Origin of the sequence: Frankia sp. EI5c (assembly GCF_001636565.1) — a bacterium.
GTDB lineage: Bacteria > Actinomycetota > Actinomycetes > Frankiales > Frankiaceae > Parafrankia.
Genome location: NZ_LRTK01000033.1, coordinates 1 through 57,671, shown reverse-complemented (window position 1 = coordinate 57,671; position 57,671 = coordinate 1). Strand labels below are relative to the sequence as shown.

The window sequence follows — 57,671 nt, the reverse complement described above, 5'->3', positions numbered from 1 at the left end:
GGTGACCCTGCACCGGGCCGGCGGCTCCGCGGCCCGGGTTCGCGTCTCCCCCGTCCCGGCCAGCCCGGACGCGGTCCGGGTGGAGATCGCCGACGCGACCGGGGCACCGCTGGTCACCGTCGGCTCGCTGGCGCTGCGCCCGATCGAGACGTCCAAGCTCGGCGCCCGCCGCTTCCACGACGCGTTGCACCACGTCGAGTGGACGCCGGTGGCGGCGAGGACCGTAACCGCCGACACCGGCCCGCAGCGGCGTTGGGTCGTGCTCGGCCCCGACCCGCTGGACCTGCTCGGCGCGCTCACCCGGGCGGGTGTCACCGCCGAGGCGGCGGCCGACCTCGGCACGCTGCGGACATCCGCGGCGACCACCCCTGAGATCGTTCTCGTCACCCCGGCCGTTTCCCCACCGCCCGCTGGCACCGAAGCCGGTGCGGCTGGAGCGGGTGCGGCTGGAGCGGGTGCCGGCGGGCTGGCGGCCGGCGCCGAGCTGGCGGGGCGGGCGAAGGCCGCCACCGAGCGGACCCTCGCGCTGCTGCAGGGCTGGCTCGCCGACGGCGGGGCGGGCAGCCGCCTCGTCGTCGTGACGGCGGGCGCGGTGCCGGCGGCCGGCGATCACACCCTCACCGACCTGGTCGGCGCCCCACTGTGGGGTCTGCTCCGCAGCGCGCAGACCGAGAACCCGGACCGCTTCCTGCTCCTCGACATCGACCCCACGGCGGCGCACGGCGCGGGGGTGGACGGATCCGTGCTCACCGCCGCCGTCACCGCGGCGCTGGCGGACGGTGAGACGCAGCTCGCGCTGCGCGCGGGCACCACCCTGGTACCGCGCCTGGTCCGCACCCCGGCGGATCCGCCCGACGACACCGCGGCGGCGGGCCCCGGGCTCGCCGCCGGGACGGTGCTGATCTCGGGAGGCACCGGCACGCTGGGCGCGCTCGTCGCCCGGCATCTGGTGGTCGCGCACGGCGTCCGGCGGCTGGTGCTGGTCAGCCGGCGCGGCCCGGCGGCGCCGGGCGCGCCGGAGCTGGTGGCCGAGCTGACCGGGCTCGGTGTCGACGTCGACGTCGTCGCCGACGACCTCACCGACCTGGCCGGCACCCGGGCCCTGATCTCCGCCGCCGGCACCCGGCAGGCACCGCTGACCGCCGTCGTGCACACCGCGGGCGTGCTCGACGACGGCATCCTCACCGCCCTGACACCCGCGCGGCTGGAGGCGGTGCTGCGCCCGAAGATCGACGCGGCCTGGAACCTGNACCTCGCCACGCTGGACACGCCCGGCCTGGCCGCCTTCGTGCTGTTCTCCTCGACCAGCGGCACCATCGGCACCCCGGGCCAGGCCAGCTATGCGGCCGGGAACACGTTCGTCGACGCGCTCGCCCACCTGCGGCGAGCTGCCGGCCGGCCGGCGTCCGCACTGGCCTGGGGCCTGTGGGGCGAGGCCAGCGGGATGACGGGCCACCTCGGGGACGCCGATCTGGCCCGCATCCGGCGCACCGGAATCAGGCCGCTGACGAACGAGCACGGTCTGGCTCTGCTGGACACGACACTCACGGTGGACAGAGCGTCGCTGGTCGCCGCGCCGCTGGACACCGCTGCCCTGCGGGCCGCCACCGCCGGCACGGCGGGCGCCGGAAACGAGGTCCCCCCGCTGCTGCGGGCGCTGCTTCGCGCACGGCGGGCCGCACCGGCCGCCGGCACGGCCGACGGCGCGACGGGCGGGTCCGCGGTGGACGGTGCCTGGGCCGAGCGGCTGGCCCGGCTGCCGGCGGCCGAGGCACCGGCCGCGGTGACCGCCCTGGTGCGGGCGACGGTTGCCACGGTGCTCGGCCATCCGAACCCGGACGCCGTCGACGAGGAGACGTCCTTCAAGGAGCTGGGCTTCGACTCGCTCACCGGCGTCGAACTGCGCAACCGGCTGAGCCAGGCGACCGGCACCAGGCTGCCCGCCACGCTGGTCTTCGACTACCCGACGGCCCGTGCGCTCGCCGCCTTCCTGCTCGACCGGCTGCGTCCGGACGCAGCGGCCGCCGGCGAGGGCGGGTCGGTGCTCGCCGACCTCGACCGGCTCTCCGCCACCCTCACCACCCTCGCCGACGAGGGGGATCTGCGGGCGAAGGCCACCAGCCGGCTGCGGGCACTGCTGTGGTCGCTGGAAGCCACCGACAGCCCGGTCTCACTGGTCACCGCGGAACCCACCGGCGAACCCGGCGAACCCGGCGACGCCGGTGACCCCGGCGGGCCGGCCGACGCCGACCGGATCAGCACGGCGACGGCCGACGAGATCCTCGACCTGATCGACAACGAGCTGGGCGTGCTGTGACGCCCGCGGCCGCAACGCCCGCGGGCACCCCGGCGACCCCGATTACCCCGATTACCCCGATTACCCCGACGACCGTGACCGCCCCCACCCCCACCCTGACCGCCGCAGTGCCCGGGCCCGCGCGGGCCCGGCCACCGCTGCCGGTACCGACCCCGGGAGCCGATCTCCGATGGTGAGCGAGGACAAGCTCGTCGAGTACCTGAAGCGGGTGACCGCCGAACTGGAGCGCACCCGCCGCCGGGTTCGCGACCTGGAGGCGCGCGAGACCGAGCCGATCGCCATCGTCGGCATGGCCTGCCGCTACCCCGGCGGCGTCACCTCCCCGGAGCAGCTGTGGCGGCTGGTCGACGGCGGTGTCGACGCGGTCGGTGAGATCCCCGCCGACCGCGGCTGGGACCTCACCTCGCTCTACGACCCCGACCCGGACCGGACCGGCACCTTCTACACCCGCGCCGGGGCGTTCGTCGCCGAGGCCGACCACTTCGACCCGGGTTTCTTCGGTATCTCCCCGCGGGACGCGCTCGCCGTCGACCCGCAGCAGCGGCTGCTGCTGGAAACGGCGTGGGAGGCGTTCGAGCGGGCCGGCATCACGCCGGAGTCGCTGCGCGGCAGCCGGACCGGCGTGTTCACCGGTGTCATGTACGCCGACTACGGCGCCCGCCTGTTCGGGCGGGGGCCGGCCGAGCTGGAGGGGCAGATCGGCAGCGGCAGCGCCGGCAGCGTCGCCTCCGGCCGGGTCTCCTACACCTTCGGCCTGGAGGGGCCTACTCTCACCATCGACACCGCCTGCTCCTCGTCGCTGGTCGCCGTGCACCTGGCCGCGCGGGCGCTGCGGGCCGGCGAGTGCACGCTGGCGCTCGCCGGCGGGGTGACGCTGATGGCGACCCCGTCGGTGTTCATCGAGTTCAGCCGGCAGCGCGGGCTCGCTCCGGACGGTCGCTGCAAGGCCTTCGCGGACGCCGCCGACGGCACCGGCTGGGGCGAGGGCGCCGGGCTCCTGCTGCTGGAACGGCTCTCCGACGCGCGCCGCGCCGGGCGTCCGGTGCTCGCCGTCGTCCGCGGTACGGCGGTGAACTCGGACGGTGCGAGCAACGGCCTCACCGCACCCAACGGGCCGTCGCAGGAACGGCTCATCCGGCAGGCCCTGGCCGCGGCCCGGCTGTCCGGAGCCGAGGTGGACGCGCTCGAAGCCCACGGCACCGGCACGACGCTCGGCGACCCGATCGAGGCGCAGGCCGTGCTCGCCACCTACGGCCAGGACCGCCCGGCCGACCGCCCGCTGCACATCGGTTCGATCAAGTCGAACATCGGGCACACCCAGGCCGCGGCGGGTGTCGCCGGCATCATCAAGATGGTCGAGGCGATCAGGCACGGCCGGCTGCCGGCGACGCTGCACGTCGACCGCCCCAGCTCCCACGTCGACTGGTCGGCGGGCGCCGTCAGCCTGCTCACCGACCCCGTGCCCTGGCCGGACGTCGACCGGCCGCGCCGCGCCGCCGTCTCGTCGTTCGGGATCAGCGGCACCAACGCCCACGTCATCCTGGAGCAGGCCGTCGAGACCGCGGCCGAGACCACCGAGACCACCGGGGCCGACGTCCCCGCGGCCGGGGCGCCGAGAGCGGCCGAGGCAGCGTCGGGCGGGCCCGCCGGGCCGCTGTCGCTGCCCCTGCCGTTGACGCTGTCCGCCCGGACCGGGCCGGCGCTGGCCGGTCAGGCCGCCCGGCTGCGCGCCCACCTCCTCGACCACCCCGACCTGCGTGCCGTCGACGTCGCCCACTCGCTGGCCACCCTGCGGACCCGGTTCGACGAGCGCGCGGTCCTGGTCGCCGCGGACCGGGCCGGGCTGCTGCGCGGCCTGCGGGCGCTGGAGACCGGCAGCCCGGACGTCTCGGTGGCCCGCGGGCGGCGCCGGCCCACCGGGCCGACGGCGTTCCTGTTCACCGGGCAGGGCAGCCAGCGCCCGGGCATGGGCCGGGCGCTCTACGAGCGCCACCCGGTCTACGCCGCCGCCTTCGACGAGGTGCTGGCCGCCCTCGACCCGCACCTGGACCGGCCGCTGCGCCCGATCGTGCACGCCGACCCGAGCACCGACCCGGAGACGGCGGCGCTGATCCATCAGACCCGCTACACGCAGCCGGCGCTGTTCGCGCACGAGGTCGCGTTGTACCGGCTGGTGGAAAGCTTCGGTGTTCGCCCCGACCACGTGGCCGGCCATTCGATCGGCGAGCTGGTCGCCGCGCACGTCGCCGGCGTCCTCACGCTGGCGGACACGGCGGTGCTCGTCGCCGCCCGGGCGCGGCTGATGGCGGACCTGCCGCCGGGGGCGATGAGCGGCTTCGACGCCACCGAGGAGGAGATCGCCGACCTGCTCGCCGGCCGCGCCGACCTGCTGTCGGTCGCGGCCGTCAACGCTCCCCGCTCGCTGGTGGTCTCCGGCGACCCGGCGGCGCTGGCCGAGGTGGCGCAGAGCTGGCGCGACCGCGGCGGCCGCGTCCGCGGGCTCACCGTCTCCGGGGCGTTCCACTCCCCGCACACCGACGCGCTGCTGCCCGCCTTCCGCGAGGTGGCGGCGACGGTCGCCTACCGGCCGCCGACCATCGGGATCATCTCGAACATCACCGGCCGGCCGGCCCGGCCGGAGGAGATCACCACACCGGAGTACTGGACCCGCCATGTGCGGGCGACCGTCCGGTTCGCGGACGGCGTCGCCGCGCTGGCCGACCTCGGCGTCGACACCTTCGTCGAGATCGGTCCGGACGCCACCCTCACCACCCTGACCGAACGCGCACTGTCGGCGACCGGATCGGAAGTCGGATCGGCGGGCGAACCTGCGGGCGGATCGGCGGCGCGGCGCACGGTCGTGGCGACCGCGCGCCCGGACCGCGGCGACGACGAGGCCCTGCTGCTCGCGCTCGGCACGCTGCAGGCGCACGGCCACGCGGTGGACTTCGCCCCGCTGTACGCCCGCCACGCACCGCGCCGGGCAGACCTGCCGACCTACGCGTTCGACCGCCGCCGCTTCTGGCTGGACGCGCCGGTGACCGGCCGGGCAGCCGACCCGGACGAGCCGGGACCTTCCGGCGCCGCGGCGCGGCCGGGCGAGCGCCAGTTCTGGAACCTCGTCGACGCGGCGGACCCGGCCGCCCTCGCGGCGACGCTGCGAGTCGACCCGGATGCCCCGCTGCGGTCCGTCCTGCCATCACTGGCGGCCTGGCGCCGGTCCGCGCACTGGCGTCACCGGCTGGTGTGGAACCGGCTGGGTGACACCGCCGCCGCCGGCCGGCTCGACGGACGCTGGGCGCTGCTGATCCGCGACGACCAGGTGGGTGACCCCCTGGTCACGGCGATCGACGCCGAGCTGCGCCGGCACGGTGCCACCGTCGACCCGCACCGGGAGCAACCCGACGGTCCGGGCGAGCCGCTCCCGCCGGCGGGCGTGCTCAACCTGCGTCTCCTCCCCGCGCCGGGCGCCGTCACCGGACCGGATGGCGTGACCGGGCCGGAGGCGGTACCAGGGCCGGAGGCGGTGACCGGGCCGGAGGCGGTGACCGGGCCGGAGGCGGTGACCGGGCACCCGCCCGTGGCGGCCGCACTTCTCGATCCCCTCTGCGAGGCCTGGCACGACGTCCCGGTGTGGACGGTCACGCGGGGCGCCGTCGCCGCGGCCGCGGCCGACCCGCCGCCGGATCCGTCCCAGGCCCGGGTGTGGGGTCTCGTGACCCGGCTCGCGGCCGACCGCCCGGCCCGCCCCGCCTGCCTGGCCGACCTGCCCTCCGCGGGCGCCGAGGTCGAGGACGACAGTGCCTGTGCGCGACGGCTGGTGCGGGCGCTGGCCGACGGCACCGAGGAGCAGGTCGCCCTGCGGGCGGAGGGTCTGTTCGCCCGGCGCCTGCGGCCGGTGCCGGCCCCGGCGGCCGCCACCCGGCCGACCGGCAGATCGAACGGCCGGCAGCGGGATGACCGGCTGCCGCCGGGCACCGTCCTGGTGACCGGTGGGACCGCCGGCCTCGGCGCCCAGGCGGCGCGCCGGCTCGCCCGCGGCGGTGCCCAGCGGCTGGTGCTCACCCGGGAACCCACGGGCGCGCCGGTCGGCCCGGGCAGCCCGCAGGACGCACTGCTCGTGGAGCTCGCCGCGGCCGGTGCCCGCACCGCGGTGGTCGACTGGAAGCCGGGCGACGCGGACACCCTGGCCGCGCTGGTCAAGGCGACGCCGGCCGGTTATCCCCTGGTCGCCGTCGTACACGCGCTGCCGGATCTGCCCGCCGAGGCGGCGACCGCGTCGTTGCGCGCCCTGCGCGCGGTCACCGCCGGCAGCACCCATGCCACCGCAGCGGATGCCGCGACCAGCCCGGCGGTGCTGGTGCTGGCACCGACCTCCGCTGTGGTGGACCTTGACGGCCCGCCCGAGCGCGCGGGGTTCGAGGCCTGGGCGGATGCGTTCGTCGCGGGTGCCCGGGCCGGGGGCCTCCCATGGGCCTCGGTCGCCTGGGGGCCCTGGCAGGACGGCGACCGTCGGGCCCCGGCCAGCGCAGCCGGCACCACCGGCACCACCGGGCTTCGGCCCGTCACCGTCGATCTCGCCCTCGACGTACTGGATGAGGTGCTTTCCGAGGTCCTCGGCGAACGGTCCGGCGCCCCGGCACCTGATCGCGGGCGGCTTGTCCTCGCCGACGTCGACTGGGCGGCGCTGCACACCGCACGGCCCCGGCCGGCCGGGCTGTTCCGGGAGGTCCCGGCAGCCCGGAAGGTCTGGTCCGAGGAGGTCGTCGGCCGCGGCGAAGAGCCGGCCCCGGCCCGGGAGTGGACCACCAGGCTGGCGGCGAGCACCGGCTCCGAGCGGGAGCGGGTGCTGCTCGACCTCGTCCGCGACCAGGCCGCCGCGTTGCTGGGGTTCGCGGGGGCGGAGGACGTCGACGCCGACGCCGAGTTCCTCGCGATGGGCTTCACCTCGATGACGGCGCTGGAGCTCAACCAGCGGTTCCAGGACCTCGCCGGCCTCGTGCTGCCCCCCACCGCGATCTTCGACCACCCGACGCCAATCTCACTGGCCCGGTTCCTGGCCGCCCCGACCGTCCCCGCCACCGCCTGAGCCGCCCGACAGACACCACCTGAGGAGCCACCTTGACACAGACGGTCATCATCGCCGGCGGCGGACCGGTCGGTCTCCTGCTCGCCGTCGAACTACGCCTGGCCGGCGTGCCCACAGTCGTGCTGGAGCGGCGCGCCGAGCGGGACACCGAGTCCTTCTCCAAGCTGCTGCACGGCCGCTCCGTCGACCTGCTCGCCCAGCGCGGCCTGCTCGACGAGCTCGGCGAGCTGCCCCGCTGGCCGTTCGTGCACTTCGCGCACTTCCCACTGGACCTCACCCTCGCCGACCCGCGCGAGTACTGGCTGATCGTGCCGCAGAGCCGGGTCGAACAGCTGCTCGCCGACCGGGCGGTCGCGCTCGGCGCCGAGCTGCGCACCGGGACCGAGGTCGTCGGGGTCGCCCAGGACGCGGACGGGGTGACGGTCACCGTCCGGCCGTACTCCCCCGGCTCGCCGGGGTCGGGGGCGCCGGCAGCCGGGGTGCCGGCCGACCACGGCGGCGGGAGCACCGGGGGCGGCAGCGAGATCCGCGGCGCCTACCTGGTGGGGGCGGACGGCCAGAACAGCGCCGTCCGCGAGCTCGCCGGGTTCGAGGCGCCCGCCGTGGGGCCGTCCTGGTACGGCACGGTCGCGCACGTCGAGGACTTCCAGGGCCCGCCCAGCGGCACGACCGGGCCGGGCGGCATGTTCGGCGCGCTCCCGGACGCCGCCTTCCACGTCGTGATGACCACCGAGTTCGACCGGCCGACGCCGGGGCCGGACGAGCCGGTCACCTTCGACGAGGTGCGCGCGAGCGTCCGCCGGGTGACCGGCGCGGACATCGAGCGGGGCCGGCCGCGCTGGCTCGCCCGGTACGGCAACGTCACCCGGATCCCGTCGACGTACCGCAACGGCCGGGTCCTCCTCGCCGGGGACGCGGCCCACGTCCACTTCCACGCGGTCGGGCACGGGCTGAACACCGGGCTGAACGACGCGGTGAACCTCGGTTGGAAGCTGGCCGCGGAGCTGTCCGGGTGGGCGCCGCCCGATCTGCTCGACAGCTACGACCGGGAGCGCCGCCCGGTCGGCGCCCGCGCGGTGGAGGTCATGCTCGCCCAGCTCACCCTGCTGCACCCGTACGAGACGGTCCGCCNGCTGCGGTCCCTGTTCGGCGAGCTCACCGACATTCCGGAGGTGGTGCGCCGACTCGTCCGGCCCATCACCGACGTCCGCTATCCGCTGGAGGCCTTCGGCGAGGCCGCGGATCCGGCCCTGCTCGGCGGCCGGATCGACAACCTGGACGCCGTCTCGGCCCCGCTGCGGGCGGGCCGCGGCGCACTGCTGGACCGGTCCGGTGGCGCGGCCGACCTGTCCGTGGCCGACGAGTGGAAGGCCCGGGTCGACGTCGTCACCGCCCCGGTCGCCGACTCCGCCGGCCCGGCGGCCGGCCGGGCGGTGCTGGTACGGCCGGACGGCCATGTCGCCTGGATCGACCCGGCCGGCCCCGGTGAGCCGACGGATGTGAAGGGCCTGTCCGCCGCGCTCGCCGCCTGGTTCGGCGCCGGGGACGGCGAGCCCGTGTCCTGAAGTGCGGGCGGAATAAGGGCTTTCCCCGACCGGCGTCCACCGTCCGCACAGGATTCATGACGCCTGGCCACAGTGTTGCCGAAACGGAATCGACTCCCATATAGTCCGCGATGCCGTCTGGAGTCCACCTAGTCGGTCGAGATACCAGGAAATTCGAATCAGTTGGGCGGGGACGTCGGAATGGGACGCACGAAACGGGCGACGCGGGCAGCGATCGGACTGGGGCTGGTGACGCTGCTGGCGGTCGCCTGCGGGTCGGATGGAAGTAGCGCCGACACCTCGCCGTCACCGGCACCGGCAGCCGGGGGCGCGGTTGACCTGAGTGGAGTGACGCTCAATGTGATTGACCCCCTGCGCCTCTCGGAAGCGGAACTCGAACCGGCAGGCGTGGCGGACACTCCGTACAAGGTCAACTACATCACCGTGGCGAGTGCGGCCGAGACGTCGGCCGCGCTCGCCTCCGGCAAGGCCGACCTCGTCCTCGCCGGGGACGTGGGGTTCTCCGCCTTCGCCGCGGCCGACCTGCCGATCACGGTCATCCGAGCGGTCGAGATCCCGCGAGCCTGGTGCGGCATCGTCGTCCCCACCGACTCCCCGATCCGCACCGTCCGTGACCTGGTCGGCAAGAAGATCGCCAACCTCAAGAGCGCCGGCTCCGAGATCGTGGCGATCAACGCCTTCGAGAAGGAGGGGCTCAACTACTTCGACGACGCCGAGGTCGTGAACTTCGCCACCGTCGGCGACGTCGTGGCCGCCTACCGCAGCGGCCAGGTCGACGCCTGGGCCGGGTGCAGCGCGCCGGTGTACTCCTTCGTCAGCAGTGGCGCGGCACGCTTCGTCGTCGACGGCGAGTCCGGTCCGTGGCGCGGGAACAACCTCTGGGCCGGGTCGAACGCGGCGCTGGGTGACCCGGCCCGGGAGGCCGCCGTCGTCGACTTCATCCACCGGGCCGAGGCCGGTTACGAGTGGGGCCGGGACAACGTCGACCAGCTCGCCGAGGCCCAGTCCAAGCTGGTGGGAGCGCCCGCCCCGATTCTCAAGGCGCTCTACGCCGTCGGGGAGATCAAGGGCGTGCCCATCACCAAGGAGGTCATCAGCGGGCTCACGCAGACCTACGATCTCGAGGTGAAGCTCGGCAACATCAAGCCGACCAAGAAGGATTTCGCCACCTTCGTCACCGACCGGTACAACGCACGTATAGACAACGGCTGAGCCCGTCCGATGAGAATTGCCACAACCCTGCGCCGGGCCTGCGTACCGATTCTGCTGCTGGTGCTCTGGCAGGTACTGGCCAGCACCGACGTGATCGACGAACGGCTCTACTCCTCGCCGGAACGAATAGCTGACACCTTCGTCGAGCTGACTCGGGACGGGACACTGCAGGACAACATCGGAGTCTCGCTGCTGCGCGCGCTCACCGGGCTGGCTCTGGGCGGCGGCCTGGGGCTGCTGGTGGGCCTGGCGGCAGGGTTGTGGCGGCTCGCCGAGGAGACCGTCGACCTGACGATCCAGATCGTGCGCACCGTGCCCGTCTTCGCGTTGACCGGTCTTTTCATCGTCTGGTTCGGCATCGGTGAGACACCGCGGATCGTGCTCATCGCCAGCGCCTGCTTCTTTCCCATGTACCTCAACGTCTACAGCGGGGTACGGGGCGTCGACCGCAAACTGCTCGAGATGTCCGACTCGATGGAAGTGGGCTCCCTGACGGCGATGCGCCATGTACTGCTGCCGGGTGCCCTGCCGTCGGCGCTGGTGGGGCTGCGTTTCGCGCTCGCCTATTCCGTGCTGGCGCTGGTGATCGCCGAGACGATCAATTCCCGGAACGGCATCGGGTACCTGCTCAGCGGCGCCCAGCAGTACCTGCAGACCGACATCATCTTCACCTGCGTACTGCTCTACGGCGTGCTGGGTGTCGTGTCGGACGTCATCGTGCGCCTGCTCGAGCGGGTGCTCCTGGGCTGGCGCGCGGGGGTGGAGGCCCGATGACTCCGATGTCCAAACCCGCGTCGACAGCCGAACCCGCACCCACGGCCGCGCCCGCGGTGCGCGTCGCCGGGCTCCGGCGTTCCTACGGCTCCACTGTCGTTCTCGACAATCTCGACCTCACGGTCGCCGACGGCGAGTTCGTGTGCCTGCTCGGCCGCAGCGGGTGCGGGAAGACCACGCTGCTGCGCACGCTCGCCGGCCTGGACAAGGCCGACCGCGGCACCGTGGACGTCCCGGAGCGGGTGGCCGTGGTCTTTCAGGAGCCACGCCTGCTGCCGTGGAAGCGTGTCGGTTTCAACGTCCGCTACGGTCTGCCGCACAACCGCGAGTCCGTGGCCCGCGCGCAGGCGGCGCTGGCCGAGGTCGGGCTCGACAAACACGCCGACGCCTGGCCCAAGAGCCTCTCCGGTGGCCAGGCACAGCGGGTGGCGCTGGCGCGGGCGCTGGTACGCGAGCCACAGCTGCTCCTGCTCGACGAGCCCTTCGCCTCGCTCGACGCCCTCACCCGCATCACGATGCAGGGCCTGATCCGGGACCTGGCCGAGCGCCACGGCGCCGCCGCCGTCCTGGTGACGCACGACGTCGACGAGGCGATCCTGCTCGGGCACCGCGTCCTCGTGATGGAGGGCGGCGCGTTCACCCACGAGGTCGACACCTCGGAAGCCGGCAGGAGCCATCGCGGCAGCGCTCCCTACGAGGCGCTGCGCCGGGATCTGCTGAAACACCTCGGAGTGGAGGAACTATGACGGTTGAATCACCGCCCGCCGGGCCGACGGGCGCGGGGTCGCCGTCAGCGCGGGCCCAGCCAGGTCAGGCCCAGCCAGCGCAGGCACCGTCCACGGAGGATCGGCTGCGGGAGCTGCTCGACAAGCAGGACATCCGGGAGGCCGTCCTGCGTTATGCCCGCGGCATCGAGCGCCTCGACGCCGAGACCCTGGCGAGCGCCTTTCACGACGACGTCATCTATGAGCATCACATCGGGACCCCGTCCCCGCCTTACTCCAACGCGCGCGAACTGGCGGAGCTGATTGTCGAACTGGCCCGGAAATCACCACTGACGGCGAAGTTCCTCGCCGTACCCAGCACACTGATCGAGCTGGCGGGGAATGTCGCCTATGTCGAGTCGCACGCCCTCGCCCTCAACGTCTTCGCCACACCGGAGGGTGAGGTCACCCACTGGCGCGGCATTCGCTGGCTCGACCGCTTCGAGCGCCGTGACAGTTGGAAGATCGCCCACCGGGTGATCCTGCACAGCGGTTTCGAGCGGTACGAGCCGGCGGCCCCGTCTCCGGCCAGCGCCTCCTTCCATCCCGACAGCCAGAGTCGCAACCACCCGGACGACCTCGTCTACCACCTGCGTGAGCGGCTCACCCCCGGCGCGGTGTGGACATGAGCGGCCGCCGGATCGTCGTGATCGGCGCCGGGGTCGCCGGGCTCGGCGCGGCCCTCTTCCTCGCCGACGGCGGGCACGACGTCACCGTCGTCGAGCAGGACGTGATGCCCGAGATCGGCGACGGCGACGAGGCGTTCACCGCCTGGGAACGCCGCTCCGTCCCGCAGTGGCGTTTCGCGCACAGCTTCTCGGCGCGTTCCCGCGGCATCCTGGAGGCGCGCGCCCCCCAGGTGCTCACGCGGCTGAAGGCCGACGGCATCGAGACCTTCAACGCGCTGACGTCGTTCCTGCCCGCGCAGGCGCAGCGCCCCGAGGACGCCGCGTTCACCGCGGTTCTCTCACGTCGGCCGGCGTTCGAGCTCGCCCTGCGCCGCAGTGTCGAGGCGGACGCCCGCATCCGGCTGATCACGCCGACCCGTGCCGAGGGCCTGCTGCTGGCCGGCGAGGGCCGCCGGCGCGTCGAGGGCGTGCGGCTGGCCGGCGGCGCGACGCTGGCCGCCGACCTCGTCCTGGACTGCGGCGGCCGCCGGTCACCGGTCACCGGGTGGCTCGCGGCCGCCGGGATCGACGTGCCGGCAGACCGGCAGGCATGCGAGTTCACCTACTACTCCCGCTACCTGCGCGCGACCGGCGACGGCCCGGTCACCAGTGGCTTTCCCCGGGTCGACCTCGGCTACCTGATCTGCTGGACGTTCCCCGGTGACCACGGGACCTACGGTGTCGCGATCGGCGGCCCGCCCTGGGACAAGGAGTTCAAGGTCCTGCGGCACAACTGGGCCTGGGAGCGCCTCGCCGCCGCCGTGCCGGCCATCGCCGGCTGGACCGACCCCGTCACGGGCGGTATCCCGGTGCAGGACGTCCAGGTGATGGCCGGGCTCGCCAACCAGCGGCGGCACTTCGTGGTCGACGGTGTCCCGCTCACGGCGGGACTGCTCGTCCTGGGCGACGCCCTGTGCACGACGAACCCGTTCTTCGGCTGGGGCGCGTCCATCGCGCTGACCCACGCCGCCGCGGCCGCCGACGCCCTCGCCGGGCCCGGCGACGACATCCCGGCGCTGACGGCGGCCTACTACGACAGTGTGGAGGCCGAAGCGGCGTCGCTGTACCGCTCCGCCTCGACCATGGACCGGCTGCGGTCGTACCGGTGGCGCGGCGAGCCCGTGCCCACCGCCGACGTCGACGCGGCCGAGGAGGAGGACCTCATCACCCGCGGCCTGATCCCCGCGGCGACGAAGGATCCCGATCTGCTCCGTGCGCTCATGCGCAGAATGGCCCTGCTCGAACCGGTGGAGACCCTGTTCGACGACCCGGTGGTGCGGGCCAAGGCGGAGGCCGCACGAGCCCAGACCCAGGCGAGTGCCGCCCGGATGGGTCCGTCCCGCGAGGAGGCTCTGGCGCTGCTGGCGGAGCTTCCCTGACGGTCGGCGGGTGGCGAGGCGGCGGTCGGCGAGGCGGCGATAGCGCTCGAGCGCGACCCGCTCCCACAATCTGACGCTGTCGACATTCTGTCGCCGCAGGCGAAGGTGTTGCGTTCGCACGCCTAAAGGGCTTTTCATATCCACCCCGGAACAGCCCTTGACAAAACACCTTGGCCGCATTTCGCAAGCCGCGATCGGCGGCCTCCGCGAGGAGACACGAAAAGCCCTTTACTGTCTTCCACCGAAACCCCACCTCCGGCAGAAGACAAGAGAACCGCAGGTAGGCGACCTGGGGACGCCCTGAGGCCCCGCAGGAGGCGACGAAGCCCCGCGTCGGCGGACCATCGCCTCGCCACGCATACCACCAACACCCGGCGGCAGAGCCGCCCGGTCCGGGACACCATCCCGGACCGGCGGCCACGGATTCAACCGCCCGTCCGACGAACAGCGGGACCGCGGTCAGACACCGATGTCACCCGTGGGCCACGATTCGCGGTGAAGTGTTCGGCGGGCCACGCACCGGTGCGCGCGGGAATCAGCCGGCGGCGGGCCACCAGTCGTCCGACACGGACGTCGGGTAAGGGCCGTCCTCGGGCTGCGGGATCCGCTTGACCAGCCGGCGGTAGCGCAGCCGCCAGCCCTCCTGCGTGCACACCAGGATGTCGAGGCAGTCACCGGAGGTGACCGTCGCGTCCGGCCGCACGGCGAGGTAGCGACTGCGGGCACGCACCGACCNGTCGGGGTTCTCGAACAGGACGATGTCCTGGGTGTGGTGGTCAGGCCGCGGGTAGTCGGTGGGGAGCTGAGCGAGCTGCTGGCGGAACTCCTCCAGCGTGAGCACCTGGTCCCCGCTACCCAGCGTGATCACGAACTGCAGATCGGCCGTGAAGACCCTGCCGAACAGGTCGCCCCGCATGTTGTCGACGATGTGGTTCGCGAGCGCGATCGTCTGCCGGATGGCCTCGACGTCGGTGGATGAGAGTGCACGAGGGGCGAGCTGCATACGGAACAGGCTATCGCTTTGTCTTTTCGACGCCTTCCAGAACCAGCACCAGCAACCGTTCGGCGTACGCTCCTCCGCCCTGCACCTGTTCGGCCGCCCAGGCGACGGAGCACGACAGCAACAGCAGATCCTCCACCGAGACGTCATGCCGCAGGACGCCGGCCCGCTTCGCGCGGTAGACCAGCCGTCCGACGGACTCGTGCATCACCTCGCAGGGTGCCGCGACCCGCTCCTCCACCGCCATGATCGCGGCAGACTGGCCCGGCAGACCCCGGAACCTGCTCACCGCGGCGACCATCGCCGACAGCCAGGTGCGCAGGGCCTCACCGGGCTCCAGTTCCGGCTCCGCCAGCAGCTCGTCGGCACGCTCGGCGAGTGCGGTGAAACCCTCCGCGATGACGGCTGCCAGCAATGCCCGGCGGGTGGGAAAGTGCCGGTACAACGTGCCCACGCCGACCCCGGCGAGCTTGGCGATGTGCTCGGGTGACGCGTCGACCCCGTCGGCCTCGAAGGTCGCGGCCGCGACCTCGAGCAGCCGCCGCTCGTTGCGGGCCGCGTCGGAGCGGCGGGCCCGACTCGCCTCCGCAGAGCCCGGGACCGCTCCCGGAGAGATCGGCGCGGCGTCGCCCATCAGCGACCGCCCCCGGTTCTCGCACGGGCCGCATCGGCGGCCGGTCGGCCGGGTGGGCCAAGCCGCCGAACGGGCCGAACGACCTCAACGGGCCGAACCACCCCAACGGGCCGAACCCGAACGTCCCGAGCATCCCTGGCCGCCCTACCGGCGCCGGCATCTGCCACAGCGGCACGTCCCATAACATGAACAGGCTATCGGATCTGATCGGGCAGCACTCCCGCCCGTCCGCGCCGCGGCCGCTCCCCGGGGTCAGGGCCCGGCTGGGATCACGGGGCGCAGGCCCCCCCGTCCCGGGTGAACTCCCTGGGCGGGGCCTCGGCGGCGGCGACGACGGCCGGGCCGGCGAGGTGTTCGGGGAGGCCGGCCCGCTCACAGTTCCAGCGGACCCAGTCGGGCAACAGTGCCTTCGCAGCGACCGTGACGCTGGGCCCGTCGCCCAACACCTCCCGGAAGTAGCGGACCCGGTGTGGTGACGCGGAGTGCTCGGCCCCCGGCAGGCATCCGTCGAACCATTCGCCGGCCAGGGCCTCGACCGCCGCGGCCTCCGGGGGCCGGCCGTGCCGGTCGACCGACCAGGCGGTGAAGGCCGCGACCGTCGGAGCCGTGTCGCGGCCCCCGAAGAGCGACTTCCGGGCGGGCAGCGGCCTTCCCCGCTTCGCCAACGCGTCCTCCAGGTCGATGAGGCGGCGCATCACCCGGTACCAGTTGTCCAGCGCCGAGTCCGACGCACACTCGCCCAGGTAGACGTCGTCGTCCTCCACGTGGACGAGACACAGCAGCTCATCGGCACTCGTGACCGGCCGCGGCTGCGCACCGGCGGCGGACTCGCCGGCCAGGGAGCGCCAGGCGGCGGCAGCCTGGGACACCTCGTCGTAGCAGCCCGCGTTCACGACGACGATGGCACCGCAGGCGTCGACGTCGAAGAGGAAGACGGACGGATCCTGCGCCCGCGGGTAGGCGAAGCTCGCGATCACCGCCAGGCGGGTTCCGTACGCGTCGCGCATCAGCCAGACCTCGCCGGTCGCGGCGATGTCCGCCAGGTCATGCAGCCAGGCGGGCTGATCGGATTCTTTGGCCACATCACGCAGCAGCCCCCCGGCCGCGGCCAGTGCCCTGGAAGCGAGCGAGGGCACCGCGATCGAGGCGATGCCGAACAGCAGCCGCCACGGCGCCTCCCACTCCGCCCCGCCCCGGCCCAGCTCGCCGCGAATCCGCGCGGCCAGCCCGCCGATCAGTTCGACCAGCCACCAGTCGAACCACCCGGCGGCTTCCTCGTCCTCGCCCGCGGCCCGCCGCAGCTGCGCGCCGAGCAGCAGCGATGTCGCCTCCTCCAGGGCGCGCGGCCCGTCGGCTGCCAGGACGACATCCGCTTCCGCGAGGGTCTCGTCGATCGCCGGCAGAAACCAGTCCGGTATCTCCGCGGCCCGCGGCGGCGCCGGCCAGGGGGCACCACGCGCTGTCGCGCCGGCCCGGAGCTCGACCGCCCGCTGCGGCGACCCGGCGCCCGGCCGGCCGGGCGGTCGCTTCCGGTTGCTCTTCTTCGACTTACGTCCACGCGAAACTGGCGACACGCCGTTGATCGTAATGGGTGCGGAAGCCACACACCTCACTCGTCACGAAGAGACCCGGCAGGACCACGCCAGCAGATCATTCAAAGGTCAGATGCGCCGACCCCACGAAGGCCGTCCAGAGCGGCCAGAAACGCGTCATGCCTTCCTCGGCACCTGGAGGAACACCTGGCCGAGATACTCCCTGGTCTGCTCGGTCAGGTAGCCTCGAGCGTCCTCCCCCAGTGGTTCAAGCGCGTGCTCGCGAACCTCCACATGCCTCGCGGGCGCCGGGCAGACGAACACGGCGAAGATTCGCAGAGCACGAAGAAGGTCCTCGTTTGTCAGGACGTTCAGGGGCGGCGCGGCCTGTCTGAGAACCTCGATGAAGGTGGACCACACCTTGTCGACAAGAAATTCGATGACCCGCTCGACGGCCTGTTGACGCCCACTCTGCATCGACGACCGCATCATCAGGTACACAATGGCCGATCGCGCTCCGTTCTCGACCCTTCCCAGCACCCCGGCAGCCACCTCCGTCACCCGAACAATGCCGACTATCAGATCGCACCAGCCATGATTCGCCAGATCCATTCGGACCCGGTCTGGATCAAGACCGGCTTCCCGGGACATCTCGTCAAGCTCGTCCCTGACCGTCAGCCAGACANCCCGGGCCAACAGATTCGCCAACATCTCGATCTGATCGATATCCGGCCCAGAACCCTCCAGAGCAACAGCTTCGACGGCTCGGCCGGTTCCGCCGCCGCGAGAGCTCGCGGCAACACCTTCGGCGATGTCGACGACGCAGATCTTCGCCACCCTGTTCCGATTTTCGATCACGTCCTTGAGGATCCGGCCCCCAGATTCCCAGACCAGCTTGCGGCTGAGTTCGTCCCGCCGCCCCCGGCGCACTGCCGGGTCGCGTGACATGTCGACAAAACCACGCACGTTGTGCATGGATCCACCGCAGAACTTACATTCACATTCTGGCCGCCCTGCATCTTCACAGCGTGCGCTGTGACCGCGGATCATGCTCACGGATTCACCTCATAAACTCCAGGCCGGGATGAGGATCCAGACACGACGAGCCTCGCGCGAACCGGTATTCTGAAACCCAGCCGGTGGCGGGCGGCACTCTTTCCTCGCAGGCCACGGGAAAGGACCGAGCCAGCGTTCGCCGCCCATACGAACCACCGATGGACCGGCGGCCCAGCGACGACAGGTTCCCGGGCAGCTTCAAGCTCTTCGGCGGTGATCAGCCCTCCACCGACAGCACGCCTGGCGCCAACCGAACTCCAGGCCAACGGTACGCCGTCAGTCGACTCCGATGCAGGGATTCACGGAAATGCTGGTACACCGTTCCCACGCCACCGCCGCGGACCACCGGGGCGCATAACAGCGCGGATACTTGCTACCAGACAAGGAAATGAACTCCGCGGCGATGTCGGCCTGGCGGCGGCTGGAGATTGTTCACGCCGGTCGCGCGGCCTGCGCCGTGCGTATTCGGCAGCAGTAGCCGGACACGCTCCAGCACTTCCCGATCTTGTTCTGGCGACCTCCGGCAGATCGACCTGCACGGAGAGAGTCGGCATCCGGCCACGCTTACCGCATCGTGAAGGGGGCAGACGGGGGCGGGGCTGAAGCGCCTCGACACGACGTGATCGTTGCTCGGAACCGGGTGGCCGCGGCGTTGCCCGACTACACCTTGGGCGAACAGCTGGGGGCGGGAGCGTTCGAGCTGGTCCTGGCCGGGGAGCACCCGCACCTGGCCCGCCCGGTGGCCATCAGGGTGGTGATCGCAGAGGCCCCCGAGGGGCTGACGGTGGACTTCGCCACCGAAGCCCGCGTCCTGGCCGTCGTCACCCGATAGGAGAATGCACAGCTCATGCGCGTGTTCGTAGTCGGTGCCACCGGTGCCGCCGGCAGACCATTGGTGCACGCCCTGCTGGATCAGGGTCACGAAGTCACGGCGATGGCCCCCGGCCGGCGGCTGGATCTGCTGCCCTCAGGTGTCCGTACCATCCGGGCGGGTCTACTCGATCCGCATCTCGACGGCGAGCTCCCCCGACAGCTGTCCGGTCATGACGCCGTGATCAATCTGGCCACCGCGGTGCCGGCCGATGACGACGATCCCAACGGATGGGACCTCGACTCAAGTCTCCGCCAGACCGGCACGCCCCGGCTTGCCCGGCTGATCGCCCAGGCCGGGATTCCACTGACGGTGCAGCTCAGTATCACCATGATCTACCCCGTGCGCGGCGAGCAGTGGATCGACGAGTCGGTCCCGGTCGACTCCGACCCCGAACGGGCCGCGTTGGTCCAGCCGACCGCGACGATGGAGAACTCCATCGCCGCGCTGCCCGGGGCGTGGACCATCCTGCGTGCCGCGCGTTTCGTGGGTCCCGGAACCGTTCAGGACCGGCAGCGGGAACTACTGAAGGCAGGCAGACTCCCGATTCCCGGCGACGGGCTGACATTCGCGTCACATGTGCACGTCGCCGACGTCGCCGACGCCGTGTTGGCCGTGCTCGACCGACAGCCGGCCGGAGAGACGTTCAATCTCGCCGCCGAGCCGGTGCGGTACGGGGACTACCTGACCAGACTGGCGGAGATCGACGACGCTCCCCAGCCGGCGCCGGCCGCGGATGTCGAGCCCGACCTCGACGACCAGCGGATCGACAGCGCCAAGGCCCGCCGGCTGCTGGGCTGGGTGGCACGGCGAGGGAACTGGCCTCAGGCGGAACCGGCCGGAGCCTGAGACAACCGGCCGCGGGGAACCGGGCCTGACCGTCCCGCCTCGGCCGCGTGAACCAGTCTCCCGGCAGAGCCCGGCCGGATCGTGAACGGACTTCGTCCTCGTCCACGCTCCGGCCGGTTGCGGCCCTGGCCCGGGTCGGACGAACCGAGGTGATTCGTGTACGTACCTGACACCGCGTTCTTTCTGCCCGCCGAGCACCCGGCGTCCGACGGCGACGGCGCGGCAGTGCTGCGAGCCATGCCGACCTGCCACGGGTCCTGGTCGACGCAGCAGCAACACGGCGGTGTCACCAGCGCGGTCCTGACCTGGGTTCTGGAACGCGCAGCCAGATCGGCCGGTCTCACCGACGGCCATCTGGCCCGAATCGCCGTCGAGTTCCTCAGGCCGGCTCCGGTCGGAGAGATCCGGCTTCGCGCCAGTGTGGTCCGCCCCGGCCGACGGGTCGCCCTGCTGAGAGCCGAGATGGGGGACGGGGCCCAGACCTTCTCGACCGCACAGGCATGGTGGCGACGACGCGCCTCCGGTGTCGTGCCCGGCTCCGCCCGCGACGACGTCGAACCGCTGGTCGCCCCTGGAGAGGTTCCTGCTGCCGGGCCGGACAGCGACCTGGCGAGGCTCCTGCTCCGCGGCTACATGGCAGCCGTCGACTGGCGCCCCGTCACAGGACACCTCGACAGACCAGGACCATGCACCGTCTGGGCGCGTCCTCGGATCCAGTTGATCGCGGGCGAGCCCATCAGCCCCACACAGCTCGCGATGCTTGTCACCGACGCGGGGAGCGCGGTGAGCGCGGTACTCGACTTCCGCAGTCGCCTGTTCTCGAACATCGATCTCGTCGTCAGCCTGCTTCGTGAGCCCGCGGGGGAGTGGATCAGCATGCGAGCGGAGACCATGATCGACGATGCTGGCGGTGGCACGACCACAACGGTTCTGGGTGACGAGAAGGGGCCCTTCGGGGCTTCTCTGCATACACTCTTCGTAGCGCCTCATGACTCCCCCACGGCCTGACCGGCTGACCGGCTGACCGGCTGACCGCCTTCCCCGCTCACCTAGGCGGACCTCACCTGCACTGCCGTGTTGAGCCGTGATCACGAGGGGTGCAGCTGGAAGATCGTGCGGCGGATGTCGTCGATGGTGTGGTCGATGGCGTCGATGGCGCTGGTGAGCCTGGCCGCGGCGATGTCGCCGACGGCCCGGGTCAGCGACTGCAGATGAAGGCCGACGGCGAACAGCCGTTGGATGACCTGGTCGTGCAGGTCACGGGCGATGCGGTCGCGGTCCTGGAAGACGGCGAGGCGGGCCCGGTCCCGTTGGGTCCGGGTGAGCTCGACGGCCAGCGCGGCGTCGTTGGCGAACGCCTCGATCAGCGCGGCCTCGTGGAGCGGCAGACGGCTGGCCGCCGTGTGGTTTCCCAGGATGAGCACGGCCGATGGCTGCGACGACGTTCGGAAGGGGACGATCAGCGCCGTTGCGATGGACCGGCCGGGAGCCGGATTTGTGCCGCTCGCCCGCAGGTCAAGGTGGTTCAGGACGATGGGGCCGCCGGCCGCGACCGCGCCCGTCACCCAGTCCCGGCCCCGGGCCGGCGTTCGTCCGAGCAGCGAGTCCGCGGTGATCGGCTGGCCGGGGGCGGTGTCGGCGGTGGAGATCACCAGGCGACCGTGTTCGTCGGGCACGGCCACCGCGCCGACGTCTGTTTCGGCCATGGCGCGCGCGGCGCCGGCGACCAGGTCGAGGGCGTCCCGCGGCTCGGTGGTCGCGAGGACCCGGGTGGTGGTGTTCGTGCTGGCGGCCAGCCAGGACCTACCGCGCTCCGCCCGCCGGTAGAGACCGCGCAGTTCCTGATCGGTGCGGTCCCGCTCGAACGCGGCGGCGAGCAGGTCGGCGACCGCCTGCACGAACTGGACCTCGTCGTCGGTGAAACGACGCGGAACGGCGGTGCGGGCGGTGAGGATCCCGAACGGGGACGACATGCCGCCGACGCGCGCGGCGAGCACGGTGACCTCGTCCGACGAACCTGGCGGGGATATCCCGCCGCCCATCCGCGGATCGCCGATGTCCGGGGGGTCCCCGCCGACCGGCGGGTCCCCGCCGACCGGCGGGTCGAGGCGCAGCAACTCACAGTCGGCCGCACCGAGGGTGGAGACGACCGTCCTGGTCGCCTCCCGCACCAGGGCTTCGACATCCGAGCCGAAGGCGGCCCGGTGGCCGAGCCTGGCCAGGGCCGCCTGCCGGCGCTCGGCCCGGCGCAGATCGGTGATGTCCGCGAGGACGAGCGCGGTCATCTCCGTTCCGTCCGCCAGGTACGGGATCACCGACACCCGCAGCGACCGGCCGGGGCCGTCCGCGGCGGTGGGGACGGCGATGTCGATGTCGCCTACCTGCGCGTGGTTCGTTCGCCTGGCGACCGAGACCATTCCCCACTCACCGCCCAGGGCGCGTTGCCGCGGTGCGGTCGGCGTCAGCAGGTCCACGAGCTGGGCGAGGGGGTCACCGACCCGCTGCGGCGCCCCCACCAGCCGGTCGACGACCGGTGAGCCACGCCGAAGGCACAGGTCGGCGTCGTACACGACCACCCCCGTCGCCAGCCCATCGGTCGGGGCCTGCGCGGAGACGAGTTCGAGCAGGGCGGCGTGCTCACCGATCGTCTCCGAACCGCGGCGGGAGTCGGTGACGTCCAGGATCGTGCCGGTGTTGCCGATGACCTCGCCGGTCACGTCCCGGATCACGTTCGCCCTGATCTGCACGCGACGGTAGCTGCCGTCGCGGGTGCGGTAGCGGGTCTCGTGATGGCAGTGGTCGGCGCCGCCGGCCACCACCCCCATGAACAGCGTGACCGTGTGTTCAAGTTCGTCGGGATGGACGTAGTCCAGGAAGCGGAGGCCGATACTGGGACCGATCTCAAAGCCGGTCAGTCTCGTCCACGCCTTGTTCAGATAGGTCCAGCGGCCTTCCGCGTCGGTGCGGAACACGACCTCGCTCAGGGTGTCCAGCAGGTCGGCGGTTTGTTCGTCACCGCTGTGCCGGCCCGGGCGGTCCCGGGTTCCGGGATCTCGGGCATCTCCGGGCGCTGATGTCATCGACGGCCCCCCATCCATCACGACAGTGTGGCCCGCATGGCGTCGGACATCCGCGGAGTTGGACGTGTTCAACCNCATTCAGGCGCGCGCAGCGCAGTATTCGTCACGATCCGGCCGCAGCGGAAGGATGCCGGGACGGACATAAAGGGTGCGCAGCGTCGTCGCGGTGGTCGCGGCAGCCGTCTCGATCTCGTTCGCGATTCTCTCCCTGGCCGCGGCCGTCGGTGCGTTCACCAGACGTTCCGCGTTGCGCCAGGCGGCCTCGCGCCAGGTCACCAGGACCTGCATGAGAACTGTGTACGACAGGCCCAGCGGTGTCGCGATGTTGTCGACCGACGGATCGAGGCGACCGGCCGCCTCCCGCAGCACCGGGTCGACCACCCGGTTGAGCATGACGTTGACCTGGTCGTGGTCGGGCTTGCGGCTCACTCCGCCGGGTGAGACCAGCCCCAGCGAGGCGAGCACGAACGGGAGGTCGCGGTTGACGTGGGCGTTCATACCCAGCAACAGGTTGCCGGCGCCGGCGAGCTGGCGCCGGCCGGCGGAGTCGAACGCGATCTCCCAGGCGCGGGGCACCGCGGCACGCTGCCCGGCCCGCCAGGCGTCGTAGGCGCGGAAGTAGTAGGCGGCGAACACCGCGTCCTCGGTGTTGACATACGCGACGTCGTCGAAGAATCCGGGGGCTGACGCGACTCGCCGATACTCCTCAGTCGTGCGTAGGTAGGTGAGGGCGAACACCGCGTTGTGGTCGCAGCTCACCACCAGGCTGCCGTAGTGGGCCTCCATCATGGCGATGGTGGCATCGACGCAGGACGGCTCGCCGCCCGCGCACTCCTGCGCGTCGGCCGGAGTGTAGGCCGTGGAAAGCGGCGGAAGCAGGCCCGTCCAGCCGATGAACAGCGGTTCACCTGCTCTCGCGGGTGCCCCGGGCCCAATCGCCAGTGCCCCCGCCAGCGCAATGGCAAGCATCGCCGACATCCAGGAATGCAGCCTTGAGGGGAAGGATAAAGTGATCACAGCACGCGATCATAGGGCATTCCCCGACGGGACGTAAGCAAGCCCCAGGCATACCCGGAAAAACAATGCGACGTATCCGAACTAATAGTAATCGAAATACCTGGCGGTGGCGGTGACGCGGTGGCGCTGGGTCGGGGGTGCCGGGGTGGGGGGTGCCGGGGTGGGGTACCGGAGCGGGGCTGTCCGCGCCACCGGGGAGGGTCCGTGGCACGCCCGCCGCCGGAAGGACCGCTGCCACAGGAAGGCGCCTTTCACCCGGAATGCGCCTGCCGCCGGCGGTGGCCGGTCTCGACGACCTCAGGGGCAGTCTGGATGACATCAGTGTCTGACAGCGGGATCGAGCCGATCCGTGGAACGAACCCACCGCCCCCCTGAGCCTCGGACGGGACGCTTCCGGCCCCGAGCAGAGGCAGTTCCCGGCGACGGACCCGCTCGTCCGTCCGCCACAGCCGGCCGGCACTGAGCGATGGTGGGCAGCCAGGCACTGGCCAGGTGCCGGCCAACACCGTGACCAGCGCTTTCAGCGGTATCCAGAGCCGCCCACCGGCCGCCGGCCGGTCGGGAACCCCGCATCCGGCGACGCCGCAAGACTCTCGGCAACAGCGCTAAAGAGCTTTCTGTGGCCTCCCGGAAAACCAGCCCGTCGAGGCTTGCAAAATTCGCACGAATGCCTACGTCAAGATCTCCTACCCGGAGGACACGAAAAGCTCTTTAGTACTCCGAACAAGGCACCCGCGCCCGCCCGGAAAACCGGCCAGCACCGTCAGAACTCACATATGGTGACCCGATGGACACCACGGCAGCCCTTTACCCGGTTCAGTCGGCGGCGGCGACGAGAATCGCGATCTCGGATTGACCCGTGGGGTGCAGCAGGTGGGCCGTCGCGGGGCCCGCGGCCAGATCGAGGGTCGGGCGGCCGAAAGCACCCACGCCCCGGCAGTCCCACACGGACCCGAGCGCCGGATGATCCGCGCGTAGCAGCGCGCCGATCTCGGCGATCCTCTGATCACCGGCGTGCAGGTCGGCGGCCATGCGGAACTGCCGCGCGACCGGCTGGACCAGCGCGGCCGCCTCCGGCATGCCGGCCAGCTGCCACAGGACGTGCCGGCGCGCCGGTTCGTAGCCGGTCGGGTCACCCCAGGCCCGCGCCCAGGCTCCGTTGGTGGCGACGACGTCCAGGCGGTGGTCGAGCAGCGCGGCGGGGCTGGCGGGCCAGCTGTCGAGCAGGGAGCCGAGCGCGCCGAGACGATCAGCGGGCGGGGCGGTCGCCGGTGGTTCCGGTGCGGCGAGGCGACGCAGGTGCCGCCGGCCCACCGCGTCGAGCCGCAGCACCCTGCCGACCGCGTCGAGGACGTGCGGCGACGCCGCCACCCGGCCCTGTTCCAGCGCGGTGTACCAGGTCAGGCTGACGCCGGCCAGGGAGGCGAGCTCCTCACGGCGCAACCCCCGGGTACGTCTCCGTCCCCCGCCGGGCAGGCCGACACTGGCCGGTGCGACCAGCCCTCGGTACGCGCGCAGGCAGGCCCCCAGCTCGCGGCGCCTCGCCCGCGCGGACGGCGCGGCACCCGCGGCACCCGCGGCCTCCCAGGCTGTCACTTCCACTGACACCATCCGCAGGCTCCTGGCCGGCACGGCACCCGCCGACCATTCTGGACTTCATGATCCGTGTTGGTGTCAACCTCGCGGCCGGTCTGGGCACTCCCGGTTCCGGCAATCTTGTGGACGATCTTGTCTCGACGGCCCGGACGGTGGCCGCGGCGGGCGTGCCCACCGCGTGGCTGCCGCAGGGCCAGGGATATGACGCCATCGGCACGCTGACCGCGGTGGCCCGGGAGGTGCCCGGCATCGAGCTGGGCACGTCCGTCGTGATCGTCCAGCCCCGGCATCCCCGGGTGCTGGCCGCGCAGGCGCTGACGGCGCAGGCCGCGGCACACGGGCGGTTCACCCTCGGGCTCGGCGTCAGCCATCCCGGGCTGCTGGAGCTCTATGGGCAGCCGTTCCAGCGGCCGGTCACCGCGCTGCGCACCCACCTCGACACCCTGCTGCCGATCCTGGGCGGACACCGGGTGCCCGGCGCCACCGGGTGGGGGTCCGACCCCGCGGACAGCACCGTCCCCGGCGCCACGCCCCGCGTTCCGGTGCTGCTCGGCGCCCTCGGCCCGGTGATGCTGCGACTGGCCGGCGAACGCACCGACGGCACGATCACCTTCCTGGCCGGGCCGCGTGCCATCGGCGGGCACGTGGTGCCGCTGGTCAGCGCGGCGGCCCGGGAGGCCGGCCGGCCGGTGCCCCGCGTCGTCGTCGGACTGCCGGTGGCCGTGACATCAGCACCGGACCGTGTGCGCGCCGAGATCAGCGCCGCGTACGAGCGGTTCGCCGAGCTGCCGAGCTACCGGGCGAGCCTCGACCGCGACGGTTTCCGCGAACCGGGAGCGATCGCCGTGGTCGGCGACGAGGATGCCGTCCTCGACCAACTGGCCTCCTATGCGTCCCTCGGCGCCACCGACGTGCTGGTCAGCCTGGCCGGCACGGCCGTGGAGAACGCCCGGACCCTGCGCCTGCTGGGCGCTCTCCACGGCACCGCCACACCAGCCAGCACCGCCCCACCAGCCAGCACCGCCCCACCGGCCAGCACCGCCCCACCAGCACCACTCAGACCGGAGCGGGCACCCGAGCCGCGCCGGCCCGCAGCGCGGGGATGAGTTCCTCACCCCACGCGACGACGTCCTCGTAGGGGTCGAAGCCGCGGATGAGGAAGGTGTCGACGCCGATCTCGTGGTAGCGCAACAGCGCGTCCGCCACCTGCCGGGCGGTGCCCACGTGGCCCGAGGAGTTGCCTCCCGGGCCGGTCAGCGCCGTCACGCCGAACCAGAGGCGCTCGTCGTACACCTGCTGGCGGGCCGCGACCTCCTGCATGCGGGCGGAGGCGACCGAGTTCGACGTCGTCCACAGGTGGGTGCTCGCCCCGACCGCCGCCGCCGCTTCGATGCGCCGGCGGGTCTCGGCCGCGATGGCCTCGGCCCGGGCCCAGGCGGCGTCCTCGGTGTCGGCGATCACCGGCCTGGTGGAGAGGCTGAAGCGCAGCGTGCGGCCGTGCTTCGCCGCCTCGGCGCGCAGCAGGGCTATCCGCTCGGCGGTCTCCTCCAGCGGCTCGCCGAAGAGCATGTAGACGTCCGCGTGCCGGGTGCCGACGGCGACGGCGGCGGCGGACTGCCCGCCGAAGAACAGCGGGATCCCGGCCGCGGTGGCCGGCCGGACCGAGCTGCGGGCGCCTTCGAACCGGTAGAACCGGCCCTCGTGGTCGAACGGCTCCTCGGCGGTGAGGGTGCGCCGCAGCACCTGCATGAACTCGGCGGTCCGGTCGTAGCGGGTGTCGTGGTCCGCGAAGTCGCCGTCGCGGCGCTGGTCGGCGTCGTTGCCGCCGGAGATGTGGTGGATGGCCACCCGGCCGCCGCCGCTGAGCTGGTCGAGGGTGGCCAGTTTGCGCGCGACGAGGGTGGGCGTGACGAAGCCGGGCCGGTGGGCGATGAGCACGCCGAGGCGCTCGGTGTGCGCCAGGACGTGACCGGCGACGGCGAACCCGTCCGGGGCGGTCGCGCCGTAACCGATGAGGACGCGGTCGAAGCCGGCCTCGTCGTGCGCCCGGGCGAACCGGGTGAGGTAGGCGGTGTCTACCGCCGGGCCGTCGTCATACGACCCGCGGGTCTCGGAGGCTTCCTTCGTCCCGACCATGCCGAGAATCTCGATGGACATGTCTGTGTCAGCTCCCTGCGGTGACGGTGACGGNGTCACGGTCGGCGGTCCGCCCGCGGACGAGGTTGACGAGATTGCCGTAGTCACGGGCGTCGGCGACCGGGTCGAACCCGCGGATGAGCAACGTGGAGACACCGACGTTCACGTAGTCGACGAGCGCCTCGGCGACCTGCTCATAGCTGCCGACCAGGGCGGTGGAGTTGCCGACCGCTCCGGTGACCTTGGCGATCGCGGTCCACAGCCGCTTGTCGTGGACGTCGCCGGTGTCGGCGTACTTCAGCAGGCGCTGGCTGCCGACCTGCTCGGAACCCCTGAGGAACTTCTGGATGTCCGCCGCGCGGGCGCGGGTGAGCTCCAGGATGTCGGCGGCGCGGTCCCAGGCGGCCTGCTCGGTGTCGGCGGGGATGGGCCGCAGGCTGACGCTGAAGCGCGGGTCGCGGCCGTGCGGCGCGGCGGCGGCACGCACCTGCTCGATGCGCTCGACGATGCCGGCGAGCGGCTCGCCCCAGAAGGCGTACACGTCGGCGTGCTTGCCGCCGACGCGCACCGCGTCCTCGGACGCCCCGCCGAAGTAGATCGGGATGCGGCCGGCGGGCGGGCGCACCGCCGACCAGGCGCCGCGGATCTGGTAGAACTCGCCCTCGTAGTCGAAGGGCGTCGCCGACTCCCACTCCCGGCGCAGGATGTCGAGGAACTCGTCGGTGCGCCGGTAGCGGGTCACCTTGTCGGCGAGGTCACCGTCGCGGGCCTGGTCGGCGTCGTCGCCGCCGGTGATGACGTGCAGGGCGATCCGCCCGGGGTTGAAGGCGTCGATGGTCGCGTACTTGCGGGCGGCGATGGTCGGCGCGACGAAGCCGGGCCGGTGCGCGAGCAGGACACCGAGCTTCTTCGAGCGGGCGAGGATCTGGTCGGCGACGACGAAGCCGTCCGGCATGAAGGAGGCGTGGGCGACCAGCACCCGGTCGAAGCCGGCTTCCTCGTGCGCCCGGACGAACTGGTCGAGGTAGTCGGGGTCGACGGCGGGGCCGGTCGAACCCTGCGCCTCGCTGCCGGCTGACGTCGACACCATGCCGATGAACTCAACGGACATTGTTCTTCACTCCTTTGGAAGACGTGCCGGCGGCAGACGTACCGGCGGGAACCGTGCCGGCGGTGGACGCAGACGGCGTGGGCACCTCCGCCGACGTGGGCAGTGATGACCGCCAGGTCTCGGTGTGGTGGCAGGCGACGCTCCAGCCGGGCAGGGCGGGCGCCGGAGCGGGCTGGTGGTCGCAGTCCTCGGTGGCGAACGGGCACCGGTGCGCGAACACGCAGGCGTCCGCGGGGCGCCGGGCAGCCGGTGCGTCGGCGGGCCGGCGGAGCTGCGCCGGCGAGAGGCTGTGCTCGTCGCGGACGCTCGGCGCGGAGGCGATCAGCAGCGCCGTGTAGGGGTGACGGGGCCGGCCGAACACCTCGGCGATCGGGCCGTCCTCGACAACCCGCCCGCGGTAGAGGACGACGACCCGGTCGGCGATGCCGGCGAGCGAGCTGAGGTCATGCGAGATGATGATCATCCCCAGCCGCGCACGCCCACCGGCGCCGCCGGAATCGGCGGAATCGGCGGAATCGGCGGAATCGGCGGCGGGGCGGCGCAGCGCGTCCAGCAGCCGGAGGATGAGGTTGCGGTTCGATCCGTCGAGGGCGCTGACGGGCTCGTCGCAGATGAGCAGGCGCGGGTTGTCGACGATCGCGCGGGCGATGGACGCCCGCTGCCGCTGCCCGCCGGAGATCGCGCCGGGCAGCCGGTCCGCGATGGCGGGGTCCAGGCCGACGCGGCGCAGGGCGTCGGCGACCGCCGCCCGCTGCTCCTCCCGGGTGCCCCGACCGGCGACCGTCAGGCCCTCGGCGACACTGCGGCCGATGGTCAGATCGGGATCGAGCGCCCGCAGCGGGTCCTGGAAGACGAAGCGGATGGCCCCACCGCGCCGGAAGTCGCGGCGGGCCCGGCGGCGCAGCTGGCGGATGTCGCCGCCGGCCAGCTCGATGGTGCCGGCGTCGGACGGGGTGAGGCCGGCGATCGCGCGGGCGAGCGTGGTCTTGCCGGAGCCGGTCTCGCCGATGACGCCGACGATCTCGCCGGGGCGGACGGTCAGCGAGACGTCCCGCAGGACGGCGGTGCGCCGGCCGGGCCCGCTGCGGGCGCGGAAGGAGACGGTCAGGCCCCGGACGGACAGCAGGGGCTCCACACCGGGCCCGGGCGGGCCGGCCACGCCCGGGCTGGCCACGCCCGGGCTGGCGGCCTCCCCGCCACCGGTCGGTCCGGCCGGCGGCGTGGCAGCGGGTGCGGGACGGTCCTGGAGGTCGGCGACGTTCACGCGGGTACTCCTGATCGCTCGTGGTCCCGGCGGGCAGCCGGCTCGATCTCGTCGATCCGGACGCACCGCGCCGCCCGCTCGATCCCGGGCCCGCCCGGCACCACAACACCCGGCACCACGGCACCCGGCACCACGGCACCCGGCACCACGGCGCGCAGCTCCACGGGGGCCACCCGGCAGGCGTCGGTGACGAAGGCGCAGCGGTCCGCGAAGCGGCAGCCGGTGATCGCGGCCCCGGCGGGTGGCGCGGCCCCGTCGATGACCTCCAGCTCCCGGCGCCGCCAGTCACCGACGGAGGCGACCCGCAGCAGCGCAGCGGTGTAGGGGTGCCGCGGGTTGGCGAGGACCTCCGCCGTCGGTCCGGTCTCGACGACCTCCCCGGCGTAGAACACCAGGATCCGGTCGCAGAGCTGGGCGATCACGGCGAGGTCGTGGGAGACGGCGAGGATCGCCAGGCCCCGTTCGGCGCGCAGCCTGTCCAGCGCCTCCAGCACCTCGGCCTGAACGGTGACGTCCAGCGCGGTGGTGGCCTCGTCGGCGACGAGCAGATCCGGCTCGCCCGCGACGGCGATGGCGAGCACGACCCGCTGCAGCATGCCGCCGGACAGCTCGTGCGGGTACTGGTGGTACACCAGCTCCGGCTGCTGCAGGCCGAGGGTCGTGAGCAGCGCGAGGGCGGCCTGCCGGGCGTCGCGGCGGTTGTGCCCGAGCTTGACCCGGAACTGCTCGGCGAGCTGGCGGCCGACGGTGTGGGACGGATTGAGATAGGAGCCCGGGTCCTGGAAGACGGCGCCGATGCGGGTGCCGCGCAGGCCGTCCCACCGCCGCCGGGGCAGGTCCACCAGCGAGGTCCCGTCGAAGTCGATCTCGCCGGCGGTGACGGTGCAACCAGGCGCGAGGACGCCGAGCGCGGCCCGGCAGGTGAGGGTCTTGCCACTGCCGGACTCGCCGACGAACCCGACGGCCTCGCCGCGCCGGATGGTGAAGGAGACCCCCTGGACCGCCCGGGCCCCGGCACGCGCCGGGGCACCGGCACCGGCACCGGCACCGCGGCGCGGCCGGCGCCGGCGCCGCCGGGCCGGTCCGCCGCCGACCGAGATGTGCAGGTCGTCGACCCGCAGCAGGTGCTCAGACATCGCTCGCCTCCCGTGCGGGCTGGGACGTAAGCGCCGTCGCGGTCACAAGATCGTCCGCGGTCGCGGTCGCGGTCGCGGTGGTGGCGGTGGCGGTGGCGGCGGGCGCGGGCTCCGGCACGAGTGCCTCCCCGCCCGTGGCCAGGCCGGTGGTGTCGCGGACGGCGTCCGCGAGCGCGTTGAGCGCCGCCACCGTCAGAATGATCATCAGGGAGGGCGTGAGCGGCGCCCAGGGCCGCTGGGCCAGGTAGTTCAGGTCGGACGAGAGCATGCCGCCCCAGGTCGGCGCGGGCGGCTTCGTCCCGATACCGAGGAACGACAACGAGGAGACCACCAGCAACGACGCGGCGGCACTGTTCGCCGCCGTGACGGCGATGGTGGGCAGCACCTTGTTCCAGATGTGCGTGCGCAGGATCCACCATCGGGACGCCCCGACCAGCTCGGCGATCTCGACGTACTGGGAGGAGGCGAGACCGAGCGCCGCCGCCCGGGTGATGCGGAAGAATCCCGGGGCGAGCAGCAGGCCGATGGCCAGCATCGCCTGGTGGAGGCCGTTGCCGATGATCCCGGTGACCGCGATCGCGAAGATGATGTAGGGCAGGGTGAGCAGCGCGTCGCTGACCCGCAGGGCGAACCACTCGAAGGCCCGCCCGAACACGACGGAGGCAAGCCCCGTCGTGGCCCCGAGCAGCAGTCCGACGGCGACCGCCTCGACCGCGCCGAGCACGGAGCGGCCGGTGCCGTCCATCAGCCGGCTCAGCACGTCGCGGCCCAGGTAGTCGGTGCCGAGCCAGTGGGTCGTGCCCGGGTCCTGGAGGATCCCCGTCGGGTTCTGGGCGATCGGGTCGTGCGGCGCGAGCGTGCCGCCGGCCACCGCGAGCACCGCCACCACCCCGAGGACTCCCAGCGCCAGCCGCACCGAGGCCAGCCGGAGCATCCGGCGCGGCACGCTCATGACCGCCGCTCCGCGGCCGGGCGCAGGCGGACCAGCGCCACGTTGACGAGCAGGTTGCTGACCAGGACCAGCGCGAGCGAGCTCAACAGGACGCCCTGGATGACCGGGATGTCGCCGCGGTCGGCGGCCTGCAGCGCGAGGTGGCCGAGACCGGGCAGGTTGAACACCGCCTCGGCGACCACCGCGCCGCCGATCAGGCGCGGGACATACAGGCCGAGGACGGTCAGCGCCGGCCCGACCGCGTTGCGCAACGCGTGCCCGAAGACCACCCGGCGGGCCGACAGCCCGCGGACGGTGGCCCCGACCACGTAGTTCTCCCGCAGCGCGCCGACGAGGGACGTCCGCAGCTGGCGGGTGATCTCGGCGGTGAGTTCCAGGCTGAGCGCGAGCCCGGGCAGGATGATGAACCGCAGCCACTGCCCCGGGTCCTCGCTGAGCGGGACGTAGCCGCCGGAGGGCAGCACCGGCAGCGTCACCGAGAACAGCACGATCAGCCCGATCCCGAGGACGAACGGCGGGATCGTGGACGCCGCGGCGCACATGGCGGTGACGGCCCGGTCGAGCCGCCCGCCGTTGTTCAGCGCCGCCGCGATCCCGGCCGTGCCGCCGACGAACACGGCCACCAGCGCGGCCACCAGGGTGATCGACAGGTCGACGGGCAGGGCGCGGGCGACGCTCTCCCGCACCGGCAGGGTCGTGAAGTACGAGTACCCGAGGTCCCCGGTGAGGGCGTTGCCGAGCCAGCTCACGTACTGCACGAGGAACGGCCGGTCGAGCCCGAACTGGTGGTTCATCCGCTCGATGTCGGCCGGGGTGGCGAGGTCACCGAGGACGGCCGCGGCCGGGTTGGTGTCGGTGAGGGCGCTCAGCCCGTAGGTGACGAAGGTCGCCAGCAGCGCCACCGGCACGCCGACGGCGAGCAGTTGCCCCAGGCCGCGCACCAGCCCGCCCGGTCGCGGCAGCCGCGCCGCGCCGACTCGCGGCCGCCCCTTGGCGGTGATCACGTCGAGCGTCGCCACGGTCAGCTGCCCCCCGTGACGGTGACGCCCTCGAACCGCTGCGCCATCAGGTAGCTGCCGAGCTCCGAGACGTTCGGGCGCCGGACGAGGATGCGCGGGTTGCTGAAGAGGAAGACGTTGGGCATCGTCTCGACGGCGATCTTCGTCGCCGCCTGCACGACGGACGGGTAGCTCGGGTCCTCCAGCGGCGTCGCGGTGATCTTCGCGACGGCCTCCTTCAGCGCCGGCGGGGTGGTGCGTCCCGGGTTCATCAGGCCCTGCTCACCGAAGAGCACCTGGAACGCCTGGACGGGGCTCTCCCGCCCGGCGAACTGGTCGGTGAAGAACGGCCGGGCCCGCTGGATGTAGACGAGCTGGGTGGCCTGCGCCTGCGGGATCGTCTCCAGCTTCACCCGGATCCCGGCCTTGCCGAGCTGCGCCTGCACCTGCTCGGGCAGCCCCTCGGCCTGCGCGGTGGTGAGGGTCAGATCGATGCCGTCCGGGTGCCCGGCCTCGGCGAGCAGCTTCTTCGCCCGGGCGAGATCGAAGGGGTAGGCGTTCTCCAGCTCGTCGCTGTGCCCGGCGTGGCCCTTGGGGAACGGCTGGAAGTTGACGTCACCGACACCGAAGTTCACGGTGTCCACCAGGGCCTTCCGGTCGATCGCGTGCTTGATCGCGCGAACCACCCTGGGGTCGTCGAACGGTGCCACCGTGCCGTTGACGTCGAGCACGCTGATGACCAGCGAGGGGATGATCTGCACCTCGAACCCGGCGGCCTTGACCGCCTCGATCTGCGAGGCGGGGATCATCGCGACGTCGAGGCGGCCCGACTGCAGCGCCGCGACGGCGGTGGCGGCCTCCGGCGGCATGTACAGCTCGAACGTGTCCGGGTGGATGTTCGCGGCGTCCCAGTAGCCGGCGAACCGGGTCAGTTTCGCGCTGTCGTTCGGCACGTACGAGGTGAGCTGGAACGGCCCGGCACCGACCGGCCTGGTGGCCAGGCCCTTCTCGTCGGTGTCGATGGCCTTCGGGCTCACGATCATCCCGGTCTTGCCGGCGAGGATCGCGGGAAGCTGGTAGTCGACGCTCTTCAGGTCGATGCGGACGGTCGCCGCGTCGACCGCCACGACCTCCTGGATGGTGGTCAGCTGCGCCGCCACCAGCGAGTTCTCGGCGTCCCGGCCACGCTCGAGGCTCTTCTTGACGGCGGCGGCGTCCAGCGGGGTCCCGTCACTGAAAGTGAGCCCGGAGCGCAGGTGGAAGGTGACGGACGTGCCGTCGGCGTCGTACTCCCAGGAGCTGGCCAGCGCCGGCACCGGGTTGGCCTTCTCGTCCAGCTTGGTCAGGCCCGCGTAGACCAGCGAGAGCGCGTGGACGTCCCACCCGGCCGACGAGGTGACCGGGTCCCAGGAGGTGACCAGCGCCCAGCCCCAGCGCAGCGTCCCACCGGCGCCGCCGCTGCCGCCACCGCTGCCCGAGCTGGTACCCCCGCAGGCGGCCAGCAGGATCGAGCCGCCGGCCAGCGCCCCCAGCCGCAGGAATCCGCGCCGCCCCAGCACCGGGCCCGAGGGCTCGGCTGATTCGACGACTGTCGTGTTGGTCGGGCTCGGGGTACTCACGGTTGGTCCTCTCGGGAAAGGCGTGCTGGGGCCCGGTGCCTCGGCGGACCGAGGAGAACCGGGTGAACTGGTTCGGCGGGCGCCGGCCGCGGAGCACGGTCGGGTGATAGCGAGGCCGGTGGTAGCCGGGCCGGGTGGTAGCCGGAGAGCACACGGGCAGGCGGGAGTCGCCGCCGCTGGGTGGCGGTCCGCGGCGGCAGGTGTCAGTGCGCCCGTGGGGCGCGCTGGCCGCGCGGGATCAGGTCTCGGTGGCTGGTCGGGTGCCGCGGGCGCCGCGGAGGGCGGAGTACCGGCCGCCGGTTGGCCGGGGCTGCGGATCGAACGCGGCAAGGAGTCAAGCGGGCGTCGGACAGACGGACGTCGCGCGAGCGGGCGGACATCGTCGCGGGCGGACATCGAACGGGGGCGTCAGGCGGGCGGACATCGAGCGGGCGGAGCGGGCTCGTGGATCCGGCGCCGGCGCCGGCGCCGGCCCGTGGTCAGTGACGTGCGGCGCGGGCGGAGGCGGGTCAGGACCGGCGACGCTCCCGAGCCGGCACGCCGACCGCTGCCGGGCGACACAGGTCGCTGGCGGTCAGCGCGAAGTCGACGTAGCGACACGCCACGGCGAGGAATGTCCACCGCATAGGTGAAGAATGCCGGATGAGCTGGGAAATCGTCAATCGTTGCGGATGACCACCTCCCCGCCGCCCAGTCGGGCGGCGGGCGGCCGGGATTCGCCCGACGGACATCACGGACATCTCGCCGGCGGTACGGAGCGGTGAGGCGCCCCACTCCGGCGTGACCGCGGTCACTTGTTCACCGCTTGACTGAACAATGCCGGTCGGTGAGAGTGGGACACANCCCGGTGATCGCAACGGACCAAAGCCCTCCGCCCGGTCCCGCCGTGCCCGGTGGTCCTCACCGCACCCGCGCACGGCGGCTGACACCGCGCGGTCCCGGGGAACCAGGCGGTGCCGGACAGCGGCCACACAGGTCCGGGCAACAGCCAGGGAATGCCGGGAAGCAGGTGCGCGGCGTCGGAAGGCGGTGCTCAGCGGCGGGAACACCATCGCCCGGGCCGCTGCCGACCGCCGGCAGGTCCGCCCCGAAGGACGCCGACCGCCGGCCGGAAACAGCTGCCACCCGGGCGGGCAGGGCCCTGACCCGGCCCGGCGGCCCGCCGCCGCGGTCCCTCCGCACACGCAACTGGAGAGAGCGAGACCACGATGAGCGCCCCGCCCAGCCCTCGCGGCACCACCTCGCCACACACCTCGCCACACACCTCGCCGCGGCCCTCGCCGCGGCCCTCGCTGGTCGTTCTGGCCGGCAGCCTCCGGGCCCCGTCCCGCACCTCCACCGTCGCCCGGCTCCTGGCCCGGCAGCTGGCGGACGCGCTGCCCGTGCGCCGTCCCGGCACCGTCGAACTCGCCCCGATCGCGCCCGACCTCTTCACCGACACCCAGCGCCAGGTGCGCGCAGAGCTGGCCGCGGTCCGCGGGGCCGGGGTGCTCGTGGTCGCCACCCCGGCGTACCGGGGCCAGTACACGGGGCTGCTCAAGGCGTTCCTCGATCTGCTGCCGCCGGACGCCCTCGCCGGCACGCTGACCGTCCCGGTGATTGTCGCGAGGTCTGCGGAGCACCGCCTCACCGCCGACATCACGCTGCGCGCCGTGCTCACCGAGCTCGGCGCGGCCCTGCCGGTGCGTTCCCTCACCCTGCTGGCGTCGGCGCTCGACGACGTCGAGCAGCACAGCGAGTCCTGGATCCGCACGCACCTGCCGGTGCTGCGGGCCGTCCTGTCGGCACTCGCGCCGCCGACAGCTCCGTTCAACGGGAGCCGGCCGGCGGCCTGAGCCTCCCCCGCGGTACCGAAGATCTGTCACGGCTGTCGACTCCCCGTCTCAGGCGGCGGACGTCGCGGTCGCCCGCGCCGACTGATCGCGCGCCGCGGTGTGCCGGTTCTCCGGGACGGGCAGGCCGAGGTTGCCGCGCAGCGTGGTGGATTCGTACTCCGCGCGGACGACGCCGCGATCACGCAGGATCGGCAGCACCTCGTCGGTGAAACGGGCGAACTCGCTGGGCACCGTCACCGTGAGGTTGATGCCGTCGAAGCCGCCGCCCTCGAACCAGCGCTGGATCTCGTCGGCGACCGTCCGCGGCGAGCCGACGAAGGGCGACCGGTGCGCCCGGAGCTGGCGTTCGACCACCTGGCGCAGCGTGAGGTTCTCCGCCCGCGCCAGCTGTTTGATCGACTCTGCCTGAGTCCGGAAGCTGAGCGCCCCCGCGTCGCCGACCTCGGGAAACGGTGCGTCCAGGTCGTACTGCGAGAAGTCGTGCCAGCCGAAGGGGCGCCCCAGCTCGGCCAGTGCCCGTTCGAAGCTCTTCGCGCCGAGAGCCGCCTCCTCCTGGGCTCGGGCCTGCTCGTCCGTGTCGGCTATGGTCAGGGAGATCCCGGGGATGACGAGCAGCTGGTCGGGGTCGCGCCCCTTTGCCGCCGCCCGCGCCCGCAGCTCGGTGCGGAACGCCCGCGCCTGCTCCAACGTCACGGCATGGGTGAAGATCGCGTCCGCGACGCTCGCGCCCAGGTCACGCCCCTCCTCCGAGTCACCGGCCTGGAAGATGACCGGCTGCCCCTGCGGGGTGCGCTCCAGGTTGAGCGGCCCGGCCACCGCGAAGTACTCGCCGCGGTGGTCCAGCGGATGCAGCCGGCTGCGGTCGAGGAACACCCCGCGCTCCTTGTCCCGCGGGAAGGCGTCGGCCTCATAGGAGTCCCAGAGTCCCTGGGCCACCCGCACGTGCTCGAGCGCTCGGCCGTAGCGGGTGGGGTAGTCGTAGTGCTCGTCCCGGCCGTAGTTGCCGGCCGTTCCGGCGTCGCCGCTGGTCACGACGTTCCAGCCGGCCCGGCCGCCGCTGATGTGGTCGAGCGAGGCCAGCCTGCGGGCGACGTTGAACGGCTCGTTGTAGGAGGTGGTGAGCGTCCCCACCAGGCCGATGTGGCTGGTGTGCACGGCGATCGCCGACAGCAGGGTCAGCGGCTCCAGCCGGCTCAGGTAGTGGTGCGGCGAGTCCGGGGTGATGAACTGGCTGTCCACGATGAAGATGTGGTCGAACTTCGCGGCCTCCGCCGCCCGCGCCCGGGCGATGTACCAGTTGACGTCCACGCTGGCGTTGCCGGGGATCTCAGGGCTGAGCCAGGTGTTGTGCTGCCCGGGGCCACCGACCCCGAAGAGGACCGCGCCCAGTTTGAGCGTGCGAGCAGACATCGGTGGGACCTTCCTGGTCGGGAGGCGGGCACGCCGGGGCGCACCACCGTCCGCGGCCGGCGCTGGCTCCGCCGGCGCTGGCCCCGCCGGTGGGCGGGCGCTGACGGCACGGGGAAGAAGGCGGGCAGGGGAACGGCGACGAGAGGAGACGGGAGGGACCGGGTGCTCGGCGGCGGCCCAGTCCGGCGGCGACCCGGGCTCGGTTGTCCCCCGCCCGCGTCGGGCAGGCAGGGGCCGGGGGCGGACAGGCGCCGGCTGCCGGCTGCTTACCGCCGACTGCTTGNCGCCTGCCGCCTGCCGCCTGCGGGCGGGTCGGTCAGCGACAGCGCGTTGTCTGGCTGCGCCCGAGATCGAGCCAGCGACAACGTGTGAGCAACACGAGGGCCGACCGGTTCATGCCGTTGAGCATGCGGCGAGCGCTTCTGGATGTCCAACTACGCTTCACGATGACGATCTATCGCGTCCAGTGATAATTTCTATTAATCCGGTGGGGATGATAGGGTTTTCGGTAGTCTGCCCTCATGAGACGCACCCTGGACATCGCCCCGCTGCGCAGCTTCGTCGCTGTCGCGGACTGCGGCGGTTTCCAGCGGGCCGCGTCCGCGTTGCATCTGAGCCAGGCGGCCGTCAGCCAGCACGTGCGCCGTCTCGAGTCCGCGACCGGGCGGGTCCTCGTCGAACGCCAGGGCCGCGGCTCGCGGCTCACCCAGGACGGCGAGCACCTGCTCCGCCAGGCCCGGCGGATCCTGGGGCTGCACGACGAGACCCTGCACAGCTTCAGCCCCGCGGTCGAGGAGACGGTCGTCATCGGCTCGACCGAGCACGCCGCCTCCCAGCTGCTGCCGTCCCTCAACGGTGTGCTGGAGCAGTCGCTGCCACACCGCGTCCTGCGGTTCCGCATCGGGCGGGGCTCCCGGCTGCGCGAGGAGCTCGACGCCGGCCGGGTCGACCTGGCGCTGCTGCTCGGCCCGGCCGACGATCCGCGGGCCCGACCCGTCGGTGAGCTGGAGCTGGCCTGGTACTCCGCCCCCGCCTGGCAGCGCCCGGCGCCGGCGGTCCCGGTGCCCGTGGTCGTCTTCGACCAGCCCTGTGCCCTGCGCACCCGGGCGATGGAGACCCTGACGCAGCACGCGATCCCCGCGGTTATCGGCGCGGAGGCGACCCAGCTCGCCGGCGTGCAGGCCGCCGTCCGGGCCGGCATCGGGGTGGGTCTGATGGCCACCATGGGCCAGACCCCCGAGGGCCTGGTCGCCCGGGACGACCTGCCGCGGCCCGAGCCGCTCCCGCTGGCCGTCTGGTCCCGGCACGGCCTGCCGGCCGAGATCACGCGGCAGGTCACCGGAACGCTACGTCGGCTGCTCGCACCCGGCGCGGCCGCGGGATCCGGAGGAGCCGGCGCGGCCGCGGGATCCGGCGCGCTCGGCGCAGCGGCGGGGTCCGGCGCGCCCGGCACGCAGCTCACACCACCGGCGCAGCTCACTCCACGGGCGCAGCTCGCACCGAACGCGCAGGTCGCTGATCAGGCATTCCGGAGCCGCCGCGTGGCGGAGACTACGATGGCCGGCAAAGGGTCGTGACTGGCGCGCTCGGGTGGAACTGACCACCAGGGAGCGACGAAGCTTGATGGCGGTGCCGCGCGCCTGGGTACCTCCGACGCCCGACGTATGTCCGCGTGGAGGTCCACATGCACGAGCCCACCATGAAGCACCTGTCCGCCGCCGACCNCGAGATCGCCGGCCTGGTCGAGGCCGAGGCCCAGCGGCAGTTCGAGAAGATCCGCCTGATCGCCTCCGAGAACTACGTCTCCACGGCGGTTCTCGAGGCCTCCGGGTCCGTCCTCACCAACAAGTACTCCGAGGGCTACCCCGGCAAGCGCTACTACGAGGGCCAGCAGTTCATCGACCCGGTCGAGACCCTGGCGATCGAGCGGGCCAGGTCGCTGTTCGGCGTCGAGCACGCCAACGTCCAGCCCTACTCCGGCTCCCCCGCGAACCTGGCCGTCTACCTCGCCTTCCTCCAGCCGGGCGACAAGGTGATGGGAATGGCCCTGCCGTCGGGCGGCCACCTCACCCACGGTTGGACGGTGTCGGCCACCGGCCGCTGGTTCGAGGGGATCCGCTACGGCGTGCGCCAGGACACCGGCCGGGTCGACCTGGACGAGGTTCGTGACCTCGCCCTCGAGCACCGGCCCAAGGTGATCTTCTGCGGCGGCACCGCGATCCCCCGCACGATCGACTTCCCCGCCTTCGCCGCGATCGCCCGGGAGATCGACGCCGTGCTCGTCGCCGACATCTCCCACATCGCCGGTCTGATCGCCGGTGGCGCCCACCCGTCGCCGGTGGGCCATGCCCAGGTGATCACCACGACCACCCACAAGACCCTGCGCGGCCCGCGCGGCGCCATGATCATGTCGGATGGCACGCACGCGGCGGCGCTCAACAAGGCGGTGTTCCCGGGCCTTCAGGGCGGCCCCCACAACCACACCACCGCCGCCATCGCGGTGGCACTGCGGGAAGCCGCGGGCGACGACTTCCGGGAGTACGCGCACCGCGTGGTCGCCAATGCGCGCGCGCTCGCCGAGGCGCTTTCCGACCGTGGTTTCGACCTCGTCACCGGCGGAACCGACAACCACCTGATCCTCATCGACCTGACCAGCCGCGGTGTCGCCGGCAAGCCGGCCGCGAAAGCCCTGGACCGGGCCGGCATCGAGCTCAACTACAACACCGTGCCGTTCGACCCGCGCAAGCCGTTCGACCCGTCGGGCGTTCGGCTGGGAACCGCCGCCATCACGACCCGCGGCCTGCAGCCGGAGCAGATGCCGACGCTCGCCGCCTGGATCGACGAGGCCGTGAAAGCCGCGGGCGACGACGACGAGACCACCATCAACCGGATCTCCGGTGAGGTACGCGACCTGATGGCGGCGTACCCGATGTCCGGGTGGGTCTGATTCCGGTCCTGATCCCGGTCTGATTGCGAGTCTGATCACGCCGGTCACCGGTGAACCGGTGACCGGCGACCGGGACCCCTACACCCCACCAGCCCCCCGGCCTCCGACAGTGGCCGGCGAGGGTGACATCAATGCCTGATCGCCGGATCGCGCGAATCCATCGGATGAACGGGCCACACACCCTGGGCCGCAGGCAGGGCGCCGCGGGCCCCGAACGGTGACGGCGACCCGTCACGGGCCGGCCCGCCCGGCCAACCTGCCGCGCCGAGTGGCGCGACGGGGACCAACCAGCTCCCGACCAACGCGGTGACCAGCACCTTCAAGGGCCCCGAGGGCGCTCGCCGGCCTCCCGGCGGACGGAATCCCCACGCGCCAGTGCCGGCGGATGTCTCGGCGACGGCAAACTGAAGAGCTCTTTGTGGGCTTCCCAGAAATCAGCTATCACCGGCTCGCAAAAGCCGAACGAGCCTCCATGCCAAGCCCCCCCGTAACGGAGACACGAAAAGCCCTTTAGTTGCTCGAACAGAACACCGGCACGCGCCCGGAAAACTGGCCAGTACCGCCAGAACAAACGACGACCTCCAGAAGAGCACGACCAGAAGCCGGAACCTGCGCGACCGCTACCGCCTGATGAGGCACCTGTCGGCGCCGGTTGCGATCACCCTGGGTTCCAGCGAGGGCATCCGAACCTGGGGTGAACCTCACATTCGCGCCATGTGGGAACCTCCGGGGCGCAGCCGCCGATCGTCCGACGCTTCGGTCGTCACGCACGACGGACAGCCCCGCCACCTTCCGCGACGTCGACTGCCGACGGGTGCGCCGATCACGCTGCGGTCGCGCACTGCGGCTCACTGCGCGACCCCGTCGACCTCCTTCGCCGCGTAGGGTGTGCACCTTCGAACCCTTTGCACGCATCGTGACGAACATGCGCCACCGAAACGGGAAAACTAGTACTTGCGACTACCGTTAGTAGTTCGTTACGGTGTCCTGGCTCCAAGCAAGCGACGGGCCGTACGCCGAGTTCTGCCCTTGGCCCGTCGTCCCTCCTAGCGACCGCCAGGGCAGAAGCGGGGGAACCATGTTCCTCCGGAGATCGCCGCACACCCGCGGCTCTCCTCGGGGTGAAGTCGGCCGCTCTGACGCGCCGACCGGGCTTCCCGGCCCGAACCCGACAGCTAACCTCGCAGGCGTACGGGAAGGATCTTCGTATGCGCGTGTACGGAAAAGCAGTCGGGGCTGGCAACCGTCCCCCGGGAAGACGCGACGGCCGTATGGCGCCCGCGGTCCGGGGTTGACACCAAAAATCTAGGCCCAGCGCGACCAGAAATCTCTGACGCCGGCAGCAGAACGCGCGTCGAATAATGCGCTCTTCCTGGCCTCACCCAGGCGCAATTTTTTGATCCGTACACGGATCATCCTTGCCTGGTGGAAGCCGGCACCCGCCTGCTCTTCAACCTAGAAACGAGAGTTCTTGATGTCGATCGGAAAGCACCGCAAGCCCGCCCGCACCCGCACCCGCGGGCGCGGACGTTCCGCCGTCGTCGCCACTGCCAGCGTGATCGGCGCGTCCGCCGGGCTGTTCTTCTCCGCCAGCCCGGCGAGCGCCGCGGTCACCTCGGACGTGTCCATCGCGCAGGCGGCGAAGAACGCCGGGCTGCAGAACTGCCGGGGAATCTNGCTGAGCACCTGGGTGGCGGTCGCGCTCGCCGAGTCCGGCGGCAACACCACCGCCCACGCGACCGTGGGCGAGGACTCCCGCGGCCTGTGGCAGATCAACATGCGCGCGCACGGCAGCTGGGTCGGGAGCCGCAACCTGTACGACCCGAACGTCAACGCCTGGGCCGCGAAGCGGGTCTGCGACAGCCAGGGCATCCGGGCCTGGAGCGCCTACACGAACGGTATGCACGTGAAGTACCTAGCCCGCGGTGCCGCCGCGGCGGCCGCGGTCGGCAGTGGCCGGACGACGCTCGTCGCGACCACCGGCAGCAGCGCCAGCGCCAGCGCCAAGGCGACCACCACCACGTCCACCAGCTCGGGCTACATGCGGCTCGGCGTCGGCGGCGTGCGCTGGGACGTGGCGCTCGTCCAGCAGAAGCTGCGTGACCTCGGCTACCCGATCGTCGTCGACGGCAAGTTCGGGCCGCAGACGAACCACATGGTCATCGACTTCCAGAAGAAGCACGGCCTGGTCGCGGACGGCGTCGTCGGCCCGCGCACGCACAAGGCTCTGTTCGGCTGATCCTGCGTCGGCTCGGCTGATCCTGCGTCGGCTCGGCTGGTCCTGCGTCGGCGAATCGCNGCCGGACCAGCGACTCACCGTGGCTTCGGTGGACCGGGCAGCCGGATCCAGGCAGTCTCGGAGGCTGGGCCCGGGGCCGTGCGCGGCTCCGGGCCGAACCATCCCACGACGCAGGAGCGATGTTGTGCTGACCAGGATCGACCATGTCGGAATTGCCGTGGCCTCGTTGGAGGAGGCCATCCCTCGCTATGAGGCGGCGTTCGGCCTGAAGGTCGCGCACCAGGAGGTCAACGAGGCGCAGGGGGTGCGCGAGGCCATGCTGCTCGTGCACCTGGGCGACACCGGCGGTTCCTACGTCCAGCTGCTCGAGCCGACCCGGGAGGACACCCCGGTCGGCAAGTTCCTGGCCAAGAAGGGCCCGGGCATTCACCACATCGCCTACGGCGTGGGTGACATCGACTCGGCGCTCGCCGCGCTCACCGTCGCCGGCTTCGACCTGGTCAACAAGACCCCGGTGCACGGCACCGCCGGCAGCCGCATCGCCTTCATGCACCCGAAGGGCCTCGGTGGCGTGCTCACCGAGCTCGTCGAGGCGCCCGCGGGCCACTGACATCAGGTGCGCCCGGTGTTCCGGGTGCACCTGATGAACTCCCGAGGGCCACGCCGGCCCGGGCCCGCGAGTTCCGCGGCCCGGCCGGCCCGGCCACGGCCCCGCCTCGGCATCCGGCCGGAAATGGGTGGTACGCGGATCAGATCGGGATATTCTCCCGTTCCGCCCGACTGGCACAGCTGTGGCCGGCGGATGTCGGTACAGGGGGGCTCCAGATGGACCGATCCGCGATCAGACGCATCCGCAGCGCCATCCGCGCGGGCCTGCCGGCACTCGCGCTCCTCGCGGCCCTCGGGCTTTCCGGATGCGGCGCGACCGGCGACCAGGACGCCTCACCGTCGCCCACCACCGCGCCGACCGGCCCGGGCGATGCGGACACAGGCACCACCGGCGCACCGGCGCCGCCCCCGGCCAGCGCGGCCGCCGGCACGTCCACCGGCACCCCGGTCTCTCCCTCGGACCCCTGCGGCCTCATCACGCAGCAGGAGGCCGAGCGGCTCGCGGGCACCTCGCTGGACAGCCCGGCCGCCGTCGACGAGACGTGCACCTACACCGCTCCGCCGAGCGGACCGACCGCGCAGGTCGAGGTCCGTGTCGGCCAGACGGCGCTGGACTACTACTCCGCCGAGCGCGGCAGTGCCCACAAGCTCGTACCGCTCGCCGGCGTCGGCGACGAGGCCCACATCGGGGAGTACATGTTCTACCTCGTCAAGAACGGCCACCAGGTGTCCGTCAAGCTGGTTCGCGGCAACGACCCGGCGGAGAACCGCGGCCCCCTCGAGAACCTGGCCCGCACCGTCGCCGGCCGACTCTGACGCCCGGGCTCGGCGCGTCCCCACCCGCCGAGCCCCCGCCTGCTGAACCCCCGGTGCGCGCTCACCACAGCACGGCGATCGCGACGTTGGCCACCGCCAGTCCGCCCGCGGCGTGGGCCAGCGCCGCCGGGGCCTCCCGTCCGCGGGCGTTGCCCACGACGGCGACCCCGGCGACGGCCGCGGCGACCACGAGCTTCACGGCGATCTTGGCGTTGTCCAGGTCGCGGTCGACGGCGCCGCTCGACGCGAGCGCCACCAGGATCATGCCCGTGACGATCTGGACCAGGGCACCGTGCAGGATCCCCGGAGTNATGAGCGGGTGCGGTGCGCGGATCTGCGCCAGCCACCCCCCGACGATCATGGCCATTCCGACCAGGTGCAGCACGACGATGACGTTGTAGATCACACCCACAGCGCTATTTCTACAGCACGTAGAACAGCGCGGTGAACCAGGGGATCAGGGGATCAGCTCAGCGACGGCTCTTCGGCGCGGACCAGCTGTTGGTCGGGATCGGGTCGAGCGGCACCACCGCCGAACCGTCCCAGCGGAACCGCACCGTGGACGCACCCGCCGACGGGCAGCACATCGGGTCGTCGGGCCGGTACAGATCGTACTGGAGCGCCACGACGTCGCCGGTCGACCACACCCACCGCACGTTCGCGCTGGCTGTGGTGTCGGTACCGACGAACCGTCCGCGGTGGAAGAAGAACGCCTGCTGCGGATGGCCGTCGACGGAGGTCGACAGTCTCCCGACGATGACGCTGAGATCGTGGGTCGGCTCGTAGCCTCCGGTGGTCAACGGCGTGTAGCCGCGGTCGCGGACGAGCCGCGACGCCTGCGCCAGTGTCAGCGCGGCCGTCGACGAGGAGCCGCCGGCCGGTGCCGACGGCGCCGACGGCAGTGCCGCGCTGGTTGGCGCGGCGAGCGCCGGCGCTGTCACGGCGGCTGTCCCGGCGAGACCGGCAGTGGCTGCCAGGATGAGTATGAGCACGGTGCGACGCATAGTGATCGCCCCCTTGGCCTAGTTTCTGCCGACCGGGAGACGGTAGGCGCACCTGCCGCCCGCCGCCCGCTCCGGAGGTGATTCGCGCACTATCTGCCCGCCGCCGCTCCCGCCGCTCCAGCCCCTCCAGCCGCTCCCGCGGCTGCCGCCGGTGCGGTCGTCCGGTCAGGTCTGGCCAAGGAACATCAGGACCATCCCTCCCGACATGATCAGACGGGTGGCCCGTGGCACGACCGGCTCCGGGAAGACCCGCATGAGCCGCGCCACCAGCGGCCGCGCGGAGGAACGGGCGGCCCGCCGGGCAGGCAGGCCGACCAACGCCACCAGGCACGCTCCGGCGAAGAGGACGACGCACCACGTGCCGGCCGCGCCGTCGACGCCCACCGGCCAGCCCGCGAAGCCCACCGCGCCCGACATGCACGCCATCGCCGCCGCCTCCACGACGAGCATGGCGCAGCACGACCACACCCCCGGCAGGCCGCACTGCGGATGCGTCACGACCACGACCAGCAGCGAGACGGCCAACGTCAGGTACACCGCCACGAACGGCCAGGATCCGACGACCCGCTCCGGCCCGGTGAACATGACCGCCATTCCGGCGGCGACCAGGACGTGCCCGACCTCGATCCAGCCGTAGGCGCCGGCCATTCCGCCGCCTCCGCCCTGCCGGGCGGGGCTGGCCGGGCCGGCCCCACCCGCCTGGGCGAGTGGGGCCGCCGCCCGGCGTGCACGCAGCGTTCCCCGCAGGCGCCCGAGATGGATCACCGCGACCACCACCGAGGCCGCTCCCGCGAGGTACGCCACCGGGCCGGGCAGCGGCACCAGTTCGACTGCGGAGTGGCGGTGTGTCACCCTCCGGAAGCGAGCCCGGCTGCCACCAGGGAGCTGAGCCGGCCCTCACGGGCCTCGTCCAGAATGACCTCCAGCTGCTCGACACTCATCTGGATTCGCTGACCGAAATCATCCGTGATGACGATGCGGCGCTCGGCCGGCGCCTCGTGGTCGATGTAGAGCTCCGGGCAGCCGCAACTGCACTTGCCGCAGAACGTGATGACGTGACTCAGCGCATCGGAACCGCTCATGGCACCTCTCTGACCCGACACGAGGAAGATCTGACCGGACACGAAGAAGGGAAGATCATCTGAGTGTAAGACGCGCGGGGCCCCGAACCGGGCGGTTCCGCGCACCATCACACCGCCGCGCACCGGCGCGGCCCGGGTGCTCCACGGCGCACGGCCGGCACCCGGCAGCGCCGCCCGCCCGCGCTCAGTTGTGGCGCGCGGCCTCCACCCAGGCCAGCACCGCGAGCACCCGCCTGTTCTCGGACGGCTCCATCCGCAGCCCGAGCTTGGTGAAAATGCTGGCGATGTGGGACTCGACCGTCTTCGGGCTCAGGTGCACCCGCTGGGAGATCCCGCTGTTCGACAGCCCCTGGGCCATCAGTTCGAGAATCCGCCGCTCCCGCCCCGACAGGCCGCCCAGCCGCCTGGACTGGGGGTACCCGGCGAGCAGGCGCGCGGCGATGTGCGAGTCGATCACCGGCTGGCCGTCCCGGAGCCGGTCGAGGGCCTCCTTGAGGGCCTGCCGGTCGGTGATGTTGTCCTTGCGCATGTAGCCGATGCCCGCGGCGCCGTCGGCGAACAGGTCCGCCACGAAGGGGTCCTCGTCGTGCGCGGTGACGACCAGGATTCCGAGGTCCGGGTGCTCGCGCCGCAGCTCGCGGGCGGTCAGCAGACCCTCGTTGGTCCTGGTGGGCGGCATCCGCATGTCCACGATCACGACGTCCGGCACAGCGGTGCGCACGGCCGCGAGCAGCTCGGTCCCGGTGGGCACCGAGGCCGTGACCTCCACGCCGATCGTCGTGAGCAGAACACCGAGCGCCTCCCGGATGAGGCCGCTGTCCTCCGCGATCGCAACACGCACACCGGATCTTCTCACAGGCCCGCGCCACCTCCGATCATGCGGGAAAACCCCTGGTTCTTCCGGGGCAGGGCCGGTGGGAACCGGGCCGGGCGTCCGGTAGACCTGACCGATGTCTGTCGGCTCGGAGCGCTCGGCGACGACCCGGCTCCTCCTCGTGGCGGTGGTCACGGCGCTGGTCGTGACCACCGGCACCGTCGCGGCCGGTTGGCGGTACTGGGCGGGGCACCCGCTGATCGCCGTCCCGAACGTCGGGCTGGTGGTCGTGCTGACCGGGGCCGCGCTGCTGCTGCGGGCCCACCCGTCATCCCGCCGGTGCGGCACGCTGCTGGCCGCCGCCGCTGTTTCCAGCGCGGTGACCTGGCTGCTCAGTTACGACACCGGCGTGTTCCCGCTGGTGGGCAGCTTCGCCCAGTCGATGTTCTGGCTGACCTACGGGTGGGGGCTGCTGCTCTACCCGGGGAACGCCCTACGCGGGCGGGCCGACCGGTGGTGGGTCGGGGCAAGCGCCGCGATCCTGCTGCTCGGGCAGGGGCTGACCGTGCTCGTCTCCCGCCCGGCCTGGAACGGCTTCTCCCCGGACGTGCTCTGGCCCGCCCCGCTGCTGCTCGACCACACCGCCTTCCGCACGGTCCTGGATGTGGTCACGGTCCTCTACGTCGCGGTCCCGGTGGCGTTCATCCTGCTCGCCCTCGTCCGGATCCGGGCCGCCCGCGGGCTCGATCGCGTCGTGGTCGGCCCGATCCTCGTGTCGGCGGGCGTCACCGCGCTCGTCGCCGCGGCGACCTACCCGAGTCTGATGGCGGACCCGTCCCTCGCCCGGTTGGCGGACTCGGTCGCGTTGCAGGGCGCGGTGTCCCTCGGCGCTCCCTGCGCCCTGCTCGCCGTGTGTGCCCACCGCCACCTGCTGGTCGCGACCACAGCCGACCGCCTCCGCGCCAGAATCGGCTCGCCCACCCCGCGCTCCGTCCAGGCGGCGCTGCGCGCGGTGCTGCGGGACGGAGAGCTGCGGGTCTACTACCGCCAGGACCGCCAGGACCGCCAGGACCGCCAGGACCGCCAGGACCGCCAGGACCGCCAGGACCGCCGGGACCGCCGGGACCCCCGGGACCGCGAGCCCGAGCACCGCCGGGGCCCCGGCCAGGCCGAAGACGGCGGGCCCGGCCCGGACGTGTTCGTCGACCTCGACGGCCGGGTCGTCGACCTGCCGGCGCCGCCGGCCCCGGGCGGTCGCGGCACCGGGGAGGACGGCGCGGTCCGGGCCGGCCGCTGGTACCTGCCGGTGTGGACGCCGCTCGGCGAGCTGCGCGCCCTGCTGAGCCTCGACCCGGCGCTGCGCCACCACCGCCGCCAGGTCGACGCCGCGGTGGCGGCGGCGACGGCGGCGATCGAGTGCGCCGGGGCACAGTCGGGCCTGCGGGCCGAGCTCGTCCGCCTAGGCGACGCGCGGCGCCGCCGGGCTCTGCTCGGTTGCCGGGAGTGGGAGCTGGTCGGGCGCGAGCTGGACAGTCGGGCCCGCGGCCTGGCCGACCTCGCCGCGGTGGCCGGTGACATCGAGCGCTCCGTCGCCGAGCCGGGAACGGCCCGTGCCCTCGCCGAGATCGCCGAAGGGCTGCGTGCGGCCCACGGGGAGCTGGCCGCCATCACCGACGGCCTGCGCCCGGACCCGGTGGGTCGGGAGGGGCTGCGCGGCGCGCTGGAACACCTGACCACGACGTTGCGGTGCCCCAGCCTCCTGCGAGTCTCGGTCACGCACGCCGACCCCGCGGGCGAACGCGCGATGTACCTCGCGCTCGCCGCGACCCTGCGGGGCCTGCCCGGGGCGGACGGCGGCCCGGTACGCATCGAGGTGCGCACGGAGGCCCGGGCCGACGGCACCGCCATCGTCGGCGAGGTGACCACCGGCGACGGGAACCGGCTCGGCCGGGGCGCGCACGCCGGGGCCGACCACGTCCGGGCGCTCGGCGGTTCGATCTCCGTGCATCGCGGCGCCGACGGCCTCACCACCCGGCTGACCGTCCCATGCGGGTAGCCCTCGCCGACGACAGCCCGCATCTGCGCGCCGGGCTGCGGGCGCTGCTGGCCAGCCTCGGCGCGGAGGTCGTCGCCGTGCTGGGCCGCGGTGACGACCTGGTCGACGCGGTCACGGGCGCCCCCGCCACGGCCCCGGTGGACGTCGCCCTGGTCGACATGCGGATGCCGCCGACCCACACGGACGAGGGGCTGCGAGCGGCCCGGCAGATCCAGGCCCTGCGGCCGGGCACGGCGGTGCTGGTCTTCTCCGCGGACGACGACGCGCCCCACGCGGCCGAGCTGCTCCGGGGAGCGCCGGGCGGGGCCGGTTACGTCCTGAAGTCGACCATCACCGACCGCGACCGGCTGCGTTCGCTGCTCGGCCGGCTCGTCGAGGGTGACCTCATCGTCGACGGCGACGTCGCCCGCCAGCTGCTGAGCCGGCTGGGGCCCACCTCCCCCATGGCCGCACTGGACGAACACCAGCGCGCGGCGCTGCTCACCGCCATGCGCGGCGAGGAGTTCGACGAGGCCGTCCTCTCCGGGCTGAGTGAGTCTGTCGGCCTCTCCGGCCTGGGACGGCACGCCAACCCCGGCCGCGGCGCCGGTGGTGGTGGTGGGCGCGGGGGGCACGTGGCCCGCGAGGTCATCTCCTGGCTGCTCACGCACAGTTGACGGCCCCTCCGCCCGCCAACGGAGATCGCGACCGGTCGCCTCGAGTCCCGGTCGGTAAGCCTCAGCGGGCCGTCCCGCCGCGGGCGTGCCGCAGCCGCAGCACGGCCCGCAGGATGGCGGACGTGCCCGGCACCGGGTCGAACCTGGTGACATCGAGGCCCGGTACACCCGGCCGGCGCGCCGCCACCGCCCGCGGCCGGGCGAACTCGCGCAGGCCGTCGGCGCCGTGGATCCGGCCGAACCCGCTCTCGCCGCTGCCACCGAACGGCAGCCCCGGGATGGCGGCGAACGACAACACGGAGTTCACCGACACCATGCCCGCGTCGAGCCGGCCGGCGATCTCCTCGCCCCGGCACCGGGAGAACACCGCCGCGCCCAGCCCGTAACGGCTGTCGTTCGCCAGCTCGACCGCCTCGTCCACGTCGGTGACCGTGCGCACGGTCACCGTCGGCCCGAAGGTCTCCTCCCGCACCGCCGCGCTGTCCTCGGGCACGTCGACCAGCACGATCGGGTCGATGTGCCGGCCGCGCAGCGACTCCCGCCCGCCGACCACGGCGGAGCCCCCGCGGGCGAGGGCGTCCTCGACATGCCGCCGGACGACGTCGGCCTGGCCGGGCATCGTCATCGGGCCGTAGTGCGCCCCGGTACCGGAACCGGAGCGGATGTCGGCGAGCTGGCGGCGGAGATGGGTGAGGAAGGCGTCGCGCACCCCGGCGACCACGTAGACGCGCTCGACCCCGGCGCACGTCTGACCGGCGTTGGAGACCGCGCCCCAGGCCAGCGCCCGGGCCGCCGCGGCCAGGTCGGCGTCCTCGGCGACGATCGCCGGGTCCTTGCCGCCGCATTCGGCGACGACCGGGGTCAGGGTCTCGGCGCAGCTGGCGAGCACCCGGCGGGCGGTCGCCGCCGAACCGGTGAAGGCGATCTTGTCCACTCCCGACCGGCACAGGGCGGCCCCGGTCTCGCCGCGGCCGGTCACCACCGAGAGGACACCGGCGGGCAGGTCGGGATTCGCGGCGGTGAACGTGTCGGCGAGGAGCAGGCCCAGCGCGGGGGTCAGCTCACTCGGCTTGAACACGACGGTGTTGCCGGCCGCGAGGGCGTAGGCGATCGAGCCGACGGGTGTCAGCAACGGGTAGTTCCACGGTCCGATGACCCCGACGACGCCGTAGGGCCGGTACCCGACACGGGCGGCGTGATTGATCATCAGCAGCCCGCTGCGCACCCGCCGGGTGCGCAGGACCCGCCCGGCGTTGCGGGCCGCCCAGCGGATGTGCTCGCAGGTGAGGAGCAGCTCGACCCGGGCGTCCAGGTGCGGCTTGCCGTTCTCCGCGTGCACGAGGTCGACCACCTCGCGCTCCCGCGCGGCGAGCCTGGCCGCCCAGCGCAGCAGCGCGCGGCGCCGGCCGTCGAAGCCGCCGGACCGCCACGCCGCGGCCGCCGAGGCCCCCACGGCCACCGCGGCCGCCACCTCCTCGCCGGACATCACCGGGTAGATACCGAGGACCTCGCCGGTCGCCGGGTTGTGTGACTCGAACTTCGTCTCCACGCCGTGACCGTCCATCGCGTGCCCGTCCCTCCCGTGACCCCGCCCGCTCGCGCCTACCTTCCCTGGAAGACCGCGGCGCGTTTCTCCGCCCGGGCCAGGCGGCCTTCCCGGGCGTCCTCGCTGGCCCAGCATGCCTCGTAGGCCGCGGTCACCGCCGCGGACGGCTTCGCGGCGGACTCGGCGAACTCGTTGAACGCCCGCTTGGAGTAGGCGAGTGTCAGCGGTGCCAGCCCGGCGAGCTCCGCCGCCCAGGCCAGGGCCACGTCCAGGCCGCCGGCCCGCTGGACGAAGCCGAGTTCGAGCGCGCGGCTCACCGGCATCGTCTCGCAGCCGAGCACCACCGCGCGCGCCGGTCCGCCGCCGACCAGTTCGGCGAGCCGTCCCAGCGTCCACGGGTCGACGGCCAGGCCCAGCCGCGCCGTCGGGATCGCGAACACGGCCTTCTCGGCGGCCACCCGCAGGTCCGCGGCGAGCGCGAGTTGCAGGCCGGCCCCGATCGCCGGGCCGTTGACCGCCGCGATCACCGGCACGGGTGCCTCGGTGATCGCGTGCAGCGCCCCGTAGAGGGCGTCGGTGAACGCCTCGCCGTAGACCTGGTCGAGATCCGCTCCCGCGCAGAAGCTGGTTCCGACCCCGGTGAGGACGATGACGCGCGCCCCGGCGTCGACAGCCCGCCCGATGCCGGTCCGCAGGCCGACGCAGTGGTCGACGTCCAGCGCGTTGCGGCGATCCGGGCGGTCGATGCGAACGACGGCGATCCGGCCGCTGGCCGCGGCCTGGCCGGCCGCCGCGGGCTGCACAGCCGCCGCGGGCTGGCCGGTGGCGGGCGGCTCGCCGGTGGCGGGAGACTGACCGGATCCGTCGCGAAGCTCTACGTCTATCACGGCGTCAACCCTCCCAGATCTCCGCCCGCTGCTCCCGCAGTAGTGACGAGCCGCCGACGAGCACATGATCGACCAGTGACCACGGGCTCGGGTCGGGCAGGGCGAGGACCTCCCGGCGCAGCGCGGCCGCGGCGGCGTCGGCCTCGGCGCGCACCTGCTCGAACCAGGCCGGCTCACGGGTCCGCGCCAGCAGGCGGCCGACCCGGTCTATCGGGTCGAGCGCCCGCCAGCGGGCGACCTCGCCCGGCTCCTGGTACCTGGTGGCGTCGTCGGATGTCGTGTGCGGCGCCATCCGGTAGGTGTTCGCCTCCACCAGCACCGGCCCGCGGCCCGAGCGGGCGTGGTCGAGTGCCCAGGTCGTCACCGCGTGCACCGCGAGCACGTCGTTGCCGTCGACCCGGATCCCCGGGAAACCGAAACCGTCGGCACGGCGGGCCAGCGGGACGGGTGACTGGCGGCTGCTCGGCGTGGAGATCGCCCACTGGTTGTTCTGGCAGAAGAACACCACCGGCGCGTTGAAGCTCGCCGCCCACACGAAGGCCTCGTTCGCGTCCCCCTGACTCATCGCGCCGTCACCGAGATAGACCATCACCGCCTGGCCGTCGTCCAGCGGCCGGCCGTCGCCCAAGGGCTGGCGGTCGCCGCCGTCGGACGTGGGCGTGCCCCGGCCGGCTGCCTGGTCCATGCGCACGCCCAGGCCGTAGCCGACGGCGTGCAGGGTCTGCGAGGCCAGGACCAGGACGTAGTTGGCCACCCGGTACCGCTCGGGATCCCAGCCGCCGTGGGTCACCCCGCGCAGCAGGCGCAGGACGTCGACCGGAGGTATGCCGCGGTACCAGGCCACGGCGTGCTCCCGGTAGCTGGGAAACAGGAAGTCGCCGGACCGGGCCGCCGCGGCGGAGCCCACCTGCGCCGCCTCCTGCCCGCGCAGCGGAATCCACAGGACCAGCTCGCCCTGCCGTTGCAGCGCGGTCGCCTCCTCGTCGAGTCGGCGGGCCCGCACCATCTCCCGGTAGAACGACTCGGTCTGGCGAGAGCCCGCACCCGGCGAGAATCGCGGATCATCGACCGGTACCCCGCCCGGCGTCAGCAGCCGCACACCCGCGTCAAACGGCGTTCCGTTCTCACCGGGTTCCGCGATCAATGCCATCCGCACTCTTCCCGTCTGTTCGACGCCTCGTTTGCGACACCGGGGCCGAGGGGACACCGGGGGTATCCATCACCCGACCCAGGGGGCCGTCTGTCGTGTTTCAAATTCTGTGGATTGTGCTGGCAGGTCTCGTCATCGGACTTCTCGCGCGCTTCATCGCACGCGCCGTCGGACGCGGGCGGGAGGATATCCCACTCTGGCTCACCGTCGCCATCGGTATCGTGGGCGCTCTGGTCGGAAATGTCATAGCGAGCGCGATCGGTGTGCGTAACACGGCCGGCATCGACTGGATTCGCCACATTCTTCAGGTCGGCGTCGCCGTCGCCCTCGTGGCACTTGTCGCTCCGCTGTGGATGAACCGCCACCGCACGCACAGTGACCGCGGCGACCGCTTCACGATGCACCGCTAGACCCGCCCCGCGGGGCCCCGACCAGCCCGGTCAAGGCCCTGGCTCGGGGTCGGGGCCCGGGAGGGGCCGGGGCCGACGAGAACGGCTCTGGCCCCTGGCCCCGGGCCCGGTCCACCCGGGCCCGGGGCCGGCCGGCTGCTGCGCTCACGAATCCATTCTCCCCGGCCGTCTGGTTCCACGCCGACAGGCGGGCCACGGCCCGTCCGAGGGGCGCCGGGCCGGTCAGACGACCGGGCCGAGGTTCTTCTCCAGAACGACGAAGACGAGGTCCTCGCGGCGCGGCCGGCCGAACCGCTCGTCGCCGTAGGGGAAGGGCTCGTGGCGTTCCGTGCGCCGATAGCCGCGCCGCTCGTACCAGGCGATCAGCTCCGCGCGAAGTGAGATCACGAGCATCTCCATCCGCGGCGCGGACCACTCCCGCCGCGCGAACTCCTCGGCGGCGGCGAGAAGCCGGTCACCGACCCCGCCGCCCTGCCGCCGGGGCCGGACGGCGAACATGCCGAAGTACGCCCCCGCGGGCCGGCGCTCGAGCTGACAGCAGGCCACCACCTCGCCGGCCGCGTCGGCCGCCACCAGGAACCGCAGGTCGGGCTGGGCGAGGGACTCCGCGATCATCGCCGGGTCCGTCCGCTGGCCGTCCAGCAGGTCGGCCTCGGTCGTCCAGCCGGCGCGGCTGGCGTCGCCGCGGTAGGCGGACTCGATGATCTCGACGAGCACCGCGGTGTCGGACGGCCCGGCGACGCGGACGAGCAGCCCGGCTCGTCCGGCGCGGGCGCCCGCTTCGCCGCCCATCAGGCGGCCCTGCCGAGCAGTTCGGCACTCAGCCGCGGCAGGACGGCGCTCAGCTGCCCGTCGAGAGTGAAGTCCGCCCGGGCATCCCCACGGGTGGGCCCCTGGTTGACGATCCCGACCGGGATGCCGAGCTCCCCCGCGCGGAGCACGAAGCGGTAGCCCGACATGACCGCGAGCGAGGAGCCCAGCACCAGCAGGGCGCGCGCCGAGCCGACCAGGGCGACCGCCGCCGCCAGCCGTTCGGGCGGGACGGTCGCGCCGAAGAACACGACATCGGGTTCCAGTTCACCGCCGCAGTCCGGGCAGCCGACCATGACGAAACCGGCGATGTCCCGATCCGCCAGCGAGACATCGCCGTCCGGGTTGACCTCCGCGCCCAGCGGCGAGGCGGCGGAGATCCGGGCGCCGAAGCCCGGGTTCGCCTCCCGGAGGCGGCGATCGAGTTCGGCGCGGGCGCTGACCGCCCCGCACTCCCGGCAGCGCACCCGGGCCAGGTTCCCGTGCAGGTCGATCACCCGGCGCGAGCCGGCGGCCCGGTGCAGGCCGTCGACGTTCTGGGTGACGACCCCGGCGAGCAGGCCCGCCGCCTCGAGCTCCGCCAGGGCGAGGTGCCCGGGGTTGGGGCGCGCCGCCGCGACATGGCGCCAGCCGAGATGGCTGCGGGCCCAGTAGCGGCGCCGGGCATGGACGTCCCGGGTGAACTGCTGGTGGGTCATCGGGGTGTGCCGGCGCAGCGATCCGTTCGGGCCCCGGTAGTCCGGGATGCCGGAACCTGTCGAGATTCCGGCGCCGGTGAGCACGGCGACACCGCCGCCGGCGACAAGATCCCGCAGGGACGCGAAGGTCATGCTCCGAGGGTAGGACGCGCGGCGCTGCCTCGCGGATGGCCCGCTGTCGGGTGGTGTCACCCATAACGCAGACGTACCGTTAGGCCGTGAACACGCACTGCAAGGAACCGGCGGAGGCCGCTGGTCCGAGCGCCCCGCCCTGCCACCCGGCCGGTGAGCTGACCGGCGGGCTGACCGGCGAACCCGACCACTGTGTGACGTGCTCCGACGAGGCGATCGAGATGGAGATCGTCCGGATGGAGGAGGGCGGCCTCGCGGTCGCCAGGGCGTCGGCGGGGGTGGCGGAGATCAGTGTCGCCCTGGTGGCGGCACAGCCGGGCGACACCGTTCTCGTCCACGGCGGGGAGGCGATCGCCATCGTGTGAGTGCTCAGCGATCAGTGATCGGTCAACGACGGAGGGGGTGGAGATCCGTGTCCACAGTCGAGGACCCGATCCACATACTCTGGATCAACGCCGGCCTGAGCTGCGACGGGGACTCGGTCGCGCTCACCGCGGCGACACAGCCCAGCATCGAGGACATCGTGCTCGGCACCCTGCCGGGCCTGCCGAAGGTCAGCGTGCACTGGCCGCTCATCGACTTCGAATCCGGCCCCGAGCAGGGCGCCGACACGTTCATCGAATGGTTCCGCAAGGCCGACAACGGCGAGCTGGACCCGTTCGTCCTGGTGGTCGAGGGATCCATTCCGAACGAGGACCTCATCACCGGCGAAGGCTACTGGAGCGGGTTCGGGAACGACCCGGAGACCCGCCAGCCGATACCCACCAGCACCTGGCTCGACCGGCTGGCCCCGAAAGCGCTCGCCATTCTCGCGGCCGGGACGTGCGCGACCTACGGCGGGATACACGCGATGGCGGGGAACCCCACCGGCGCCATGGGCGTGCCGGACTATCTCGGCTGGGACTGGAAGTCGAAGGCACAGATCCCGATCGTGTGCGTTCCGGGCTGCCCCGTTCAGCCGGACAACCTTTCGGAGACCATCACCTACCTCCTTTACCAGGCGAGTGGCCAGGCTCCCATGATCCCGCTGGACGAGCAGCTGCGGCCGCGCTGGCTGTTCGGGGCCACCGTGCACCACGGCTGCGACCGGGCCGGGTACTACGAGGAGGGCCAGTTCACCACGCAGTACGGCACACCCCAGTGCCTGGTGAAGATCGGCTGCTGGGGGCCGGTGGTGAAGTGCAACGTTCCCAAGCGCGGCTGGATCAACGGGGTCGGCGGGTGCCCGAACGTCGGCGGAATCTGCATCGCGTGCACGATGCCCGGGTTCCCGGACCGTTTCATGCCGTTCATGGACGAGCCGCCCGGCGCCCACCTGTCGACCGCGGCCAGCGGGGTGTACGGCGCGGTCATCCGCAGGCTGCGGGCGATCACCGCGCGCAAGGCCGACATCGAACCGCACTGGCGCCACCGGGACGGCCACGCGCCGCGCCATGCCGAGGAACCGCGGGAGAAGGTGCTGACATGACGACCACCTCGGAGCACAGGGAAACCGGCGCCCGAGGCTCCAGCCTGTTGGAGATGTCGTGGGACCCGATCACCCGCATCGTCGGCAGCCTCGGCGTCTACACGAAGATCGACTGGCCGGCCCGGCGGGTCGTCGAGTGCCACAGCACCTCGTCGATCTTCCGCGGCTACAGCATCTTCATGAAGGACAAGGACCCGCGGGACGCGCACTTCATCACCAGCCGCATCTGCGGGATCTGCGGCGACAACCACGCCACCTGCTCGGTATACGCGCAGAACATGGCCTACGGCGTGAAACCCCCACCGCTCGGCGAATGGATCATCAATCTCGGCGAGGCCGCCGAGTACATGTTCGACCACAACATCTACCAGGAGAACCTGGTCGGGGTGGACTACTGCGAGAAGATGGTCGCCGAGACGAACCCCGAGGTCCTCCAGCTGGCCCGCACCACCGAGTCACCCCACGCCGGGGAGCACGGATATC

At 72.7% G+C, this 57,671-nt stretch carries 48 protein-coding genes, 4 pseudogenes and 2 riboswitches (1 of these 54 running past the window's edge); of the genes and pseudogenes, 28 read left to right on the top strand and 24 right to left on the bottom strand.

Annotation, left to right across the window (positions count from 1 at the left end; all coding sequences use genetic code 11):
- The 10 genes and pseudogenes from UG55_RS38270 to UG55_RS46000 all read left to right on the top strand — a co-directional run.
- Nucleotides 1-1,249: pseudogene (locus UG55_RS38270) on the top strand (SDR family NAD(P)-dependent oxidoreductase) (its annotated part extends 8,681 nt beyond the left edge of the window); the annotation flags it as partial.
- A gap of 1 nt (nt 1,250) precedes the next feature.
- On the top strand, nt 1,251-2,317 hold a 1,067-nt coding region (locus tag UG55_RS47425; protein ID WP_396230936.1), incomplete at its 5' end, for a KR domain-containing protein.
- Nucleotides 2,318-2,486: 169 nt separating this feature from the next.
- Entirely contained in the window at nt 2,487-7,406 is a 4,920-nt protein-coding gene (locus UG55_RS17150) for a type I polyketide synthase (protein ID WP_066069971.1), read from the top strand.
- A gap of 32 nt (nt 7,407-7,438) precedes the next feature.
- A pseudogene (locus tag UG55_RS47420) lies at nt 7,439-8,537 on the top strand (FAD-dependent monooxygenase); the annotation flags it as partial.
- A 41-nt stretch (nt 8,538-8,578) separates the two neighbouring features.
- Entirely contained in the window at nt 8,579-8,971 is a 393-nt protein-coding gene (locus tag UG55_RS47415; RefSeq protein ID WP_396230938.1) for a hypothetical protein, read from the top strand.
- A 180-nt stretch (nt 8,972-9,151) separates the two neighbouring features.
- Nucleotides 9,152-10,183, top strand: a complete 1,032-nt coding sequence (locus tag UG55_RS17140) for an ABC transporter substrate-binding protein (protein ID WP_066069965.1) — start codon at nt 9,152-9,154, stop codon at nt 10,181-10,183.
- Nucleotides 10,184-10,192: 9 nt separating this feature from the next.
- A complete protein-coding gene (locus UG55_RS17135; protein ID WP_066069963.1) occupies nt 10,193-10,957 on the top strand; it encodes an ABC transporter permease in 765 nt (254 codons plus the stop codon).
- A 5-nt stretch (nt 10,958-10,962) separates the two neighbouring features.
- Nucleotides 10,963-11,703 carry an ABC transporter ATP-binding protein gene (locus tag UG55_RS17130; protein WP_396230937.1) on the top strand — a complete coding sequence of 247 codons (741 nt, stop codon included), beginning with the start codon at nt 10,963-10,965 and terminating at the stop codon, nt 11,701-11,703.
- Nucleotides 11,700-12,350, top strand: a complete 651-nt coding sequence (locus UG55_RS17125) for a nuclear transport factor 2 family protein (protein ID WP_066069958.1) — start codon at nt 11,700-11,702, stop codon at nt 12,348-12,350. The genes UG55_RS17130 and UG55_RS17125 overlap by 4 nt, the downstream gene beginning before the upstream one ends.
- On the top strand, nt 12,347-13,768 hold the full coding sequence (locus tag UG55_RS46000; RefSeq protein WP_066069956.1) for an NAD(P)/FAD-dependent oxidoreductase: 1,422 nt from the start codon (nt 12,347-12,349) through the stop codon (nt 13,766-13,768). Before UG55_RS17125 ends, UG55_RS46000 begins: the two co-directional genes overlap by 4 nt.
- Before the next feature lie 535 nt (nt 13,769-14,303).
- On the opposite strand, the pseudogene UG55_RS47410 reads toward UG55_RS46000, so the two are convergent.
- The 4 genes and pseudogenes from UG55_RS47410 to UG55_RS17105 form a co-directional block, all read right to left on the bottom strand.
- A pseudogene (locus tag UG55_RS47410) lies at nt 14,304-14,503 on the bottom strand (hypothetical protein); the annotation flags it as partial.
- Between the two features lies 1 nt (nt 14,504).
- On the bottom strand, nt 14,505-14,771 hold a 267-nt coding region (locus UG55_RS30105; protein WP_206779382.1), incomplete at its 3' end, for a nuclear transport factor 2 family protein.
- A gap of 10 nt (nt 14,772-14,781) precedes the next feature.
- A complete protein-coding gene (locus UG55_RS17110; RefSeq protein ID WP_083986911.1) occupies nt 14,782-15,402 on the bottom strand; it encodes a TetR/AcrR family transcriptional regulator in 621 nt (206 codons plus the stop codon).
- A 269-nt stretch (nt 15,403-15,671) separates the two neighbouring features.
- On the bottom strand, nt 15,672-16,976 hold the full coding sequence (locus UG55_RS17105; protein WP_066069950.1) for a hypothetical protein: 1,305 nt from the start codon (nt 16,974-16,976) through the stop codon (nt 15,672-15,674).
- Between the two features lie 1,633 nt (nt 16,977-18,609).
- Here UG55_RS17105 and UG55_RS17095 point away from each other — a divergent pair.
- From UG55_RS17095 to UG55_RS17085, 3 genes are all read left to right on the top strand, one after another.
- Nucleotides 18,610-18,822: a hypothetical protein gene (locus UG55_RS17095; RefSeq protein ID WP_128423036.1), complete on the top strand. Its 213-nt coding sequence runs from the start codon at nt 18,610-18,612 to the stop codon at nt 18,820-18,822.
- A 15-nt stretch (nt 18,823-18,837) separates the two neighbouring features.
- Nucleotides 18,838-19,710 carry an NAD(P)-dependent oxidoreductase gene (locus UG55_RS17090; protein WP_066069940.1) on the top strand — a complete coding sequence of 291 codons (873 nt, stop codon included), beginning with the start codon at nt 18,838-18,840 and terminating at the stop codon, nt 19,708-19,710.
- A 156-nt stretch (nt 19,711-19,866) separates the two neighbouring features.
- The gene (locus UG55_RS17085) at nt 19,867-20,718 is read left to right on the top strand and encodes a thioesterase family protein (RefSeq protein ID WP_083986910.1); all 852 of its coding nucleotides are present in this window, start codon (nt 19,867-19,869) and stop codon (nt 20,716-20,718) included.
- Nucleotides 20,719-20,798: 80 nt separating this feature from the next.
- Here the strand turns inward: UG55_RS17085 and UG55_RS17080 are convergent, their stop codons facing one another.
- The 3 genes from UG55_RS17080 to UG55_RS17070 form a co-directional block, all read right to left on the bottom strand.
- Nucleotides 20,799-22,790 carry a PAS domain S-box protein gene (locus tag UG55_RS17080; RefSeq protein WP_066069938.1) on the bottom strand — a complete coding sequence of 664 codons (1,992 nt, stop codon included), beginning with the start codon at nt 22,788-22,790 and terminating at the stop codon, nt 20,799-20,801.
- Between the two features lie 78 nt (nt 22,791-22,868).
- On the bottom strand, nt 22,869-23,807 hold the full coding sequence (locus UG55_RS17075) for a DUF5995 family protein (protein ID WP_242424662.1): 939 nt from the start codon (nt 23,805-23,807) through the stop codon (nt 22,869-22,871).
- 816 nt (nt 23,808-24,623) lie between these two features.
- A complete protein-coding gene (locus tag UG55_RS17070) occupies nt 24,624-25,418 on the bottom strand; it encodes a helix-turn-helix domain-containing protein (RefSeq protein ID WP_083986908.1) in 795 nt (264 codons plus the stop codon).
- Between the two features lie 47 nt (nt 25,419-25,465).
- Here UG55_RS17070 and UG55_RS17065 point away from each other — a divergent pair, with 47 nt between their 5' ends.
- Nucleotides 25,466-26,509 carry a TIGR03564 family F420-dependent LLM class oxidoreductase gene (locus tag UG55_RS17065; RefSeq protein ID WP_083986907.1) on the top strand — a complete coding sequence of 348 codons (1,044 nt, stop codon included), beginning with the start codon at nt 25,466-25,468 and terminating at the stop codon, nt 26,507-26,509.
- On the opposite strand, the gene UG55_RS17060 is transcribed toward UG55_RS17065, so the two are convergent.
- The 7 genes from UG55_RS17060 to UG55_RS17030 all read right to left on the bottom strand — a co-directional run bounded on the left by UG55_RS17060 (nt 26,460) and on the right by UG55_RS17030 (nt 34,619).
- Nucleotides 26,460-27,560 carry an LLM class flavin-dependent oxidoreductase gene (locus tag UG55_RS17060; protein WP_066069991.1) on the bottom strand — a complete coding sequence of 367 codons (1,101 nt, stop codon included), beginning with the start codon at nt 27,558-27,560 and terminating at the stop codon, nt 26,460-26,462. The genes UG55_RS17065 and UG55_RS17060 overlap by 50 nt on opposite strands.
- Before the next feature lie 34 nt (nt 27,561-27,594).
- Nucleotides 27,595-28,650: LLM class flavin-dependent oxidoreductase (locus tag UG55_RS17055; RefSeq protein ID WP_242424661.1), on the bottom strand; the 1,056-nt coding region annotated here is incomplete at its 3' end.
- Nucleotides 28,640-29,914 (bottom strand): ABC transporter ATP-binding protein, encoded by a 1,275-nt coding sequence (locus tag UG55_RS17050; protein WP_242424660.1) that lies wholly within the window; start codon nt 29,912-29,914, stop codon nt 28,640-28,642. The genes UG55_RS17050 and UG55_RS17055, both read right to left, overlap by 11 nt.
- Nucleotides 29,911-31,050 carry an ABC transporter ATP-binding protein gene (locus UG55_RS17045; protein WP_066069924.1) on the bottom strand — a complete coding sequence of 380 codons (1,140 nt, stop codon included), beginning with the start codon at nt 31,048-31,050 and terminating at the stop codon, nt 29,911-29,913. The genes UG55_RS17050 and UG55_RS17045 overlap by 4 nt, the downstream gene beginning before the upstream one ends.
- On the bottom strand, nt 31,043-32,002 hold the full coding sequence (locus UG55_RS17040) for an ABC transporter permease (protein WP_066069921.1): 960 nt from the start codon (nt 32,000-32,002) through the stop codon (nt 31,043-31,045). The genes UG55_RS17045 and UG55_RS17040 overlap by 8 nt, the downstream gene beginning before the upstream one ends.
- Nucleotides 31,999-33,021, bottom strand: a complete 1,023-nt coding sequence (locus tag UG55_RS17035; RefSeq protein ID WP_066069917.1) for an ABC transporter permease — start codon at nt 33,019-33,021, stop codon at nt 31,999-32,001. The genes UG55_RS17040 and UG55_RS17035 overlap by 4 nt, the downstream gene beginning before the upstream one ends.
- Before the next feature lie 2 nt (nt 33,022-33,023).
- A complete protein-coding gene (locus UG55_RS17030) occupies nt 33,024-34,619 on the bottom strand; it encodes an ABC transporter substrate-binding protein (protein WP_083986906.1) in 1,596 nt (531 codons plus the stop codon).
- A gap of 1,208 nt (nt 34,620-35,827) precedes the next feature.
- On the opposite strand from UG55_RS17030, the gene UG55_RS17025 reads away from it, so the two are divergent.
- Nucleotides 35,828-36,454: an NADPH-dependent FMN reductase gene (locus UG55_RS17025; RefSeq protein ID WP_083986905.1), complete on the top strand. Its 627-nt coding sequence runs from the start codon at nt 35,828-35,830 to the stop codon at nt 36,452-36,454.
- A gap of 48 nt (nt 36,455-36,502) precedes the next feature.
- On the opposite strand, the gene UG55_RS17020 is transcribed toward UG55_RS17025, so the two are convergent.
- The gene (locus UG55_RS17020; RefSeq protein WP_066069914.1) at nt 36,503-37,864 is read right to left on the bottom strand and encodes an NtaA/DmoA family FMN-dependent monooxygenase; all 1,362 of its coding nucleotides are present in this window, start codon (nt 37,862-37,864) and stop codon (nt 36,503-36,505) included.
- Nucleotides 37,865-38,148: 284 nt separating this feature from the next.
- On the opposite strand from UG55_RS17020, the gene UG55_RS30100 reads away from it, so the two are divergent.
- The 7 genes and pseudogenes from UG55_RS30100 to UG55_RS16995 all read left to right on the top strand — a co-directional run.
- A partial coding sequence (locus UG55_RS30100) for a hypothetical protein (protein ID WP_206779381.1) occupies nt 38,149-38,334 on the top strand: 186 nt, incomplete at its 5' end.
- A 51-nt stretch (nt 38,335-38,385) separates the two neighbouring features.
- Entirely contained in the window at nt 38,386-39,441 is a 1,056-nt protein-coding gene (locus UG55_RS17015) for a LysR family transcriptional regulator (protein WP_083986904.1), read from the top strand.
- A riboswitch (ZMP/ZTP riboswitch) is annotated at nt 39,428-39,517 on the top strand. It overlaps the preceding gene by 14 nt.
- Before the next feature lie 72 nt (nt 39,518-39,589).
- A partial coding sequence (gene glyA / locus UG55_RS17010; RefSeq protein ID WP_242424659.1) for a serine hydroxymethyltransferase occupies nt 39,590-40,811 on the top strand: 1,222 nt, incomplete at its 5' end.
- 1,044 nt (nt 40,812-41,855) lie between these two features.
- Nucleotides 41,856-42,015, top strand: a riboswitch (cyclic di-AMP (ydaO/yuaA leader).
- Nucleotides 42,016-42,285: 270 nt separating this feature from the next.
- Nucleotides 42,286-42,487 (top strand): annotated as a pseudogene (locus UG55_RS38260) (peptidoglycan-binding protein); the annotation flags it as partial.
- A 1-nt stretch (nt 42,488) separates the two neighbouring features.
- Nucleotides 42,489-43,050, top strand: a 562-nt coding sequence (locus tag UG55_RS17005) for a peptidoglycan-binding protein (protein ID WP_242424658.1), incomplete at its 5' end; no start/stop codon positions are given.
- Between the two features lie 184 nt (nt 43,051-43,234).
- Entirely contained in the window at nt 43,235-43,660 is a 426-nt protein-coding gene (mce, locus tag UG55_RS17000) for a methylmalonyl-CoA epimerase (RefSeq protein WP_066069905.1), read from the top strand.
- A 215-nt stretch (nt 43,661-43,875) separates the two neighbouring features.
- Nucleotides 43,876-44,475, top strand: a complete 600-nt coding sequence (locus UG55_RS16995) for a hypothetical protein (protein ID WP_066069902.1) — start codon at nt 43,876-43,878, stop codon at nt 44,473-44,475.
- Nucleotides 44,476-44,945: 470 nt separating this feature from the next.
- On the opposite strand, the gene UG55_RS16985 is transcribed toward UG55_RS16995, so the two are convergent.
- The 4 genes from UG55_RS16985 to UG55_RS16970 all read right to left on the bottom strand — a co-directional run bounded on the left by UG55_RS16985 (nt 44,946) and on the right by UG55_RS16970 (nt 47,402).
- A complete protein-coding gene (locus tag UG55_RS16985; RefSeq protein WP_066069896.1) occupies nt 44,946-45,479 on the bottom strand; it encodes an LppP/LprE family lipoprotein in 534 nt (177 codons plus the stop codon).
- Between the two features lie 165 nt (nt 45,480-45,644).
- On the bottom strand, nt 45,645-46,331 hold the full coding sequence (locus UG55_RS16980) for a DUF5134 domain-containing protein (RefSeq protein WP_066069893.1): 687 nt from the start codon (nt 46,329-46,331) through the stop codon (nt 45,645-45,647).
- Entirely contained in the window at nt 46,328-46,561 is a 234-nt protein-coding gene (locus UG55_RS16975; RefSeq protein WP_066069983.1) for a hypothetical protein, read from the bottom strand. Before UG55_RS16975 ends, UG55_RS16980 begins: the two co-directional genes overlap by 4 nt.
- A gap of 184 nt (nt 46,562-46,745) precedes the next feature.
- Nucleotides 46,746-47,402, bottom strand: coding sequence for a response regulator transcription factor (locus UG55_RS16970; protein ID WP_066069890.1), 657 nt, complete (start codon nt 47,400-47,402; stop codon nt 46,746-46,748).
- Nucleotides 47,403-47,511: 109 nt separating this feature from the next.
- Here UG55_RS16970 and UG55_RS29515 point away from each other — a divergent pair, with 109 nt between their 5' ends.
- Together UG55_RS29515 and UG55_RS16960 are read left to right on the top strand one after the other, a co-directional pair.
- Nucleotides 47,512-49,431, top strand: coding sequence for a hypothetical protein (locus UG55_RS29515; protein ID WP_066069887.1), 1,920 nt, complete (start codon nt 47,512-47,514; stop codon nt 49,429-49,431).
- Complete coding sequence (locus UG55_RS16960; protein ID WP_066069884.1) at nt 49,422-50,087, top strand: response regulator transcription factor; 666 nt, start codon at nt 49,422-49,424, stop codon at nt 50,085-50,087. Before UG55_RS29515 ends, UG55_RS16960 begins: the two co-directional genes overlap by 10 nt.
- A gap of 61 nt (nt 50,088-50,148) precedes the next feature.
- On the opposite strand, the gene UG55_RS16955 is transcribed toward UG55_RS16960, so the two are convergent.
- From UG55_RS16955 to UG55_RS16945, 3 genes are read right to left on the bottom strand one after another with little or no spacing between them, the layout of a single operon-like run.
- Nucleotides 50,149-51,651: an aldehyde dehydrogenase family protein gene (locus UG55_RS16955; protein WP_066069881.1), complete on the bottom strand. Its 1,503-nt coding sequence runs from the start codon at nt 51,649-51,651 to the stop codon at nt 50,149-50,151.
- 38 nt (nt 51,652-51,689) lie between these two features.
- On the bottom strand, nt 51,690-52,520 hold the full coding sequence (locus UG55_RS16950; protein WP_083986903.1) for an enoyl-CoA hydratase: 831 nt from the start codon (nt 52,518-52,520) through the stop codon (nt 51,690-51,692).
- Nucleotides 52,521-52,524: 4 nt separating this feature from the next.
- The gene (locus UG55_RS16945; protein WP_066069878.1) at nt 52,525-53,670 is read right to left on the bottom strand and encodes a thiamine pyrophosphate-dependent enzyme; all 1,146 of its coding nucleotides are present in this window, start codon (nt 53,668-53,670) and stop codon (nt 52,525-52,527) included.
- 95 nt (nt 53,671-53,765) lie between these two features.
- Between UG55_RS16945 and UG55_RS16940 the strand changes: the two genes are divergently transcribed.
- Complete coding sequence (locus tag UG55_RS16940; RefSeq protein WP_066069876.1) at nt 53,766-54,080, top strand: GlsB/YeaQ/YmgE family stress response membrane protein; 315 nt, start codon at nt 53,766-53,768, stop codon at nt 54,078-54,080.
- A 222-nt stretch (nt 54,081-54,302) separates the two neighbouring features.
- On the opposite strand, the gene UG55_RS16935 is transcribed toward UG55_RS16940, so the two are convergent.
- Nucleotides 54,303-54,872, bottom strand: a complete 570-nt coding sequence (locus UG55_RS16935) for a GNAT family N-acetyltransferase (protein ID WP_066069874.1) — start codon at nt 54,870-54,872, stop codon at nt 54,303-54,305.
- Complete coding sequence (locus UG55_RS16930) at nt 54,872-55,720, bottom strand: Sir2 family NAD-dependent protein deacetylase (protein WP_066069871.1); 849 nt, start codon at nt 55,718-55,720, stop codon at nt 54,872-54,874. The genes UG55_RS16935 and UG55_RS16930 overlap by 1 nt, the downstream gene beginning before the upstream one ends.
- A gap of 86 nt (nt 55,721-55,806) precedes the next feature.
- Here UG55_RS16930 and UG55_RS16925 point away from each other — a divergent pair, with 86 nt between their 5' ends.
- From UG55_RS16925 to UG55_RS16915, 3 genes are all read left to right on the top strand, one after another.
- Entirely contained in the window at nt 55,807-56,085 is a 279-nt protein-coding gene (locus tag UG55_RS16925; RefSeq protein ID WP_066069868.1) for a hypothetical protein, read from the top strand.
- A gap of 47 nt (nt 56,086-56,132) precedes the next feature.
- Complete coding sequence (locus UG55_RS16920; protein WP_066069865.1) at nt 56,133-57,188, top strand: hydrogenase expression protein HypE; 1,056 nt, start codon at nt 56,133-56,135, stop codon at nt 57,186-57,188.
- Nucleotides 57,185-57,671: nickel-dependent hydrogenase large subunit (locus tag UG55_RS16915; RefSeq protein ID WP_199865164.1), on the top strand; the 487-nt coding region annotated here is incomplete at its 3' end. The genes UG55_RS16920 and UG55_RS16915, both read left to right, overlap by 4 nt.

What these genes read in the sequence shown, in the direction of transcription:
- UG55_RS17065 (WP_083986907.1), top strand. Translation starts at nt 25,466, where the DNA reads ATGATCCGTGTTGGTGTCAACCTCGCGGCCGGTCTGGGCACTCCCGGT.
- UG55_RS17140 (WP_066069965.1), top strand. Translation starts at nt 9,152, where the DNA reads ATGGGACGCACGAAACGGGCGACGCGGGCAGCGATCGGACTGGGGCTG.
- UG55_RS16930 (WP_066069871.1), bottom strand. Translation starts at nt 55,720, where the DNA reads ATGACCTTCGCGTCCCTGCGGGATCTTGTCGCCGGCGGCGGTGTCGCC.
- UG55_RS17125 (WP_066069958.1), top strand. Translation starts at nt 11,700, where the DNA reads ATGACGGTTGAATCACCGCCCGCCGGGCCGACGGGCGCGGGGTCGCCG.
- UG55_RS17070 (WP_083986908.1), bottom strand. Translation starts at nt 25,418, where the DNA reads ATGGTGTCAGTGGAAGTGACAGCCTGGGAGGCCGCGGGTGCCGCGGGT.
- UG55_RS17015 (WP_083986904.1), top strand. Translation starts at nt 38,386, where the DNA reads ATGAGACGCACCCTGGACATCGCCCCGCTGCGCAGCTTCGTCGCTGTC.
- UG55_RS17090 (WP_066069940.1), top strand. Translation starts at nt 18,838, where the DNA reads ATGCGCGTGTTCGTAGTCGGTGCCACCGGTGCCGCCGGCAGACCATTG.
- UG55_RS17045 (WP_066069924.1), bottom strand. Translation starts at nt 31,050, where the DNA reads ATGTCTGAGCACCTGCTGCGGGTCGACGACCTGCACATCTCGGTCGGC.
- UG55_RS16960 (WP_066069884.1), top strand. Translation starts at nt 49,422, where the DNA reads ATGCGGGTAGCCCTCGCCGACGACAGCCCGCATCTGCGCGCCGGGCTG.
- UG55_RS16935 (WP_066069874.1), bottom strand. Translation starts at nt 54,872, where the DNA reads ATGGGCGGCGAAGCGGGCGCCCGCGCCGGACGAGCCGGGCTGCTCGTC.
- UG55_RS17130 (WP_396230937.1), top strand. Translation starts at nt 10,963, where the DNA reads ATGTCCAAACCCGCGTCGACAGCCGAACCCGCACCCACGGCCGCGCCC.
- UG55_RS17135 (WP_066069963.1), top strand. Translation starts at nt 10,193, where the DNA reads ATGAGAATTGCCACAACCCTGCGCCGGGCCTGCGTACCGATTCTGCTG.
- UG55_RS17025 (WP_083986905.1), top strand. Translation starts at nt 35,828, where the DNA reads ATGAGCGCCCCGCCCAGCCCTCGCGGCACCACCTCGCCACACACCTCG.
- UG55_RS17150 (WP_066069971.1), top strand. Translation starts at nt 2,487, where the DNA reads ATGGTGAGCGAGGACAAGCTCGTCGAGTACCTGAAGCGGGTGACCGCC.
- UG55_RS16975 (WP_066069983.1), bottom strand. Translation starts at nt 46,561, where the DNA reads ATGAGCGGTTCCGATGCGCTGAGTCACGTCATCACGTTCTGCGGCAAG.
- UG55_RS17080 (WP_066069938.1), bottom strand. Translation starts at nt 22,790, where the DNA reads ATGACATCAGCGCCCGGAGATGCCCGAGATCCCGGAACCCGGGACCGC.
- UG55_RS16945 (WP_066069878.1), bottom strand. Translation starts at nt 53,670, where the DNA reads ATGGCATTGATCGCGGAACCCGGTGAGAACGGAACGCCGTTTGACGCG.
- UG55_RS17020 (WP_066069914.1), bottom strand. Translation starts at nt 37,864, where the DNA reads ATGTCTGCTCGCACGCTCAAACTGGGCGCGGTCCTCTTCGGGGTCGGT.
- UG55_RS17040 (WP_066069921.1), bottom strand. Translation starts at nt 32,002, where the DNA reads ATGAGCGTGCCGCGCCGGATGCTCCGGCTGGCCTCGGTGCGGCTGGCG.
- UG55_RS29515 (WP_066069887.1), top strand. Translation starts at nt 47,512, where the DNA reads ATGTCTGTCGGCTCGGAGCGCTCGGCGACGACCCGGCTCCTCCTCGTG.
- UG55_RS16995 (WP_066069902.1), top strand. Translation starts at nt 43,876, where the DNA reads ATGGACCGATCCGCGATCAGACGCATCCGCAGCGCCATCCGCGCGGGC.
- UG55_RS17060 (WP_066069991.1), bottom strand. Translation starts at nt 27,560, where the DNA reads ATGTCCATCGAGATTCTCGGCATGGTCGGGACGAAGGAAGCCTCCGAG.
- UG55_RS46000 (WP_066069956.1), top strand. Translation starts at nt 12,347, where the DNA reads ATGAGCGGCCGCCGGATCGTCGTGATCGGCGCCGGGGTCGCCGGGCTC.
- UG55_RS17110 (WP_083986911.1), bottom strand. Translation starts at nt 15,402, where the DNA reads ATGGGCGACGCCGCGCCGATCTCTCCGGGAGCGGTCCCGGGCTCTGCG.
- UG55_RS16955 (WP_066069881.1), bottom strand. Translation starts at nt 51,651, where the DNA reads ATGGACGGTCACGGCGTGGAGACGAAGTTCGAGTCACACAACCCGGCG.
- UG55_RS16985 (WP_066069896.1), bottom strand. Translation starts at nt 45,479, where the DNA reads ATGCGTCGCACCGTGCTCATACTCATCCTGGCAGCCACTGCCGGTCTC.